At 40.9% G+C, this 50,682-nt stretch carries 46 protein-coding genes and 1 tRNA gene (1 of these 47 running past the window's edge); 21 read left to right on the top strand and 26 right to left on the bottom strand.

The window, feature by feature from the left end:
* Positions 1-1,144: 1,144 nt before the first annotated feature.
* From BCY91_RS17455 to BCY91_RS17435, 5 genes are all read right to left on the bottom strand, one after another.
* On the bottom strand, positions 1,145-2,398 hold the full coding sequence (locus BCY91_RS17455; protein WP_120183332.1) for a prephenate dehydrogenase: 1,254 nt from the start codon (positions 2,396-2,398) through the stop codon (positions 1,145-1,147).
* 133 nt (positions 2,399-2,531) lie between these two features.
* A complete protein-coding gene (dnaA, locus tag BCY91_RS17450) occupies positions 2,532-3,959 on the bottom strand; it encodes a chromosomal replication initiator protein DnaA (protein ID WP_120183331.1) in 1,428 nt (475 codons plus the stop codon).
* Positions 3,960-4,057: 98 nt separating this feature from the next.
* Entirely contained in the window at positions 4,058-5,005 is a 948-nt protein-coding gene (locus BCY91_RS17445; RefSeq protein WP_120183330.1) for a bifunctional metallophosphatase/5'-nucleotidase, read from the bottom strand.
* Complete coding sequence (locus BCY91_RS17440) at positions 4,983-5,726, bottom strand: 5'-nucleotidase C-terminal domain-containing protein (protein ID WP_245989246.1); 744 nt, start codon at positions 5,724-5,726, stop codon at positions 4,983-4,985. Before BCY91_RS17440 ends, BCY91_RS17445 begins: the two co-directional genes overlap by 23 nt.
* 33 nt (positions 5,727-5,759) lie before the next feature.
* Positions 5,760-6,287, bottom strand: coding sequence for a DUF7935 family protein (locus BCY91_RS17435; protein WP_120183329.1), 528 nt, complete (start codon positions 6,285-6,287; stop codon positions 5,760-5,762).
* An 85-nt stretch (positions 6,288-6,372) separates the two neighbouring features.
* Here BCY91_RS17435 and BCY91_RS17430 point away from each other — a divergent pair, with 85 nt between their 5' ends.
* The 5 genes from BCY91_RS17430 to BCY91_RS17410 all read left to right on the top strand — a co-directional run bounded on the left by BCY91_RS17430 (position 6,373) and on the right by BCY91_RS17410 (position 10,069).
* Positions 6,373-6,723 (top strand): HesB/IscA family protein, encoded by a 351-nt coding sequence (locus BCY91_RS17430; RefSeq protein WP_120183328.1) that lies wholly within the window; start codon positions 6,373-6,375, stop codon positions 6,721-6,723.
* Between the two features lie 388 nt (positions 6,724-7,111).
* Positions 7,112-7,873: a UDP-2,3-diacylglucosamine diphosphatase gene (locus tag BCY91_RS17425; RefSeq protein ID WP_120183327.1), complete on the top strand. Its 762-nt coding sequence runs from the start codon at positions 7,112-7,114 to the stop codon at positions 7,871-7,873.
* Positions 7,870-8,676, top strand: coding sequence for a hypothetical protein (locus BCY91_RS17420; protein ID WP_120183326.1), 807 nt, complete (start codon positions 7,870-7,872; stop codon positions 8,674-8,676). Before BCY91_RS17425 ends, BCY91_RS17420 begins: the two co-directional genes overlap by 4 nt.
* A gap of 137 nt (positions 8,677-8,813) precedes the next feature.
* Positions 8,814-9,887, top strand: a complete 1,074-nt coding sequence (gene prfA, locus BCY91_RS17415) for a peptide chain release factor 1 (RefSeq protein ID WP_120183325.1) — start codon at positions 8,814-8,816, stop codon at positions 9,885-9,887.
* 108 nt (positions 9,888-9,995) lie between these two features.
* Positions 9,996-10,069: transfer RNA gene (locus BCY91_RS17410), tRNA-Asp, on the top strand.
* Positions 10,070-10,640: 571 nt separating this feature from the next.
* Here the strand turns inward: BCY91_RS17410 and BCY91_RS17405 are convergent.
* The 7 genes from BCY91_RS17405 to BCY91_RS17370 form a co-directional block, all read right to left on the bottom strand.
* Entirely contained in the window at positions 10,641-10,868 is a 228-nt protein-coding gene (locus BCY91_RS17405) for a hypothetical protein (RefSeq protein ID WP_120183324.1), read from the bottom strand.
* Complete coding sequence (locus tag BCY91_RS17400; RefSeq protein WP_120183323.1) at positions 10,852-11,139, bottom strand: hypothetical protein; 288 nt, start codon at positions 11,137-11,139, stop codon at positions 10,852-10,854. Before BCY91_RS17400 ends, BCY91_RS17405 begins: the two co-directional genes overlap by 17 nt.
* Positions 11,121-11,597: a DUF5675 family protein gene (locus BCY91_RS17395; protein ID WP_182995426.1), complete on the bottom strand. Its 477-nt coding sequence runs from the start codon at positions 11,595-11,597 to the stop codon at positions 11,121-11,123. Before BCY91_RS17395 ends, BCY91_RS17400 begins: the two co-directional genes overlap by 19 nt.
* The gene (locus BCY91_RS17390; RefSeq protein WP_120183322.1) at positions 11,582-12,208 is read right to left on the bottom strand and encodes a hypothetical protein; all 627 of its coding nucleotides are present in this window, start codon (positions 12,206-12,208) and stop codon (positions 11,582-11,584) included. The genes BCY91_RS17395 and BCY91_RS17390 overlap by 16 nt, the downstream gene beginning before the upstream one ends.
* A 13-nt stretch (positions 12,209-12,221) precedes the next feature.
* Positions 12,222-12,794: a hypothetical protein gene (locus tag BCY91_RS17385; RefSeq protein WP_120183321.1), complete on the bottom strand. Its 573-nt coding sequence runs from the start codon at positions 12,792-12,794 to the stop codon at positions 12,222-12,224.
* Between the two features lie 295 nt (positions 12,795-13,089).
* Positions 13,090-13,410 (bottom strand): helix-turn-helix domain-containing protein, encoded by a 321-nt coding sequence (locus BCY91_RS17380; RefSeq protein WP_182995425.1) that lies wholly within the window; start codon positions 13,408-13,410, stop codon positions 13,090-13,092.
* 947 nt (positions 13,411-14,357) lie between these two features.
* Complete coding sequence (locus tag BCY91_RS17370) at positions 14,358-15,188, bottom strand: LytTR family DNA-binding domain-containing protein (protein WP_120183318.1); 831 nt, start codon at positions 15,186-15,188, stop codon at positions 14,358-14,360.
* 332 nt (positions 15,189-15,520) lie between these two features.
* On the opposite strand from BCY91_RS17370, the gene BCY91_RS17365 reads away from it, so the two are divergent.
* From BCY91_RS17365 to BCY91_RS17355, 3 genes are all read left to right on the top strand, one after another.
* Positions 15,521-15,913 (top strand): hypothetical protein, encoded by a 393-nt coding sequence (locus BCY91_RS17365; protein WP_147387964.1) that lies wholly within the window; start codon positions 15,521-15,523, stop codon positions 15,911-15,913.
* Between the two features lie 54 nt (positions 15,914-15,967).
* On the top strand, positions 15,968-16,396 hold the full coding sequence (locus BCY91_RS17360) for a MauE/DoxX family redox-associated membrane protein (protein WP_120183316.1): 429 nt from the start codon (positions 15,968-15,970) through the stop codon (positions 16,394-16,396).
* A gap of 140 nt (positions 16,397-16,536) precedes the next feature.
* On the top strand, positions 16,537-16,917 hold the full coding sequence (locus BCY91_RS17355; RefSeq protein WP_120183315.1) for a hypothetical protein: 381 nt from the start codon (positions 16,537-16,539) through the stop codon (positions 16,915-16,917).
* A gap of 479 nt (positions 16,918-17,396) precedes the next feature.
* Here the strand turns inward: BCY91_RS17355 and BCY91_RS17350 are convergent, their stop codons facing one another.
* Positions 17,397-17,975 (bottom strand): hypothetical protein, encoded by a 579-nt coding sequence (locus BCY91_RS17350; RefSeq protein ID WP_120183314.1) that lies wholly within the window; start codon positions 17,973-17,975, stop codon positions 17,397-17,399.
* 335 nt (positions 17,976-18,310) lie between these two features.
* Between BCY91_RS17350 and BCY91_RS17345 the strand changes: the two genes are divergently transcribed.
* Positions 18,311-21,973, top strand: coding sequence for a DUF7149 domain-containing protein (locus BCY91_RS17345; protein ID WP_120183313.1), 3,663 nt, complete (start codon positions 18,311-18,313; stop codon positions 21,971-21,973).
* A complete protein-coding gene (locus BCY91_RS17340; RefSeq protein ID WP_120183312.1) occupies positions 21,933-23,882 on the top strand; it encodes an ATP-binding protein in 1,950 nt (649 codons plus the stop codon). Before BCY91_RS17345 ends, BCY91_RS17340 begins: the two co-directional genes overlap by 41 nt.
* 173 nt (positions 23,883-24,055) lie before the next feature.
* On the opposite strand, the gene BCY91_RS17335 is transcribed toward BCY91_RS17340, so the two are convergent.
* From BCY91_RS17335 to BCY91_RS17325, 3 genes are all read right to left on the bottom strand, one after another.
* On the bottom strand, positions 24,056-25,423 hold the full coding sequence (locus tag BCY91_RS17335) for a RagB/SusD family nutrient uptake outer membrane protein (RefSeq protein WP_120183311.1): 1,368 nt from the start codon (positions 25,421-25,423) through the stop codon (positions 24,056-24,058).
* Between the two features lie 5 nt (positions 25,424-25,428).
* Entirely contained in the window at positions 25,429-28,632 is a 3,204-nt protein-coding gene (locus BCY91_RS17330; RefSeq protein WP_120183310.1) for a SusC/RagA family TonB-linked outer membrane protein, read from the bottom strand.
* A 78-nt stretch (positions 28,633-28,710) separates the two neighbouring features.
* A complete protein-coding gene (locus BCY91_RS17325) occupies positions 28,711-29,496 on the bottom strand; it encodes a TlpA family protein disulfide reductase (RefSeq protein WP_182995424.1) in 786 nt (261 codons plus the stop codon).
* An 878-nt stretch (positions 29,497-30,374) separates the two neighbouring features.
* Between BCY91_RS17325 and BCY91_RS18120 the strand changes: the two genes are divergently transcribed.
* From BCY91_RS18120 to BCY91_RS17305, 4 genes are all read left to right on the top strand, one after another.
* Positions 30,375-30,650 (top strand): helix-turn-helix domain-containing protein, encoded by a 276-nt coding sequence (locus tag BCY91_RS18120; RefSeq protein ID WP_220699500.1) that lies wholly within the window; start codon positions 30,375-30,377, stop codon positions 30,648-30,650.
* A gap of 701 nt (positions 30,651-31,351) precedes the next feature.
* Entirely contained in the window at positions 31,352-33,544 is a 2,193-nt protein-coding gene (locus BCY91_RS17315; RefSeq protein WP_120183308.1) for a sensor histidine kinase, read from the top strand.
* 1 nt (position 33,545) lies between these two features.
* Positions 33,546-34,634 carry a hypothetical protein gene (locus tag BCY91_RS17310; RefSeq protein ID WP_120183307.1) on the top strand — a complete coding sequence of 363 codons (1,089 nt, stop codon included), beginning with the start codon at positions 33,546-33,548 and terminating at the stop codon, positions 34,632-34,634.
* Entirely contained in the window at positions 34,635-35,414 is a 780-nt protein-coding gene (locus BCY91_RS17305) for a hypothetical protein (RefSeq protein ID WP_120183306.1), read from the top strand.
* 236 nt (positions 35,415-35,650) lie between these two features.
* On the opposite strand, the gene BCY91_RS17300 is transcribed toward BCY91_RS17305, so the two are convergent.
* The 4 genes from BCY91_RS17300 to dndC are packed head-to-tail and all read right to left on the bottom strand — an operon-like array spanning position 35,651 to position 40,295.
* Positions 35,651-36,460, bottom strand: coding sequence for a restriction endonuclease (locus BCY91_RS17300; protein WP_120183305.1), 810 nt, complete (start codon positions 36,458-36,460; stop codon positions 35,651-35,653).
* Between the two features lie 17 nt (positions 36,461-36,477).
* Positions 36,478-36,858, bottom strand: coding sequence for a DndE family protein (locus tag BCY91_RS17295; protein WP_120183304.1), 381 nt, complete (start codon positions 36,856-36,858; stop codon positions 36,478-36,480).
* On the bottom strand, positions 36,851-38,986 hold the full coding sequence (locus BCY91_RS17290) for an AAA family ATPase (RefSeq protein ID WP_120183303.1): 2,136 nt from the start codon (positions 38,984-38,986) through the stop codon (positions 36,851-36,853). The genes BCY91_RS17295 and BCY91_RS17290 overlap by 8 nt, the downstream gene beginning before the upstream one ends.
* Positions 38,976-40,295 (bottom strand): DNA phosphorothioation system sulfurtransferase DndC, encoded by a 1,320-nt coding sequence (gene dndC / locus BCY91_RS17285; protein ID WP_120183302.1) that lies wholly within the window; start codon positions 40,293-40,295, stop codon positions 38,976-38,978. Before dndC ends, BCY91_RS17290 begins: the two co-directional genes overlap by 11 nt.
* A gap of 482 nt (positions 40,296-40,777) precedes the next feature.
* On the opposite strand from dndC, the gene BCY91_RS17275 reads away from it, so the two are divergent.
* Together BCY91_RS17275 and BCY91_RS17270 are read left to right on the top strand one after the other, a co-directional pair.
* Positions 40,778-41,065: a DUF6922 domain-containing protein gene (locus BCY91_RS17275; protein WP_120183301.1), complete on the top strand. Its 288-nt coding sequence runs from the start codon at positions 40,778-40,780 to the stop codon at positions 41,063-41,065.
* Positions 41,062-41,820, top strand: a complete 759-nt coding sequence (locus BCY91_RS17270; RefSeq protein ID WP_120183300.1) for a nucleotidyl transferase AbiEii/AbiGii toxin family protein — start codon at positions 41,062-41,064, stop codon at positions 41,818-41,820. The genes BCY91_RS17275 and BCY91_RS17270 overlap by 4 nt, the downstream gene beginning before the upstream one ends.
* A gap of 79 nt (positions 41,821-41,899) precedes the next feature.
* Here BCY91_RS17270 and BCY91_RS17990 read toward each other — a convergent pair whose 3' ends face one another.
* The 6 genes from BCY91_RS17990 to BCY91_RS17245 form a co-directional block, all read right to left on the bottom strand.
* Positions 41,900-42,025: a hypothetical protein gene (locus BCY91_RS17990; RefSeq protein WP_262696868.1), complete on the bottom strand. Its 126-nt coding sequence runs from the start codon at positions 42,023-42,025 to the stop codon at positions 41,900-41,902.
* Positions 42,018-42,221 carry a type II toxin-antitoxin system Y4mF family antitoxin gene (locus BCY91_RS17265; protein ID WP_120183299.1) on the bottom strand — a complete coding sequence of 68 codons (204 nt, stop codon included), beginning with the start codon at positions 42,219-42,221 and terminating at the stop codon, positions 42,018-42,020. Before BCY91_RS17265 ends, BCY91_RS17990 begins: the two co-directional genes overlap by 8 nt.
* Positions 42,222-43,088: 867 nt before the next feature.
* Entirely contained in the window at positions 43,089-44,147 is a 1,059-nt protein-coding gene (locus BCY91_RS17260; protein WP_120183298.1) for a hypothetical protein, read from the bottom strand.
* 60 nt (positions 44,148-44,207) lie between these two features.
* Positions 44,208-45,104 carry a class I SAM-dependent methyltransferase gene (locus tag BCY91_RS17255; protein WP_120183297.1) on the bottom strand — a complete coding sequence of 299 codons (897 nt, stop codon included), beginning with the start codon at positions 45,102-45,104 and terminating at the stop codon, positions 44,208-44,210.
* Positions 45,105-45,234: 130 nt separating this feature from the next.
* On the bottom strand, positions 45,235-45,987 hold the full coding sequence (locus BCY91_RS17250) for an ABC transporter ATP-binding protein (protein ID WP_120183296.1): 753 nt from the start codon (positions 45,985-45,987) through the stop codon (positions 45,235-45,237).
* The gene (locus tag BCY91_RS17245) at positions 45,984-46,718 is read right to left on the bottom strand and encodes an MlaE family ABC transporter permease (protein ID WP_120183295.1); all 735 of its coding nucleotides are present in this window, start codon (positions 46,716-46,718) and stop codon (positions 45,984-45,986) included. Before BCY91_RS17245 ends, BCY91_RS17250 begins: the two co-directional genes overlap by 4 nt.
* 76 nt (positions 46,719-46,794) lie before the next feature.
* Here BCY91_RS17245 and BCY91_RS17240 point away from each other — a divergent pair, with 76 nt between their 5' ends.
* The 5 genes in view from BCY91_RS17240 to BCY91_RS17220 are tightly spaced (at most 39 nt apart) and all read left to right on the top strand, a layout consistent with a single transcriptional unit that may run on beyond the window.
* Positions 46,795-47,496, top strand: a complete 702-nt coding sequence (locus BCY91_RS17240) for an SDR family oxidoreductase (protein ID WP_120183294.1) — start codon at positions 46,795-46,797, stop codon at positions 47,494-47,496.
* 11 nt (positions 47,497-47,507) lie between these two features.
* The gene (locus tag BCY91_RS17235; protein WP_120183293.1) at positions 47,508-48,047 is read left to right on the top strand and encodes a PspC domain-containing protein; all 540 of its coding nucleotides are present in this window, start codon (positions 47,508-47,510) and stop codon (positions 48,045-48,047) included.
* Positions 48,048-48,054: 7 nt separating this feature from the next.
* Entirely contained in the window at positions 48,055-48,993 is a 939-nt protein-coding gene (locus BCY91_RS17230) for a LiaF transmembrane domain-containing protein (RefSeq protein WP_120183292.1), read from the top strand.
* Between the two features lie 4 nt (positions 48,994-48,997).
* The gene (locus BCY91_RS17225; protein ID WP_120183291.1) at positions 48,998-49,606 is read left to right on the top strand and encodes an RDD family protein; all 609 of its coding nucleotides are present in this window, start codon (positions 48,998-49,000) and stop codon (positions 49,604-49,606) included.
* A gap of 39 nt (positions 49,607-49,645) precedes the next feature.
* Positions 49,646-50,682 carry the beginning of an MGH1-like glycoside hydrolase domain-containing protein gene (locus tag BCY91_RS17220; RefSeq protein WP_120183290.1) on the top strand. The gene runs 1,555 nt beyond the window's last position, so the window shows 1,037 of its 2,592 coding nt (coding positions 1-1,037); it begins with the start codon at positions 49,646-49,648; the stop codon falls past the right edge of the window.

Genomic DNA, 50,682 nt, shown 5'->3' with positions numbered 1-50,682 from the left:
AGTTAGACCTGACATCTCTGTCTGTCTGTTGTTTGTTCTGTCTGTCCTCCCGGCGGAGCGCCCTTTTCGGGGCGCCCGCCGGCGCTGCATGATATCTTTTTAAAGAACTTCCGTCCGGCGCATCACTGCGCGCGGCGCTTTTTTATCTTCACTGCCGCTCCCCCTCCGGGAAGGGCCTGTTTTCTATCTCTGTGTTCCCGCCGTTGCGGGGCGCAAACATACAGCTTTTTCTTTTCCCGGCCAAAATTATTTTTTATTTTTTTTTCCGGCCGCCCCCTCTCTGCCTTCCCTGCCCTGTTTCCAGTCTCCCGCAGACCTTGCGTTTGCGGAGTGCAAAGGTGCGATTCTTTTTCCCTTTTTGCAAGAAGGACCGCGTTTTATTTTCAGGTTTCCGCCTTCCCTTTGCTTAACAGCCTGAATGTGTGGGAGAAAAAATTTAGCACGGAAGGAGAAAATCGGGGGTTTTGGCGCCATCGTTACCTGTACACAAGAAACTTTTCATTTATCTGAACCGTGTAATAATCGAGTTTCGGCTAAAGCCATTGATACTTTGCCTTAACAACGGGCTAAAGCCCGTTGCTATTGAGTTACAATATCAAATATTTAAAGACGGTGGTGACATTCCTCTGCCAGTTTCCCCTGTTTATTGGAAACAACTTTCTTCAGACAATATCGCTTTCATTTTTTAACGCTAAAGTTCTTGTTATTGAAACTATGACAGCCAAAAAAGAGAGGCAAAGCAAGTTTAGCTTATTTGTCTGCGTCCTTCATTTGTTGTCAGTATTTGAAAAGCGGTTAACTTGCGTAGAACTTTAATACGAGGCCGGAAACGCTTTAACCAAAATTTCTCGGTTAAAGTTTTGGCTAAAGTCATCCATATTTCCTGTAGAGGAACGGATTAAAGCCCATTACAGTTGAATTATTAAGATATAGATATTTCGCGTCTGACGCAATTTCGCTGAAACTGGCTCCAGAAAAGCCTTTGCTAATCAAATTACAAACCAGTTCAGAAAAAGTCTCTCGAGGCTACATAACAAGCTAAAAGCCGTCGCTATTGATTATTAGCCATAACTCAGATTTATGAAATAAGCTATGCTGTTTTTGTCAAACACTTCAAATCAACAGCCAATCTTATCGGTAATATTTAAGAAAGCCGGTTAATCAAGTTTGCGCTTTGCTCTCTACCTCTTTCTAATAAAGGCTCAAAAAAAGCTTTTGCTTGTAAAAAGTGCGACTTGTAACCCTCCATATCTTTGTAATTTATGAGAGAGGCCCATTCGCGAACGGCTGTATGGAATTCCAAATCATCGCCACGGATACTTTTATCATATAAAGCGGTTTGGATGGTGCGCTCCAGCAAATCATCGTTTTTAAACAAATACTCTACAATACCTAATCGCAATTTAAAAGGTGGCGTTTGGCACACCATATTGTCATACGGATTGATGCCTAACTGATGCCAGGCATCTACCATGGCCAAAAGGCTGAGGTGCGAGTTGGATTTTTCTAGCGTTGCATTGGTACCGATACTAAACTCGTTCATGATATCGATATCAAAAAGGATAAGGTTGTGCTGTCCGTGGAAAACAAAATCACGAGCTTTGTATATGCGCTCGCGGAAAGCAGCCTCATTTTCCTGGATCATCATTTTAAACAAGGCCGACTCTGATTGCGCATAGGCCTGTATCTGGCTTGATGCGTAAGGATTTAATATCGCCAAGCCAGCGTAGATGTGCGGCTTGTAACTAAAAATACGTAAGGTGGTTAAAATTTTAACGTTATCAATGCCTGACACGTAGGCACCGCTCTCCCAAGGATAGGTTCCGGCGTTTTTCCATGCCGTGCCCATGCTCTCGAAACCCATGTGTGTAACGGCTTGGGTATCCGCCATAATTTGATCGTGCTGATGGAAATCTTCCAGCTCTATCACTTCAGACTCGAGCGCGCTCAACACCTCCAGTGCTTTTTGATAGCTATGCTTGCTGATGCGGTGCGGCGCAACCACTAGTTTTTGTCCTTTTGTGGCGAAACCAGGCCCGTGAAGCGAGTGCGTAATGATAATTTCGGTATGGTGCGGCAGGTATCTTTCAAAAGCGGCCACTTCTGGCGTTTTTACAGAAGTCATCCCAGTAACTAAAACGGTAGGCTTTAAATATAAGGCGGTTTGGGCCACTACGTCTGATATTTTCTCGGCCTCTACTGCATAAAACAAAAAATCGGACTGTTGGGCAACTTTTTTTAAACTGTGAAGCACCTGAACGTTCAAAGGCAAGAGCTCTTGTTGCAAAGCCTCGAATTTGTCGGGCAAATCGCAACCTATCACTTCCAAGCCCGCCTTTGCGAAGGTTATCGCGTAAAGCTTGCCCATATCTCCTAAACCGATGATCCCGATTTTCATTTATTTATTTTTTTGATGAATTATTTTTTTGATGGCTAAGATAAGATAAATGCGTTTTTGTGCTAAAGTTGAGCGCATAAAAAATCCCCTTAAGGTTGTTAAGAGGATTTCTGTTGATGCTATCCTTATTATGCTAGCTCATCTTTAATTTCTTTTGGATGTCTTGCACGTAAGTTTTGAATTTTTTATCGGTATCAATTAAATCCTCTACGGTTTGGCAGGCGTAAATGACGGTGGAGTGATCTCGGCCACCGAAGAATGCACCTATAGATTTCAACGAGGTTTTGGTATGGCTTTTTGCCAGATACATGGAAATTTGGCGTGCTTGTACAATCTCGCGTTTACGCGTTTTTGATTTCACCATTTCTACCGGCACCTCAAAATACTCGCACACCAATTTTTGGATGTACTCCATAGAAATCTCTTTGCTGGTATTTTTGATGAAGTTTTTCAGCATCTGCTTGGCCAAGGCCAAATCAATTTCCTTTTTGTTAAGGGTAGATTGTGCCAGCAGAGAAACCATGGCGCCCTCTAGTTCGCGCACATTGTTATCTATATTGTTGGCCACGTATTCTATCACATCGTAAGGTAGCTCTATCCCGTCTTGGTACATTTTCTTTTTCAGGATCGCCATGCGCGTTTCGATATCAGGGATAGAAAGATCTGCCGAAAGGCCCCACTTAAAGCGGGACAGCAAGCGTTCCTCTAAACCTACCAAATCTTTAGGCGCTTTATCTGAAGTTAGGATAAGCTGTTTGCCCGATTGGTGCAGGTGGTTAAAGATGTGGAAGAAAATATCCTGTGTTTTGTCTTTACCGGCGAAGTTGTGCACATCATCCATGATAATGATGTCCATTGCCTGATAAAAGTTCACAAAATCATTGATGGTATTGTTCTTTAAAGAGTCGACAAATTGCTGGCAAAATTTCTCGCAAGAAACATAAATCACCAATTTATCTGGCATGGTGCGTTTCACCTCGTTACCGATGGCCTGCGCCAAATGCGTTTTACCCAAACCTACGCCACCGTAAATCATCAAAGGGTTAAAAGAAGTGCCACCCGGTTTTGCGCCTACCGCATAACCTGCAGAGCGTGCCAGGCGGTTGCAATCTCCCTCGATAAAATTATCAAAGGTATAGTTGGGGTTCAGTTGCGGATCTACCTGTAGTTTTTTTAAGCCCGGTATTACAAAAGGATTTTTGATGTCCTTATTTAAAGCTACCGGCATGGGGATAGATTGGCTTTTGCCTTCGGCGCCGTTGCCGCTAGAGGGCAAATTAGTGGTGTAAGGTTTTTTTGAAGAAGATTTTTCGACGACGATGTTGTACTCTAACCTGCCTGTATCGCCCAGTTGTTTTTTAATGGTTTTACGCAAGAGGCCTACATAATGCTCCTCTAGCCACTCGTAAAAGAACAAACTTGGCACCTGTATGGTTAAAACACTCGCTTCTAACCTTAGCGGAATGATTGGCTCAAACCAGGTTTTGAAACTTTGCGTCGGAATATTATCCTTTATAATTTGCAGACAACTTTCCCATACACTTGTACAAGTTTTTTCCATTTTATTTTTCTAATAATTTGATTTTAAATGCGATGGAAGTATGGCGGGGATGCCGACTTCCGAGCATCGAAGATTGAAAAAAAAAACGATTAAAAAAACTAAATTTTGAAATTATCTTCAACCACCTCTAAGGCAGCTGTATAGCTTACTTTCTTTGAATTTTTACTTGAAAAAACATAGTCTAATCGCCCTAAATTGATCCCGGCAAAGCCCACCTGATTAACCAGGATTTCGGCTCCGTTGGCGTTTCTGAGGCGTTCTGGTGCATTTAAGAAGGTATGTGTATGCCCGCCGATAATCAAATCTGTGTAGGATAATTGGCCGGCCAGCGCCACGTCTGATATCTTTTCTCCGCGGTACTTGAAACCCAGGTGCGAGAGGCAAATTACCAAATCGCATTTATGGTTTAATTTGAGGTTGCTTTCTGCTTCTTTTGCTTTGGCTAAAGGATCTAGGTATTTGGTATTGCCGTATTGTGCTTTGTTGACCAAGCCATCCAGCTGTATGCCCAATCCGTACACGCCAATTTTTATCCCCTGTTTATTAAAAATCTTATAGGGCACAGATTTCCCTTCCATTGCCGTATCGCGAAAATCGTAGTTGGAGCTGATGATGGGAAAGTTGGCGTGGGGCAGCTGTTTTACGAAGCCCTCTACGCCATTGTCAAAATCGTGGTTGCCCATGATGGCCGCATCGTAGCCCAACATGCTCATCATGCGCATCTCCAGCTCGCCGCCCCATAAGTTAAAGTATGGCGTGCCCTGGAAAATATCGCCTGCATCTAAAAGCAATACATTTTCTTCTTCGGAGCGGATTTTATTGATGAGCGTCGCGCGCGGGGCAACACCTCCCCTACCGGCATTAGGTCCGCCATCTTGCGGGAAAGGATCTATGCGGCTGTGCACGTCATTGGTGTGCAGTATGGTGAGTTTCTTAAAGTCGTCTTTGGCAAAAAGGCTCTCGCTGTTTAAACCTAAGGCTAAAAGCGCCGCGCCAGAAAAACCTGTTTTTAGGAAGTTGCGTCTATTTAATTTTGATTCTGCCATCTGCTAGCGGGTTTAACTGTATGCCGTTGTTTTTAAAGTAATCCAGATACAAAAATAAAGCATCGCGGAGCTTATAAGGGGTATCGTCGCGCTTGAGCGCTTTGCTGAAAATGACTCCTCCATCGCCTCCGTTGGCCATATAGTCGGATGTTACTACCGTGTAGTTTTTATTTGCATCTAAGATCTGCCCGTTAATTTTAATGTCTGTCGCTTTTTTACCGCTAATAGTGTAAGAGGCGCCAGAAATGGGTTCGCCACCGGTTTGGGCCATAAAATCAAAGAAGGCCTGCATATCTTTGCCGCTGAAGGTAACCAAGGCAAGCATATTCTCGAAAGGCATCAGCTCGAACACCTGGTAGCGGTGTATTTCGCCTTTAGGCAGGGCAATGCGTAAACCTCCGTAATTGGTGTAAGCAATATCGAAGTTTAAGCCCCATTTTTTGCCGCTGAAGAACATGGCATCGGCAAAAAGGTTGTTGAGGGGCGCCTCTGGCCTGCCCTTTTGTATCTCTACTGCCGATAGGGCCACCACATCGTGCATGGTAGCGTCGAGTGTTTTGCGGTAAGGGCTGATGAAAGTTTCAAGGGCCGAATCTGCCGGGAGATTGGCTGAAATGGGATAAAGCTGTGCTTTTGACTGCGCCACCTTAAGTTTAGGGCTACAGGCCACCACGCTAAACAGCAAAACAAGGGCTATAATTCTCTGATGAATCTTGTGCATGCCCGATGGGGTTAGGTGGTCCGGGGTTAGGGCTTATAGTTCGGAGAGGTCGTTGCGGAGGACAGTGATGGCTAAATCGTAAGGGTTTTCTTCGAGCTGGGAGAGTTTGGCGAAAAGGTGTTTGCTTAGGTCCACCGCAGTTGCATCTTGGCTGACGGCACTGATGGCCCCGTTTACCAGCACGATGGTATCATCTTTTACTCTTTTGATGATATTCCAGGCTTCGGCGCTAATGTAGAGCTGCTGGGTGATGTTGTGCTGGTATTCGGCTTTCACCTCTGCCAATATCAAAGCTTGTATTTCTGTTGCGGACATGCCGGGCTGGTGCAAGCGCAACATCATGTTGGCGGGGTTGATACGCTCGACAAAGAGGGTCATGCGCTCGTAAGCCTGTAATTTTAAAGGCAGCACATCTTTTGCCACCAAGCTTTTATATTCTAAAGATTTGAGGTTGTAGTAAGAATCGAAGTGGTTTTTTAGCACAAAGAAAGCGGTAAAAAACACAAAGAGGCCTGCTAATGTAAATTTTATCAGGTCGATGAAGAAAAGGGAAATGTCCATGCTGCAATGTAAATTGGAGGTAAAATACCACCGGTGAGCCACAAAAATCTGCATTTTCCTGTATATTTGAACATTAAATTTTAATATGAGTAACATCACTGAAACTGTAGCGCCTGTAACGCTTACCGAGGGTGCCAAAAAAGAGATCAAGAAATTAATGTCGCAGCAAGAGCTTGACGCATCTTTCGGTTTAAGATTGGGCGTACAGGGCGGCGGCTGCTCGGGCATGAGCTATGTTTTAGGTTTTGACCAAATTAAAGAAGGCGACAGCCAATATGAGATAGACGGCATTAAAGTATTTATGCATAAAGCGCACGGACTGTATTTAGCCGGGATGGAAGTGGACTTCCAGCAAGGTTTAAATGCGCGGGGCTTTGTGTTTAACAACCCCAACGCCAGCAGTACCTGCGGTTGCGGCACCAGCTTTTCTGTTTAGATTTTTTTATTTTTGATTGATGTGGAATGCCCGTTTTTTAACAAAACGGGCATTTTTTATTGCTGATAAACAGCGATTTGAGGGTACTATGTGCCGAGAAAAAAAGCTTCGGCACAGTTTTTATTTTAGGATAGGCAGAGAACAAAATTAGAACATGATGCTACCGTACCTTGTAAAAACGCTGTTTACCAAAATGAACGTTTGGATATTGGGGATCACCTACCAAGCGCACTGTATTATCCGGATTATCTATGGCATTTAAGGCCTTAAAATAAAAAGCTCCTGAAGCCGGCTTTGGTTGGCCGGGCGTTTTGTATTGCTTTTTAGCAGCTGCCCTGTGGCCCGCTTAAAAATTATTTGATAATTTTAAGCGATTTTTAAAATTCTGATGGCCCGCAACCACTATTATTTTGCTTCCGATTTCCATTTAGGCGTACCCAGTTATGACAGCAGCCGCGAGCGCGAGCGTAGGCTGGTGCGCTGGCTGGACCATATAAAAACGGATGCCCACTCGGTGTTTCTAATGGGCGATGTGTTTGATTTTTGGTTTGAGTACCGCACGGTGGTGCCCAAGGGCTATATCCGCCTGTTTGGCAAGCTTGCCGAGCTGAGCGACGCGGGCGTACAGCTTTATATTTTTAAGGGCAACCACGATATGTGGATGTTTGATTATTTTGAAAAAGAGCTGGGGGCAAAGCTCATCAGTGATGAGCTGCTGCTGGAATTGGGGGGCAAGCGTTTCTTTTTACACCATGGCGACGGGCTGGGCGACGGCGACCGGGGCTACAAATTTTTGAAGCGTATTTTTAGGAGCCGCTTTTGCCAATGGCTGTTTGCGCGGCTGCACCCTAATTTTGGGGTCGGCATCGCCAATTACTGGAGCCAGAAGAGCCGTTTGGCGGGCAACAGGAAGCAGGCCGCCTTGCAGGTAGATTTTGAGGAAAAATGGCTGAAGGGCTATTATGAAAGCTTGCATCGAGCATTTGGGAAAGTGGATTATCTGGTGATGGGGCACCGGCACTTCCCTATTGAGCTGCGCGTAAAAGATTTGACCTATGTTAATTTGGGCGAGTGGGTAAACTTTAGCAGCTACGCCGTGTTTGACGGCGAAAGCCTGCAGCTGAAACATTTTGAAAGTGAGGCACCATGAAAAAGATAAGCTGTATTTTTTTGATGATAGCCGGACCGCTGCTGTGGGGCAAAGGGAGCTTTGCGCAGGATTTCCGTTTGCTGGCGACGATAGCGCAAGAGGCCCGGATTACGCGCCTGGACCATTTGGGTAATTTATATGTGCTTGACGTGCAGGGCGAGCTATATAAATACGGTGCGGAAGGGCAACTGCTGTGGACCTACAGCAATAAGCTGTATGGCATGGCCGGGGCGCTGGACGTAAGCGACCCCTTGCGCGTTTTACTGTATTACCCGGCTTACCAACAGGTACTGGTGCTGAACAGCAATTTGGCTGAGATTAGCCGATACAGCTTTAACGAGAAACCGGACTGGCAGGTTACGCTGGTTGCCAGCGCCAACACCAATGGCTATTGGATATATGAGCAGCTGAACCGGGAGCTGCGCAAGCTGAGTACTAATTTTGTGGAAGATTTGCGGAGCGGCAATTTGTACCAGCGCAACGGCTTTGATATGCATGGCGTGTTTATGCTGAGCGATGAGCAACAGGTATATGTGTACGATACTTTGGCAGGGGTGCGCATTTTTGACAAGTACGGAAACTATCTGAAGACGGCGGCGGTTTTTCCGGACAGGGTTTTTACGGTGGTGCAACCCGAAATATACTATGTAAAGGATGGGCGTTTGCTGTGCTATAACTACTTTAATTTTACAGAGAAAGTGCTTGCCCTGCCTAGGGAAGGCTTTAAAGATGCCGTGCTAAGCTTTAATAGGCTGGCAATAATAAACGAAAAAGATATAACTTTGTGGGCGCTTAAACAGTGAGTATGCGGTGATGGCCCGGGTTAGCTAAACCCGATGGCAGCGGATACCGGCCCGGTGGCTAATGCCCTGTGGCGTATGAGCGTACAGCGGGGCTACAGCAATTGATGTGCAGTGCCGCTATTTTTCAAAAAAAACATATGCTAGATAAATTAGAAGCGATAAAACAACGCAGAGACGATGTAGAAATTTCTTTGAGCAGCCCGGAGGTGACGCAAGATATGAAGCGTTTTGCCCAGCTGAGCAAGGAGTATAAAGATTTGGGGCTGATTGTGGACCAGTACTATATATACCGGGATGTGGTGAGCAATATTGAATCGAACAAAGCGATTTTGGCGAACGAGAAAGACCCGGAATTTAGGGAGATGGCGAAGGAGGAGCTGGATTTGCTGCTGCCGCAGAAGGAGGAGCTGGAGGCGAAGATTAGGCTGATGCTGGTGCCTAAGGACGAGGGCGACGAGAAAGATGCGATTGTGGAGATTAGGGGCGGTACCGGGGGTGATGAGGCGGCGATATTTGCCGGCGATTTGTACCGGATGTATGTGCGCTACTGCGAAGCCAGGGGCTGGCGCTGCGAGACTTTGGAGGTGACAGAGGGCACCAACGGAGGCTATAAAGAGGTGATTTTTAAGGTGAGCGGGGAGGATGTTTATGGGGTGCTGAAATACGAATCGGGCGTGCACCGAGTACAGCGCGTGCCGGAGACAGAGACGCAAGGGCGTGTGCATACCTCGGCGGCTTCTGTTGCGGTACTGCCAGAGGCGGAGGATGTGGACGTGTATATTAACCCGGCAGATATAGAGCTGCAGACGTCGCGATCGGGCGGGGCGGGCGGCCAGAACGTGAACAAGGTGGAGACGAAGGTGCAGCTGACGCACAAGCCTACGGGCATAGTGGTGGTGTGCCAGATAGAACGCTCGCAACTGGCAAACCGGGAGCGTGCGATGGAGATGCTGCGCAGCCGTTTGTATGAGCGGGAGCTGGCGAAACATAATGAGGCGATAGCAAGCAAGCGGAAGACGATGGTATCTACGGGGGACCGCTCGGCCAAGATTAGGACCTATAATTATCCGCAAGGGAGGGTGACGGAGCATAGGATTGGGCTAACGACGTATAATCTTCCGGCGGTGATGAACGGCGATTTGACGGAGATTTTAGAGGCTTTGGCCTTTGCGGAGAATGCGGAGAAACTGAAAGAAGGGAGCGGGGAATAATTTTTTAAAATAAATTTTGGACTTCTTATCTTTTGTCTATATTTGCACTCCCTAACGCAAGGTAAGGGGTTCTGAGAAGAAGAAAAAAGAAGCGGCAACGCTAAAAACGGAGTGGTAGTTCAGCTGGTTAGAATACATGCCTGTCACGCATGGGGTCGCGGGTTCGAGTCCCGTCCATTCCGCTAAGACTAATGTCAAAAACGATTAAAAGCCTGTAAATTAAAGATTTACAGGCTTTTTTGTTTTAACAGATTATCAGTTGTGCGTTATTGTTGCTGGTGATCGGCAATCAAAAAGACGAACGCCCACTTAAAAGACATTTGCCAATTTGTGCGGGATTGACAGGTTGGTGGTATTCATAATTGCCCGACATTCTTCGGCAACCCCAAGCTACAATATGAGCATGCAAAATGTAATATAATAAATATCAGCAATGAATTAAAACACCCCTAACTTCCTGAACCGTTGCAAAAAATGCAACAGTGCAGGATTTAATTTAAAGCAATATGCTTTTTCTGTCTACCATATTTTGTTGGTACATCTAGAAAAACAAAGCGCTATATGGGCATCTACTGGAAATTAATTTAATAAGATTGAGCGCAAAAACCCTTTGAGCCATTTACTTGAGAGATGCCTAATCGGATATTTAAGACGTTTTTATAGTTATTTTGTCACCTTTTTACGTAAAATAGTGACAATAAAAAATCCGCAAGAGTATTTTAGCCTGCGGATTTTCTTCGATGTTATGTAAGCTTATTCCTGTTCCTGTACGCTTTGGCTGATGGCAGAAGCTACCAGACCGGCGGTTGCAAGGTAACCGGCAACAGTGAGCAGGCCTGTGGGCAGTGCCACAGGGGCAGTGAGCAAGGTAGCGCCAACGGCGCCCAGTGCTAGCCCAATGTTGCGGATGGTTTTAAAGAATTTTGGGGTGGGCGATTTTAGACGCCCTACGATGCCCAGTTTTTTATTGATCTGTTTCATTTTTCTTTTTGCTTAATGTTGTCAAATTAGATTTACTCAAGGGCGCCATCATATCTAGGCGCCATTCCATGAAATCGAGCCGCTGGTTCAGCAGTTTGTGCGCAGCTTGGGTTTCTGCGTAGCGTATCGCATTTGCCGACCGCATTTCATCTAGGTCTTGCACTACTTTTTTAAAGTCTTTATGCAGCTGTTTGATGAAATAGGCGATTAGCCCCAGCAGAAAGGAAGCTACAAGGCTGCCGATGTGGCCTTCTAAAACAAACTGTTCCATGGTGCGGCGGTTTTGTTCTCGACCTTTAGTTTGATTTCGCCGGCCTCTAAAAGCTTGTCCAAAAGCGGATAGACATAGCGATATGCCGCTTCCGACTGGCAGACCTCGAAATCATCGCCCCGCTTTTGCCAGTATGTGCCGGTTAAGGGGCAGCCATGCGTGTCCAGGTGCGTATTGCCGATATGTAAGAATACTAAATCAAAATCCGGAATCCCGCAGATCTGCAACATGCCACGGTGCATCTTAGGAAAACGCTCCCTGTATCTGGTGTTCATCCCTGCTGTGGTATTGCGCATAAGCGTATACTCGCCCTCGGGTATGCAGGTTAGCCCGGCTGTTTTAGTTGTGGACAGCTTATCTTCCAATAAGTAATTAAGAAAAACACCGTTTGCATAGAGGTGGCTGAGCGTGGAGTTGGCTCCTTTGGCTATCCTTACCACTTTTAATCCGAAATCCATTTCGAACCTCCTTTCTTCATATGCCCAAAGTACACTGTTTTAGAGCTGTCGTTCGCTGCGGCATCTGTGGTAAAAGCGTATAAATAGTTTTCGGCATTTTTATGCAAAGGCAACCGGCAAGCTTTTTTACTTAACGGACATATTGCCCAATTAATAGCGCCGGTGCGTGCAGCAAGTATGACCACCAATTGGTGTTCATTTTGTTTTTCTGGAGCACCCCAGCCCACATTTAACTGGCCGTCGGTATTTTCCAGCCTTAAGTGAAACCTCGGTCTCAGTTTGCCGTAGCTGAACTTTATCGCAGGCATTTTTGGCTCGAAACGCTCGCCGTTAAATGCTGAAACCGCTAAGAGGCTACTGGCAAAAATTTTACATTCCCGACCGGCGTAAGCGCGAAAACCCAAGTGGGCCAGCTCTACATTCCTTTTAACCATATCCTGTACGAATCCGAAACGTTGCCGCACCAGTTTTTGTTTTTCCGATGGTTGGCGCCCATTAGGCTTAGCGGGTAATTTGCGTAAGTATGTCTTCCCGTTGCGTACATACAGCACCATTTCACCCGATTTTTTAGAAAGGCCCGCGAAGGGGCCTTTCATGATTACTTTTGTCATAACAGCAGAGATGTTACAGCAAGGTCACTTCTTCTGTCGTGGCATTCCCGGGAAGATCTTTTGCCACGATCTTGATTGTTGCACCGGACACACTGGCATGGGCTGCGGTAGTTTGATAAACCCATAATGGGCTGTCTTCTATTCCGGTTGCCTCGCCGCTTTCCAGCACGGCACCTCCTGCATCCTGGATTGTGAAATGAACGGAAGCGACTTTGAAGTCGTCTGTGACCATGACGGACAGACTTTCGTCTTTTTTGCCGGTATATTCTGGAAACTCTGGCATTTCCAAAAACACAGGTGCCTTCATGTAGTCTGCAAAGGCAAGGTTAAAGCCACTTTGCCCTTTGTTAGCTTTCGCCGCATAGGCAGCGCTCAGCTCGTCATCTACGCGGATGACCGCCTTAGCATAGACGATTGCTTTTTTGAATTTTGCGCGGACCTCCAGCATTTTGTCGGTCGGCGCTTTTGATGATTTTACCGGCCTGTCGCCCACGAAGGTTTTTCCAGCACGCTGTCTGAAGACCAGTAATTTTCCGATGAGCCCACTGAATCCAGTGGTAACTACATTTCCGATTGATTTTGCCATTTTCTGAATTTTTAAAATTTAACAATCTGTTTGTTTGTCAATGTTTTACCGGTAATTCATATTTGACGGTACAAACCTACGGCATCGGCTATGAGCTTGTCAATAGTTGGAAGGTGCGTGAAACAAAATGGTAGACGTTGAAACAATTTGGTAGACGTTGAAACACCAATTCCACTGTTTTTTGCACTTTTACATTTTACTCGTCCGCTTAAGGAATACTTAAAGAATACTTAAGGAATACTTAAAACAGGCTTAACACTCGACAAAAAGAATTCACTACTTACTTCTCCGAATTTTATGTTGGTGCTTGTGCCAATATCTTTTCGATGTCCGACTTCTTAAACATGTACTTTTGCCCTAAATACGATGGAGTCAAAAGTTTGTTCTTTCGCCAACGGTATAAGGTAGTTCGGCTGATTTTGTAATGCTTCATCAGATCATAAGAGTCAAACCATACCTCATTTTCATCATTAGTCTCCTTAGGCAGTCTTTGTAGGGCGACGGTGAGTTCAGACAGTGCTTCGGCGGTCCGCGCCGTCATGCTTTCCCGAATCAAGACATTCATCAGTTTCTCGATATTGCTTACCGCCTTCTCTATCTGGCAAATTTTGGGCATCAATTTGTCATTCATGGCGAAAGCAGTTAAGTGAAAGAAAGTGTTGATTTAAGAAAACCGGAAATATATTGAATGATAAAGCCGGGCTATGGATATAGCCGGTTGAATTGTTTTTTAAGGTCTTGTTCATAGTGATAGGTAATCCGGGGCGGTTTTCGTGGTTAAGAAACGCCTCCAATGTTATCAATAAGCCATGACCTAAGTACTAATATAAAATTTTTCTTTTTGATTAATGCAAAAGGTTTTCTATTTTTTTTGTGTTTAATATCAGTAAAAGTTTGTGTTGCTATTCGTTCATCGCCAGTAGGGCTAGTCCTTTTTTTCATTCCTTAATTATCCATTTTCTAACGCATTCAAGATTGCTTCGCAGTTTTCGGTAGTTTTTATTGCTTTTTTTTGCCCTCAAGAATGCTACGCATTTGGCTTGACCAAAAGGACCAAAGGTCAAGGCTGACCTCATTTTGTTTGTTACGCCTGCGGGAAATCTTTGAGCGCAAAACCGAGGCCGTGTTTTTAGCTGCTTGCCGCTGGGTATAGCATTCTGCTTTTTTCGTTCATCGCCACTAGGGCTAGTCCTTTTTCTTGATAAAAAGGACCAAAAATCAAGGCTGACCTCATTTTGTTTGTTACGCCTGCGGGAAATCTTTGAACGCAAACCGAAGCCGTGGGAACGGGAGTGCGTTAACAAAGTTTCTGCACCACTTCGGCGGTTTGCTCGGGGCAGTGCAAGCTTTAATGTTTCTGCAAAAGATTTTCCGGGCTTCACTGCCAAAATTCGGAAGGCCGGACTTATCGCGCGGGACACTAAGTGCGTTACCTTTTTTAATTTTGAATTTTTCTACTGTAAAAGATTTTCCGGGCTTCAAGCTCATAACTCCGAAGGCCGTCCGGCCGCTTGGAACAATTGGGCTTTACTTTTTGAATTTTTATTTTTTCCTTTTCAATTTTCAATCTACTGTAGCTAAAAGCGCTAGCATCCTTTGTTTAAAGGCCGGAAAAAATTCGCGCGTAATGATTTCGTTAAATCCGTTGTCGGTCGCACATCTCATAAAGATTTTCCCTTGGCCGTTCCCGTAAGGTTCATAGGACTGAATTGCATCCAGAGAAACAATCATATGCCGCCTTGTTTGGATAAATTTAGTTGCTGGAAGCAACGTTTTTAATTTTTCGATACTGCAGTCTGTGTGAAAGCTGTGTCCGCTTTTGCATATGATGTACCCATAATGATCTTGTCGGTAGGCATATGCAATTTCTTCGGGCGCTATAGCCAATTTCTTTTTGCCCAGCGAAGCCGGAATTTTTACTGCCGCCTCTTGTTTGTGCCGGTTTAGTGCAGACTTATAGTAAATGGCAAAATACAGCATATTGAGCGCTATCAAAAGCACCAGTATCAATTTAAGCTCCTGTTTCATAAAGCGGCTGCTCCAGAAATCATGTCCGAAAAAAGCAAAGAAGGCCCAAATTAACAGAACGTCTATGATAAGCGGCAACAGAAGCCCGAACAGCATTTGCAACACAATTCTTTTTAGCGGAAACACTTCCCAGTTGTAAAGCTTATCCAGTTCCTTGGATGTTAAGGTAACAGCATTGATCATAAGAATAGCCACGACAATGCTTACTGCCATCGCCAACCAGTAGTTCAGCTGCGTCATAATTAGCAAGGTGTTCTTATCCTGGTTATACGTAACAATGAAATGTGCAGTCGAGACTGCCATTAACCAACGGTATGGACGGGACGGATAACTGTCTTTCTCCGCCTGTACTGTTTTTCTCTTCATTTTTTGTTTGCGGTTTTTTAAAGAAAATATACACTGGAAAATAGGTAGATGCGCAGCATGCCCCTCTCAGTAAAAGAGGCTAAAAAGGTGGAATTAATTTTTAAAGCACAAAAAGTACAAAGCAGTTTAATTCATAGCCGTATGATTTAGGTTGATAGATAAGCTCAAGTTAAAGAAAATATCTCTAAGAGAAATACCAACTGCGCAGAATTTTACTACCAACCGCGCATAACACTGCTAATCTATGCCGTTTTCTGCCGTAGCGTATTCTACCTTAGCTCTCATTAGGGCGCCCCAAAAATCTTTAAACCTTTTAAATTAAAATTATCGACATGGAAAAATTACCATTTACACCAATGGGTGTACAAACTTTTGTAAACGCTTTATATGCACTAGATGAGGACGAGCTGTTGGCAGAACTTGAGGGCTTAGCAGACTTAGTTAATTGGATGAAGGAGCACTTTTTATTAAGCGGTACACAAGAAGCTTATTTAGACAACATGAGCACCGGCATATGCCAATATATTGCCGAGATGTTACATAGCTCATTGGCGGGGCGGATACCCGTGAACTTTAACCAGGTTAATAGCGCCGTAGCCAGACCGACGGCAGTCAATGATGACGGGAAATTGCTGGACTTGAGCAAGAAATCGGAGGCGGTTATCATCAATAACCAATTGAGTAAAAGGGATTCGTTGAACATCAGTATCTCTTATCTACACTAATTAATTAACCGTAGTCATGACCAAATTCGAGTTAACGCGAATAGCAGTTTAAGAATGAAAAAGCACTTATCCATTATCCGTTTGCTGAAATATAGCTATTGCCCACTTATTTTGATATGGGTGTACAGCGCATCGAGTAAGCTTATGGATTTAAATGGAAGCCTGCAAAGCCTGTACTTACAGCCGATTCCACATTGGATGGCGGAAATCCTGTTGATCCAGCTTCCGCTTGCGGAGTATATCACCGCGATGCTGTTGATTATACCTGTTAGTAGAAGATGGGGCTATCGGCTTTCGTTGGGTTTGCTGACTGTTTTTAGTCTGTATATCATTTTTATCAAAGTTAAAGCTTTCGAACGTGTACCCTGTTCATGTGGAGGACTCATTGCCTCGCTGAACTGGACACAGCATTTAATTGTGAACCTGCTGTTGCTTGCTTTAAATGTGGCAGGTTTAGTTTTTCATTTAAAAAGGGAGGAATAGTTATCATCAAAGGAACGCCAAAGGGGTGATGCAGAAAGCCCATCAATCTTTGCCATGTTGTCTGCCCAGGTTTAAAAACATTGGCTAAAAAAGGCTAAAGCTACTGCCTACAAAGTAGCTTCATTTAAAAAATCGATGTTATGAAAAAATCAGGAATGGCAGGAATGGCTGCCTTATTGATCGGATTGGTACTTGCCTTTGCCAGTACCGCGTTTAAATCTGCAGATTCTGCTAAGTTGGATATGCTTATTTTTGAATACGCAGGGCCAAATTACAGCGAAGCAAATGTGGAAGATGAGAGTAAGTGGCAATTGGCGCCGGAAGGCGAAGCTTGCTCGCAGGATGACGAGAAAGCCTGCCGCATTGCAGTTGACCAGAGCTTTGTGAATAACCCTAGTTCGCCGACCGCTACACTGAAAAGCAGCTTAAATATCCAAGCGCAATTGAACAGTGCTACCAGCACGCACTTTGTAGAATCAACCGCGGATGAACAAGCGGTAATTAGTAATACGGAATATTAAGATTTGCTTTTTCCTATTTAGAGGTAGTCCAGCGTGTTTAAGTCTGGACTATCTTTTTTTAATAATATCGAAAAGCTCAAGATTTAATTACATATCGCAACGCTCAATTTCGCACCCGATTTGCCTTAAAAGGGTTGCTTCTACCGGAACATTGCTTATCCACACTACATTACAGTGGTCGTCTATACGGGCATAAATATTTGCCCAAAATTCTCCGCCAATATTTACCGCGTATTCTTCGCCGGTAAAATTGACTTCAATATCTTTGTTTTCTATTGTAAATTTATAACTAAGCCTATGAGCTTATCAAGAATGACTAATATGAATTTCACAATAGGTGCTAACCGTATAAGAAATTGAGTACCTAATACACGTAATTATATGGTAAATCCTCTAACCGCCCAAATCTTTTAAATGGAATGCTAAACATTAAAATTTGTGGATAAAACACAAACATTAAAGGTTTTGAGTGGCCAAAGTTATTCGGCTCTTAATATTTTGTGATTTTCATCAAAGTGAAAGTAAAGGGTATCTAATAAGTTTTCTGTATTTTGCTTGGTATGTAGCCGAGCCTTTACAAAAAATGATGTTTCGAATATGTTTTTTGGATTATGGTTGGCTTTTATTTTAAGCTGAATCAAGCTGTCCTTCGTTTGATAAAAGTCTGCAGAATCTTTCGCTTCTTGAGCTTTTTTCATATAGTCATTAAAATCTTGCTTTTCTGAATAATAAAGGGAGCTCCATCCTAAATCCCTATACTGCAACATTTTTCGTTGGCTTAAATTCGCAAAGTCAAGTTCGTTGCTTCCCTGCTTGTAGAAAGAAATGGCTTTCTCTTGAAATCGGCTTGCCTTACTCTCCAACAAATCATTTTCATCTATAGTGTCGCATTTAACAAACTTAAAATCCAGAAACTCTACGGTAGCATTCATTTTGAAAGCACGATCCTGAATTTCTTTTTTCACTTGAGAATTCATCTTTTCGATATCCCGTTCTTGCTTGCTTTGGCAACCATAAATTAAAGTACCTATAATGATAAAAAGTAAAAGTTGTTTCATATGTTTTAGTTAAGCTTTGCTATACTATTGTAGCGTAACAACTAAAATTATACTTATTAAAAAACTTTACAAAATATTTATCCTACTTAATAAAATAATACAGTGTCAAACGAGTAGAACATTGGCTGTAATTCTGAACTTATCTGGAGTTTAACATAAGTTTCAATTACAGACCCAATAATAATTTAGCTTACATAATCTTTAAGGCTAGTAATGAAAATTGGAAAAAACAGTAATAGTTCGTGATAAGATGCACTAACTTTATATCCCGCCTCCGTTTAACTTTCGCATTAATAACTTATCTTAACCGAACGAAGTTGAAATATGAATTGTAGATGATTTTAAACGAATTGAAACCAAGAAGGGCATTGAACAAAGCCTTTTTAAAAGTGAAACCTAACAGGACTGAAATTGAAGGTTTCAAGACTAATCTAATTGCTTTACTCGACAGGACAAACGACACCGAAAGCGAAGAGTTTCATAAAAATCTTGTCATAGACTTTTTAAAGAGAACCTATTACGACCCAAACCATTTCATAAATACAAAAGGTCGAAACGATCTTGTTATTCATAACGGACAAAATGCAAGCTCGTCAGTCGGTGTAATTCTTGAAGCTAAAAAGCCGACCAACAAGGCCGAGATGATCTCTACCAATAAATTAAATACGAAAGCATTTCAGGAATTGGTATTGTATTACTTACGAGAAAGAATTACACACAAAAACCTTGAAGTAAAACATTTAGTTGCGACCAACATAAACGAATGGTTCATTTTTGATGCCACCCTGTTCGACAGACTTTTTGCTCAAAACAAAAATCTTGTAAAGCAATTCAACGACTTTGAAAGCGGACGATTGTCAGACACCAAAACAGATTTTTTCTACAAACAAATTGCCGAGCCGTTCATTAGCAGCATTACTTCTGAAATTGAATTTACTTATTTCAATATTCAGGATTTTCAAAAACCGTTACGCAATACCGACAAAGCGGACGACAATTCTCTGATTGCTTTATTTAAATTGTTGTCGCCGGAGCATCTTTTAAAACTTCCCTTCACAAACGACAGCAATAGCCTTGACAAACGCTTCTATAGCGAATTGTTGCACATTATCGGCTTAACCGAAACCAAAGAAGGAAGCAAAAAACTGATTGACCGAAACAAAGCAGGAGAACGACACACGGGAACAATCCTTGAAGATGCGATTATTCAGCTTGACAGCTTAGACAAATTGAGCCGATTTGAAAAACCAAACCAATTCGGCAACACACAACAGGAACGACTGTTTAATCTTGCTCTTGAACTTTCGATTACCTGGATAAACCGGATTTTGTTCTTGAAGTTGCTGGAAGCCCAACTCATTACCTATCACAAAGGCAACAAATCCTATTCGTTTCTTAGCCTTGACAAAATCAAGAACTATGATGACCTGAACAGCTTGTTTTTTCAGGTGTTGGCACGCAAGTATGACGAGCGAAACGAAGATGTAAAAAAGGCGTTTGAAAAAACGCCTTATCTCAATTCATCGCTTTTCGAGCCAACCGATATTGAACAAGTTACGTTAACTATCAGCAATCTAAAAGACGACAAAACCATTCCGATTTTTTCGCAAACCGTGCTTAAAGACCAGCAAGGCAAAAAACGGACAGGCAATATTTCCACGCTTCAATATTTGTTTGAGTTTTTAGATGCTTACGACTTTGGAGCAGAAGGCGGTGAAGAAATTCAGGAAAACAACAAAACGCTGATTAATGCTTCTGTTCTCGGATTAATTTTTGAGAAAATAAACGGCTACAAAGACGGTTCGTTTTTCACTCCCGGTTTCATCACAATGTATATGTGCCGTGAAACCATTCGCAAAGCCGTTGTGCAGAAATTTAACGAAACCAAAAAATGGAATTGCACAACGCTTGAAGAACTTTACGACAATATTGAAGACCGCAAGGAAGCCAACCAAATTGTAAACAGTATCAAAATTTGCGACCCTGCCGTTGGTTCGGGACACTTTTTAGTTTCTGCACTCAATGAAATAATTGCCGTAAAAAACGACTTAAAAATTCTGCAAGACCGTGACGGAAAACGCCTGAAAGAATATCAGGTGGAAGTGGTAAATGATGAACTAGTGGTAACAGACGAAGAAAGTAAACTTTTTGAATACAACCCAGGCAATAAAGAAAGTCAGCGAATACAAGAAACACTTTTCCACGAAAAACAAACCATTATTGAAAACTGCCTTTTCGGTGTGGATATCAATTCTAATTCTGTTAAAATTTGTCGCTTGCGTTTGTGGATTGAACTTTTGAAAAATGCCTATTACAAGAATGCTACTGAACTTGAAACCCTGCCAAATATCGACATCAACATAAAATGCGGAAACTCTCTGATGAGCCGCTTTGCAATTGATGCCGACTTGAAACAAGCCTTGAAGAAAAGCAAGTGGACGATAGACGATTACCGAACAGCCGTAGAGACTTACCGTAATGCAAAAAGCAAGGAACATAAGCGCGAAATGGAACGATTGATTTCCGATATTAAATCGGATTTTAGGAGTGAGATTGATACCCCTTTCAAAAGGACAATCAGAGGTGCAAGAGGTAAAGCGGAAAAATTGGCTACTAAAATTTTCAACCTTAAAGCATTTGGAGAAAAGCTTGACAAAAAATTAATCGATGATCATAAAAAAGCAGTTGCGAAATTTAGAAAGCTGGAAGAGCAACGAGACAACATAGAATCTAATAAGATTTTTGAAAACGCTTTTGAATGGCGTTTTGAGTTTCCCGAAGTACTTAATAATGATGGCGATTTTGTGGGCTTTGATGTGGTGATTGGGAATCCGCCTTATGTCAATGCAATTGAGTTGAAAAAGAGTTTAGAAAAAAACGAATACAATTTCTATAAAAACACCTATTCGACTGCAAAGGGATCTGTAGATTTATACATATACTTTTTTGAACTTGGTTACCTTATTCTAAGAGATAACAGTTTTCTAAACTACATCACTCCAAACAGGTTTTTATCTGCCAGTTATGGTTTTGCATTAAGAGAATTTTTGCTGAACAAAACAAGCATCTTAAATATCGGTGATTATTCTAACGTAAAGGTTTTTAAAGAAGCATCTACATATCCAATTACAACGTTGTTTAAAAAATCGCCAAACCATCATAATCTCAAATCATTCACCTTTGTCGATGAGCATCAGCCAATCAAATACAGAACTTACAGAACTGAAGATTTATTTTCTCTTAATGACTTTATACTTGGCTTTGTGTTAAGTGAAAAATATGAGATTGTAAGTAAAATCATTTCTCAATCCGTACCTCTTGGCAAGTGCGGTATAATTAACGCTACTTCAACAGCAAAAGAAGCTGATGACTTTAACGCACACATAAACGAAAGTGAAGGTTTTAAACTGATAAATACAGGAACTATTGATAAATTCTCTAATACTTGGGGGCTATCTCACCTTGTAGATAAGAAGAAAAAGTATTTAACGCCATACTTACCAAAATCAGCAGTGGTTTTAGGAAAAAACCGTTTCGATTTATATTCAAGACCAAAAATCATTTTTGCAAAAATTGCTGTTTCACCCGAAGCATTTTATGATGAGAAAGGAGAATATGCTTCCGTAAACACCAATTGTATTCATTCTTTTACTGATGAATATTTTCCAGAATTTATTTTAGGCTGGGTAAACTCTAGACTTTTTCAATATTTATTTGAATGCTTTTTTGATGGGTTAAAAATGTCAGGTGGCTATCTTTTATACTCTTCGCCAAATCTCTTAAATACTTACATCAAGAAAGCAACCCAGAAAGAGCAAGAAAAAATTGTTTCAGAAGTTAGAAAAGTGATTGAAGCGTATAGCAAAAATGAAACACAACAAATTGAAGAAATTGAACACAACATAAATCAATTGTTCTATCAACTTTACGAGTTGACAGAATACGAAATAAAAATCATTGAAAAAACTAAACCGAATGGCCAAAAACAAAATCCCTGAAAACCAATTTAAATTTTCCTTTGGAGATGACTTTTTAAAGCATCATGCAGGACAAATAGTAACAGACCAAAATTATGCAATCATTGAACTTGTTGCAAACTGTTGGGATGCTGGTTCTACAGATGTAAAAATCAGTTGGCCAGAAACTGGGGGCAAACTATCAATTTCTGACAATGGAATTGGAATGACAAAAAATGAACTGTTATATCGTTGGGGAAAGTTTAACTATAATCGTATTGTTGAGCAAGGCGGTAAAGATGCTAAGTTTCCTAAAAATGTTCCTCATGGAAATCGAAAAGTATTTGGAAGAAATGGGGTAGGTCGTCACGCTATGTTTTGTTTCAATAACGAATATGAACTTAAAACTTATAAAGATGGAGAATTCACACATATCAGAGTTGTAAAATCTATCTCAGGTGAAAAACCATATGATGTAAATTTGATTGAATCAAAACCAATTTCAAAGTCCGAACACGGAACTGAAATTTCCACTTTAATCGATTCTGATGAAGTAACCTTAATTGATACCACTAAACTCATTGAACTTATTGGTTCAAGATTTATATCTGACCCACAATTTAATGTTTATGTTAATAAGCATTCAGTTGCTATGACAGATTTGTCGCATTTAACCGAAGACTTTAGTATCGATTTTAACGGAAGTAAAATAAATATTAAAAGAATTTTTGGTGAAAAAGGGAAAAATACCAAACAAAATGGCATTGCATGGTGGTATAATAGAAGATTAGTTGGCGTACCAAATTGGGGAACATTTGACACTCAAATTATTGATGGTCGCCACCCAATTGCTAAACGACTTTTATATATCGCAAATGCAGACATCATTGACCAAAGAAATTTGAAGAAGGATTGGTCAGGTTTTTATATAACCGATGAAGTAATTAAGCTACAAAATGCGGTTTACGAATTTGTAAGAGACGATTTAAGGAACTTGTTGTATGAAACTCGAAAAGAAAGAAGATTACAAGTTTATGAATCAAATAGAATGCAGTTAGCTTCTTTACCATCTGAAGCAAAAGAAAACATTGTAAATTTTTTAGAAGAAGTTCAATCCAAATGCCCAACAATTGGTGTTCAAGAATTAGAAACGACTGTTGAAGTTTTAGCAAAAATGGAAAAATCTAGGTCAGGCTATGCCCTACTTGAAAAGATTGCTTCATTTCATCCTGATGAAATAGATTCACTTAATCAAATTTTAGAAGAATGGACAATAGATGATGCTAAAAAAGTTTTGAGTGAGTTAAGGTGGCGTTTAGAGTTAGTATCAAAACTTGAAAAGCTATTAGAAGATCCTAAAGCGGATGAATTGCATGATTTACAGCCTTTATTTGAACATGGACTTTGGATATTCGGTCCTGAATTTGAATCGATATCATTTATATCTAATCGTTCTTTAGCAACAGTCATTAAAAATCTACTTAATGATACAGCATTGGCCAACGAAAGAAAACGTCCTGATTTTGTAATTCTATCAAACTCGTCTATCGGTGTTTACTCTTGTGAAAGTTTCAATGAGAAGCACGAACCAAATGATTTCAGTAAAATAATTATTGTCGAATTAAAAAGAGTGGGTATTCCAATTGATACAAAACAAAAAGACCAAGCATTACTATATGCTAGAGAATTAAGAAAGTCAAAAAAGGTAAGCTTAAATACTCCAATTGTTGCCTATGTTCTTGGTTCAGAAATAGAGCCAGATGCAAATGAGACCTTTACAGAAGGAAGTGTGAATATTATTCCATGCCGTTATAATATAATTTTAGCAAAAGCACATTCAAGAACATTTAATCTGATAAAAAAGATTGAAGAAGTTAAAAGTATTACATATACATCTGAAATGGACGAAGTTTTTGGAAGCAATCAAGGAGTATTATTTGATCAAGCCTGATAACCAGTAAACCTATTATGACATCAAGGCCAACGCTCTCCAGTTATACATTGCCAGACCGCGCAAGCAAGCCCTAAGATAAAACTAGGCTAAGAGCGTTCGCCCCCCTAATATAATGGTCAATACATAACTATACTTTAAACTTTAGGAAGCGTTTAGGCACAGACTATTACTCACCAATCATTTTGCGCGATGCCGGTCATTTCAATGATATCATCAGGTATCGGTAGCGCGTACTTTGGACTATTTGCAGGTAAGCTATAGAGCTGCCCGAAGATTTGTCTTTGCAAAGTGATATTTGCTCCCTCTTTGTTCAATCTTTTGATATCCATCCAGCGCAAGCCTCGGTAGAGTAATTCTTTTCGGCGTTCTAATAAAATCAGGGCTAGAGCTTCGGCATCTGTACTTGCTTGCAGGGGAACATAAGTAACAGAACTTTTCCAGCGAGTTTTGAGCAGTTGGTTTAAGAGTAAAAGTGCATCATCTTTTTTATTAACCCTTACCAAAGCTTCTGCCTTGTTGAGATACATTTCATCTGTTGCTAGGCCTGAAAAATAGATGGTGGCGCTACCAGTGTAATTTCCTTTGAAAGCCACATAGGGTGCTACGGCCTTAAAAAATGCCGTTTTGCGTAAGTCGTTGGTCCGGTAAGTTGGGTACAACAATGTATCGATACATGCGCGGGACGTGGCTTGCAGGTTGAGGTAACTGGCCATTTCGGAATAAAACAAAGTTTCTTTGTTGTATGCCTTAAAAGGTGCTGCTGTGGTGATGGCCTTCATGTCGTCGTCACCGTTGAAGTTCATTAGGTTAGCATTAAGCTGCAGACAGGAGTCGGCGTAAATGCCTGCTTCTTGATATTTGCGCATACTTAAGTAAATTCTGCTTAACAGTGCATAAGCCGCAGGTTTTGAGGGCTGCGTCTTAAACACAGGAGTTGGGGGCAATAAAGGTATGGCAGTTTTTAAGTCACTAATGATCTGCACATAGGACTCAGCGACCGTACTCCGCTTAGAGGGTGTGTTGAAATCGGCATTCAGGCGCAATACAATCCCTTTGTCGGTTGCGGCCGTTGCTTCATCATAAGCCAAAGCGTAATTAAATAACAGTCCGGTAAAATAATAGGAACGGTAAAAAAGCGCAGCGCCTTTTACATTATCATAGGCTATTCCATTGGCGTTGGTGCGCTCTATCTTTGGAAGCGTCTCCAAAGCTAGATTGGCATTGTACACGGCGGCGTAGCCGGCCGACCAGTCGTTTGGGTAAATGAGCCTTACTTTTTCCCATTTGTAAGCTTCTACAAATAGTTCGGGACGGGTGGCTAATTTATCATCAGGAATAAAAAAATCATCACAGGCACCTTGCATATATTCGGGACTTGCCTTTAGGTTCATTACGGTGGCATCGTCCAGCAGGCCTTGCAGGTCTGCAAGCGTTTGAGGGCTAACCAATGTTTTGTCCGGTTTCTCGTCCAGGAATTTCTCGCAAGACGCAAGGAGCATTGCAATTGAGATTAAAGCGTATGTGAATATTGTTTTCATATTTTTTAGAATTGAGTTCGCACACCTAAGGTATAGCTTGTGCGAGGTGAGAGACTGTTGATATAATCGGGGTCGATACCTTCTTTATTTTGGTGCCATAATACGCCAAGCTGTGAAGCATTGGCATAAATGTTTAAGCCTTTTATGAGCTTGTTGCCTTGGGCGATTTTAACCCTATAATCGAGATTGATATAATTGAGGCGGATATGGTCGCCACGTATAATCGTTCTTTCGGAGGTCGCGTAAAATGCGTTGGATTGGGAGCTGAGGGGAAATGTTAGCGCAGGGATGTCGGTAAAGTTTTCGTCTCCCGGCTTCTGCCATCTCCGGTCATAATCGCTGTGCCCTATGCCTAAGCTTACCAAGCTTTGGTAGTTGACGGTATTCTTTTGCAGGTAATAATTGAAGCGGTAACCGATATTGAATGACAGGCTTAAATTTTTATAGCCGAAAGTATTGATTAGAGATCCATTATATAAAGGTTCGGCAGAACCGAAATAGCGGATGATATTGCTTTTTAGCCCTTCGGTGTCCAATGTATTGTAAAGCTGGTCATAATCTGTACTGGGCTGACCGTTGAGGAAGCCCTGGGCTTGTCCTTGGCTGTTAAGCCCCGCATAGCGGTACGCCCCCACCGCGTAGAGTGGATAGCCGACTACCGGATAAATAGAGGTACCGGAAGACAGGAGGCTGGAATAACGCGAAGCTGCCGGGGAAAAATAATCCGTTACTTTATTGGTGTTGTAATTGAGCAGAAGCTGGGTTTGCCATGAGAGCTTGCCTGTTAGGTTGTTGGACTGCAGGCTGATGTCCCAGCCCCTGCCCTGCATGGAAGCTATGTTTGTGGTAATTTCTGCGGAACGACCCCATGCGGTATAATCGTATTGCGTTTCGCCGTACAGGTCTTTGCCTGTTTTAACATAGTAACTAATATTACCGCTTAGCCTGCGGTTTAATACTGCAAAATCTAAGGAGTAATTGATCTGTCTGATTTTCTCCCATCGCAGTTCGGGGTTGTTGATCTGTGTCACGCGGATGAAGGGCAGGCCACTGACGCTATATGTGCCGGCATTTGCTACCGCTAAGGCAGTTCGGCTTAAATCCACATTTCCGCTGTAGCCCGCGGTGATGCTCAGCTTTAGAAAATCTATGGCCTTTACTTTAAAAAAGCTGGCGTTGCTGATGGTGTAGCCTGCCCCGGCAGACCATAAAGGCGTCCAGCGGTCATTTGTGCTTAGGCCGAAAGTATTAGAAGCATCACGGCGGATGCTGGCATTGAACGTATAAGTTTTGCGGTAACTATATGCCGCATTTGCATAGAGCGACACAAAACGGTTGACTGTGCTGGACAGCCTTGGCGCAGCAGTGGGATTACCATCATTTCCGTTAAGGTAATGCGGATAGGTGTTGACATAATCGACAGCGGTATAGTTAAGCGGATCCGACTGATAGCCGTAGTAATATTGCCCGCTGCCCTCTGCTTGTGCCTGCCTTAATTCGGCACCGGCAATCCCGCTCAGCTCATGGTCGTTTTTCTGCCAATTGCCATCTAATTGAAAACGGCCAGTATAAGAATTCACCTCGCTATTATTGAGGTTTAGCACGCCTCCGGGCGGTATCACGTAGGAGATATTGCCTGCACTTACCTGTGTGTAGGAATTAACTAGGCTACGGGCGTAGTAGCTTTCTGCATCAAAAGCATTTTCGTTTTTACTCTGCTGGTTTTGGTACTGCATGGAAAGGGTTGCTTTTAGCCAGTTTAAAGGACGGTAAGCTAAAGCTGCTGTGGCGTAAAGCTCCTGCCTTTTTGTGCTAAGATCGCGGTGTTTGTAATCTTGCAAGGGATAATAAGCCCAGTCCAGCAGCCGCGGGTCTGCGTTAGCATTTAGGTATGCCCTGCTGTATTCCGATTCTGCCGGAAGCTCATTGCCTTGGGCGTCAAATATGGGAAGATAAGCCGTGAGGCGCGAGCCATAGCGTGTTGCGGTATAAGTGTCCCGGCCTGACTGCGAATTGGCACCGGTAAAAATCACTCCGGTATTTAGCTCCAGCTTAGGAAACAGACGGAAAGCAAGATCGCTGCGCAGGCTGATGCGGCTGTTCTGTTCATAGAGGTTGCCACGGGTTTGGTCGTAGGCGGCAGAGAAAAGATATTTTGTCTGTTCGCTTCCGCCGCTGAGGCTAAAATTGTTCTGTACGGTAAGCGCGGGGCTATAATAATGGGATAACGCCTGGCTCCTGCGGTCTGAATTTAGATAAAGGTTGATGAGCTTTGCGGAATCGGCTGCGGTAATTTGGTTCTGCTGTCGCTGATAAAAAACTTTAACCGCAGGGGTGAGCGCAAGGTATGGGCTTCCGGTGATCTGGCTGTTGAAGTAGCCGCTTTCAAAAAGCTGCTTTTCGAAATCAATAAAAGATGCTGTGCCCATGTCCGGCAGTTCCATAAGGTTGGGTTTACCCGAGGTGGTGACATTGGTATTAAAGCCCATGCGGAGCGGCTGGCGGTAAGTACCTTTGCGTGTAGTAATTACAATTACGCCGTTGCCTGCCCTAGCGCCCCAAATGCTGCTGGCGGAAGCATCTTTTAGAATGTTTACGGACTCCACATCGTTGGGGTTAATGTTATCAATATTTCCCTCATAAATAAAACCGTCGACTACAATCAAGGGGTCTAAAGAACCGTTGATGGTCCCTAAACCCCGGATGCGTATGCCGGTATTATTCTGGGGGTTTTCTGCCTTGTTGCGAGCGACTGTGAGGCCGGGGCTGATGCTTTCTAATCTTTGCAGGATGTTGGTTGAGGTCTGTTGGCCGAGTTGCTGTTTGCTGATGCTTGTTATCGCCCCGTTTTGTTCGCTGGGCTTTAACTGCTGATAGCCGGTGCTGATAACTACTTCCTGCAAGAGCATTTCGTCCGGTTGTAGCGAAATGCGTAATTGATTGGTGTTTTTGACAACATGGGTTTGCCCTTTGTAGCCCAGCGCCAGCACCTTGACGGTATCGGGCAGTAAACGTAGTGCTAACGAAAATTCGCCTTTGGCATTGGTAATTGCCCGGCTCTTGTTGTTGACGGCGGTGAGATATGCTCCGGCAACGGGCTGGCCGGTACCGGCATCACTGAGTACACCGCTGAGCGTCTGCTGCGCCCGAAGCTGTTGTCCGGCGACACTCCCGAGAAGTAAGATTAAAATTGATAAGTTTTTTTTCATATCGAGGATTAGTTTGTTAGGTGGTTCGATGGTTAGTTTGTTAGGTGTTCGTTTTTTGGTTTGTTAGGTGGTTAGGGTTTATTGTTTTTTAAATATCGTGGGATAGTTTCCTTCAATGGCATTGCGGACATTCTCTTCGGTAACTTCATGATGCGATGTGGCGGCGCGGTAGATGCCGTTCTGATCTATCCAAACGTAATGTGGCAGAAACATCCTAGGGAATATTTTTCTGGTGACGGTGTCCCCTCGAGCGATTGGAACACTCAGCTTGATATGGCTTTTTTCCCAATTCTTAAGAAAAGCGCCTACATGTTCGGGCGTTTCGCGGACGGAATAGCTGTTGACCAAGATGAACTGGATTTTATTGCCAAAGGTTTTTTGGAGCTGCTCTGCGTCGGGCAAGTGGTTGAGACAGGATTTGCACCAAGTGGCCCAAAAATCGAGTATCACCATTTTACCGCGGAAGTCGTTGAGCTTGGCGTTGCTATCGGAATAGTTTAGCAGGTGGTGAAAGGGGATGTTTGGAACGGTGTCGTTTAGGTTTATTGCTGTTTGGCTGAAAGCGGATAACGTGATAAAAACATTTAATATTATAACGATAGCCACTTTACGGTATGTTTGGCTCTCATTTTTATTTTTCCGCTCATAGCCGCGTAGGCCTAGATACTTTTTTCCGCAAAAAGTATCCAAAAACTCTCCGCTGCGCCGGTTGCTACAAGGGCAGTGCAAGAAGTTCTTAAATGCTAACGCAACCGCCAAGGCGGAATTGGCAGGGAACGGAGGGGGCGTGCGCTGAGGGGTACGGTCTTTTATTTGGAGTTCCTCTTTATTTATGAACTGAACGTTTTTTGATATTGCGGTCATAGTATTATGTGGATTTGATTGGTGAGGTTGATCAGTTGGGCTCATGTTGTCTGGTGTTTTTTTGTTTGTATTGGAAATTGTACCGGCCCATTGTTTCATTTAACTGCCTTCGTTCTTTTTTTAATTGTTTTTCCATTTTATGTAGTGGGAAAAAAAGGTAGTAGCGTTGCAGTCCAAGGCGCAGACCGCGGAGGTAACGCCAGCGCAACAAGCGCCTTTGCGCGAGGTCCCGGCGGTGCTTATGGGCTTCATATTTTTTGTGCCAACGCCTAAAAAAAGCCAAAGCAGTGGCTATAGCAGGTCTTTTTTGCTTCATGGGATTGGTGGGATTTAAGATTTATTAGCTTTCGCGCTCACTGAATAGTGGCGTAACGCTAAGGAAAGAACAACCGCCGGGAATTGTTAACACTATTACTGATACCGGCGGTTGCCGCGCACCCTATACCGGAGATTTGATGATGTTCTTGAATAAAATCTTTGGAGACACACGCCCACCGTTCTTTGGAAAAAGCCCTGCCCTCTTTCTGTAAAAACAAAAGGCTTTTGCGGGTGGAACTGATAACTGTTGTACGGTGGCTTTACCCATACTCTCTATTCTAATAAAGTAACGAGTCCTTTAGGAGAGTAGAACTATAGCGGGCTCTATCAACCGAACTACCAGGCTTCTGACGACCTTGCCAACGGAATTACAATAGAGCCCATAGTGCTATAGTACTTACAAAAGTAAGCAAATATCACTATAGGCATTAGTCTATTGTCCCGTTGGCTATTTATGTCAGAATTTGGTAGCCGAGACTCTTGTTAACACCTTTAAAATCTGCTTTTTATCGCAGACACATATAATTCAAATATAAATATTTTCTTAGTTATAACTAAGAATGGTATTTATTTTTTTTCAGCTCCTTTCAAGAATGGCGCTGAAATCAAAGTTTGAACTGGAAATAGTCAACAATGTAAGAAAGATTAGAAAAGAGCTAAACAAGTCTCAGACATACGTCGCAATGATTTTGGATGTATCCGATGGCTATATCGGCCAAATTGAAAGTTCGAAATCGGCGAGTATGTATTCATACGATCAGTTAAATAAACTAGCAGAAGATTTTGATTGTAGTCCAAAGGATTTTTTTCCGCGAACACCCCTTGTTAAAGATTAATTTCGGTTCTGAATTTGACTGAATATGGCATTAGAACCTGTGAAAACAAGTCCAATAAAATTTTTTCCCTTAGCAGTATCAAACCGCAAACTGCGCTAAATAGATTAAAACAAAAAGAATTAAGAATACAAGCCCGATATACCGCCAACTGTAAATGGTTCTTTCACCAGTAATCATGGTAATAAAGCTAGACAAGTATAACCTTAGGGTTCTTTCCGTTTTTTGATAATGGGTTCTTTTTATAGGCATTTGACTGGTTGTTTGGGGTTTAGGAGTGTAAAGATAGGAAAGTTTTTGGGGGATGGTGGGGGTAAGATGAAGGGGGAGTGTGTACCTACAGTGTTTTGCAGTGTCCAAGCCACATTTTACTATTTTATATTTTTAATTTACTCTGTCCCTATCATTATAAACCTGTGCGGATTTTATTGAGCAATGCAAAAATAGCTTGTCATCCAAGCGCCGAAAAATTTTCTTTCACTTTGCGTTATCCTATTAAAACTTATCACGAAAGCTTATATTTGAAACTAACCGGCGAAGAATTTAGACGTAGCAGTTTCCTTTAGAATTAAAATCCGACTTAATGTTTAAATTTAAGTAAATTCTGGAGTAAAAAGGGAAGCTTACATGTATGATATAAATAAAATTAACCGAAATTTAAAAAACCTAGACTTACATCTTTAGAAAGAATTTAACGCAAATTCATGGATACCACCGAAAAAATTGCCTTTACAGTAGATGCAGGGATTATAAACCGCTTAGGCCTCGAGCTCGTTGCGAAATCTGAAACAGCAGTAGCAGAGCTTATTAAAAACGCTTATGATGCCGACGCTAACGTCGTAAATCTATATTTTGAAAATGCACATCTACCAGGTGGAAAATTAATTATAAAGGATGATGGAAATGGGATGACTAAAAGCCAGCTTATAGATGGTTTTATGCGCTTAGCAACCTCGGATAAAATCCATAACTCGGTATCAGAAAAATTTATGAGGCCGAAAGCAGGGCGTAAGGGCATTGGACGTTTTTCCACACAAAGGTTAGGTGAACAGTTGACAATTAATACAAAAGCCGAACATTCGCCGGCGTTAGAACTCGATATCCATTGGAATAAATATACTTCAGATATTCTATTAGGTACAGTGCAAAACAATCTTACTACTCAAGTCGACTATAACTCAGAAATAGGTACCACTCTTAATATCAACAGGCTACGCGAAAAGTGGAGTGATGCAGATATTAAAAGAGTTTATAGATATGTTGCAGACCTAATTCAACCCAGTTACTTGTCCATCCAAAACAATAATAATATAGTCGAAGAAAGTAAAACAGAAAGTTTCGAAGTTAACTTCCTTCGAAAGGATGATAACGAAATAAATTGGACTTCAGTGGCCGATCCAGGAGTTATGATGCTTAACCGAGCCTTAGCAACAATTACTGGATTTATAGACCCTGATGGGAAAGGCATTGTAAACTTGACCACAAAGGAATTTAAATTGAATGGTGTGCGTACGAGTTTAATCGACTCAATCAATACTGAAGAAGAACCATATCCTGTATTAAAAGGCGCGTCGATTGCATTCAAAGCCTACTATTACATTGGCGGTGACAGAAACAGTTATTACGGCATTACTAAATCAGAATTAAAAATAATTACAGACCATCTAAAGAAAAATGGAGGGATTAAACTTTATCGAAATGGCTTTCGTGTACCAAAATACGGGGATACAGGTAACGATTGGCTAGCCTTGGATACAAGATCAAGGATTGGAAATGGAATACCTTTTGGCAATAATCACTTATTAGGTTTTGTTCAATTAACAGACCCAAATGGCAAAATATTCGAAGAATCAGCGGGTCGTGAGGGTTTAATAGAAAGAGAAGCTTTTAGGGAACTTCAAAAATTTGTCTCAACAGCAATAGAAAATGGCTTCTTAAATTTCATTTCATGGTTTAGAAAAACAGATGAATATCTAACACTTAACCCTGAACGAGCACCAACACCCACCACAAATGTTGTAGATAAAAGTGTCCAAGACATAAAAGATGCCACAAAGACATTAACTAATCCAGAATCCACGGAAGACGAGAGGCGCGATGCAGCAATTAAACTAGACATATCCACAAAAGTATTTGTTAAGACTACAAAGTCGGCGATTAATGAACTCGAAATGATGCGTGTGTTGGCAGGTGTAGGTCTTACCATTGCCGAATTCATTCATGAAATTAAACAGATCGTGCCCTCCACCTTAGGTTACATTGAGGACACGTTAAAACATAATTTAGATATCTCTGTAACAAGAAATCTAGAAAATATTAGCGAGGCGTTAGGTTCCTTATTGGCATACACCTCATACTTCGATGAAACCATTTCTAAAAACATTATTAGAGAGCTACAAACTATAAATCTTCGAAAGTCTTTGGATGTATTCAAAGAAATTATTGAAAATGATTTAAAAAGAAGACACATACACCTTGATATGGAGCTTGTTGGCAAAGACCTACTCATTGACTCGATACATCCATCTGAAGTGAATACAATTTTGCAAAATCTATATAGCAACGCAAAAAAAGCAATACTGAAAACAACTGGCATAAAGGGTAGAATTCTAATCAAAGCTCATAAAAATCAAGATGAGAGTAGAGTTATATTAGAAGTTCAGGATAATGGAATTGGCATATCTTCGAAACATAAGGACAGAATTTTCGATGCTTTTTTTACAACTTCTTCGGAAAGAAAAGAAGATTTTGGAACCAGTACCGGATTAGGCCTTTATATACTTAATCAAATAATAAGAAATAGGGATGGATTAATTAACCTTGGAACTGCTGATCCGGGTTATAAAACCGCTTTCATAGTAACGTTACCATTAGGGAACAAAGAAAATCTAAAATAATATGGCTTTAAAATTCCTCTACATTGATGATGAAAATGAAATAAGATCTGCAGGACTTATTACTAATTTAAACGATAAAGAAACAATAGAATTTACAATCAAACAACCACAGACATGGAATAAACAAAAATATGATTTGATAGATGATGGTGGGCTGGATAGATACGATGGTTTGTTGCTCGATTTTAAATTACAGTTTTCCGATGACGAAGATAGTGAAGTTAAATATTCAGGTGCCGAACTTGCTCAAAGTATAAGAAGCGGTGTTAAATCCGGTTCGATAAGAGACATCCCTATTTTTTTATGTAGTACAGAAGAATTTTACATCTCTTATTTTGACAGAACTAGCAAAGATTTGTTCGATAAAAATTATAAAAAAGAAAAAACGTTAAACACTGAACAAACTAAACACGAGCTCATTTCCTTTGCCAATGCTTATTCAATGATTCGAAAGAATAAAGAGACAGAGGCAATCATTAAAAAACAAAAAGATCAAGATAATGATATCCAAATATTGGACACTGAGCTTCAATGTTTGGAAACGCCTCATGAAATAATTTACTTATTAAACAATTATTTCATGCAGCATTCTGGCCCACTCATAGATGAGGACCTATTAGCGATTCGTCTAGGTATTGATAAATTAGCTTCAAAAGACTGGGAAAGTCTGAAAGAAAAATTTCTCGCTTCATTTAAATATGTTGGAATATTACACGAAAGCTATCCACGTTGGTGGCAGTTCGAAATCAACAATTGGTGGAAAGAGACATTTGGCAAAAGCCTTTCAATTACGTCTGCGGAAGATCGTGTAGAGCGACTAATAAAAGAATTTGATCTACAGCTCATACCAATAGCCTTGCCTAAACACCAACATTATACTACGTTTTGGTATAAGTGCAGACTTTCAAATACACCGTTGGACGCGTTTGACGGTCTTAGAACCATTGAAATGCCACGTTATGCCTGGCAAGACCCAAATTATATCTCACTGGGATATTTGTTGTCTGATGCGCGAGAAACTGGAGAGGCATACGCACTACTTGGCCCTAATGAAAGAGAGACTTTTGATGAACTAGACAAAGAAAACTAAATGAACTTTAAAACGCTTTTCAACAAATACATCTATATCCTTAACACATTCAAGAAAGAACTAGAAGTGTTCGACTTCCGAATGGATCAATTAAAAGAAATAGGTAAAACAATTCAAGAAGATAAGACCACCTTCTCTTATGAATTCACCAAGTTTAGGCTTACGATACCGAAAAACCTAAAACCTAGCCACACTATGCCCCGGGGTGTCGAAAAAATCACCATTACGCTATCGGTTGATGATAAAATTGCTGTTAAGCGCTTTAATAACTCACATGTTGAAGACCCTTTTTTAAATTTGGACAATTTTAATATTACATTAAATTGTGAGTCCAATCACTACTCTTCATGGCACCTCGATAGACATATAATGAATAGAAAAGATGGAGATGGTGAGAATTTACATCCAATTTATCATATGACATATGGAGGGCACTATATGGAAAGTAAACAAGTAGAAGGAGAAGATGTCTATGGAAAATCCCTGATTGTTAGAGCACCAAGGCTCATGCATCCGCCTCTAGAACTAATATTGGGGCTAGATTTTATTTTTCGACATTACATCTCTAGGAAAAACCTACCATTACTTGACCATCAACCATACATCAAACTTGTGGAATGTATAAAAAAAGAAATTTGGTTCCCCTTTGCTTTAGCATTGACAAAAAATTACTGTACAAACATTGATATAGATAATAAGCGGTACACCTTTGATGATTATTTCGTTAAACGAGTCATCGGTCATAATCCACCAGAACCTGAAGCCACAATTAAAGCTTAGTTTAAATTTTTAAAAAGTTTAAACCAGATTAAGTTTATTCGATTAAATAAGAGAAGAATTTCCTTCGGGTAGCCGATATTTAAATAGTTTAAAACGTCCGAGAGGTGTTGGGTAAAAAACGGCTATCAAATGACAACTGCACAAGAACTAGCAATTTTATCGCCTGAAGAGTTATGTTAAAGTATTCAATGACAGAATTAACATTACAAAAGAAAATAGCCTATGGTACACGCCCATTACTTTTCAAGAACTTGATCCAATGCATCAACATAAGTGTTAATTTCTTGAACTTCAACTCCGAATTTTTTTTCAATCATCATATTTACGATACCGTCGCCATCAAAAAGTGCTATAGGAATAGCTCCTGTTTTATTATCAGCGGCCCTAGCTTCTTTTGTAAAAGTTGAGGTAGTAAAAAATATTGCCTGCTGATAACTACCTTGGCTTGCCCCTCTAAACATATCGATTTCTTTACGACCAATAGTAGAGGTATTCCATCTTTTACATTGAAAGGCAACATTCAAATGAGATAAACCGATTTTTAGCTCACCATATCCATCAATTCCGCCATCTCTTGACACTCTTGTAATCTCTGTATTGCTAAAACCATAAGCTTTTAATAGTTTTTTGCAAAATAACTCAAAAGACCTGGGCTCTAATCTCTTTAGTCGGTCTAATAAAGCTATCTTAAATGCTTTAATGTGTTGTTGTTGTAAACCTAAAAGGTCATCGAGGCTATTTTTGAGTTGCTGATTTTTTTCTTCGATTTGAGATTTACTAATAAAGCTATGGTCTAATTGTTTTCCTTTTAGCCAATACGTCCCATCATTTAATGTTACATATAATTTATTAGGACTTGAAGAAGCAAAATCCAGTGATTCTGTATGCCTTCTTAATGCTGTCCGAACCACGTGTTCCGGGGTTTGAGTATTAAAATCATAAAGATTATCTTCTTTTATTCTCCAGAAAACCTCTTTTACCCTTAGTGGTTTATTTTCACGTCTAAATGCTTCTTTAATTGCATTATTTATAGTATTCTTCGACATTAACAGCAATTAAACATTTAAATCTGATTAATTTTACTAGCTATAAACTCAAAACCAGTAGTATTATAGTTGTTCTGGAACTCTCGATTCAGTAATTCCAAACCATCATCAACATGCATTTTAATATAACGGGGAATATCCTTATCCGTATTATATATGTTATAGTGCAAACAAATGAGTGCGATATAATAATCTAGATAGTCCCCAAACAACACTTTCGCACTGTACTCCTTCCCACCAGCATCCTTTATATCAATGAGGTTTAAAACCTTATCAGTAGACAAAGAGGAAGCAAAAGCAATACGAGCAATGGTGTTTTCTGCGCCCAGTCCTAATTTATTAGTTAAACTACTAACTACTTCTTTATTGGCTTTAGATGTTTTAATATTACTAAGCATACATTCCTATATTTTTATAGTTCAAGAATAAATCTTTTGGCTTTACTTCCTCAAACCCAGAATTATAGCGATTATTCTGTTGGATGATATACGCCTTACCTACCCTACCCTGCATCCAATTATATTCTTCTTCGTTTAATTCCTTTTGTAGTAAAGGGAACAAAATTACTTGTGCGGACAAATTAGGATAGAATTCCCTAATGATGTTTTTAGAGTGGCTTTTATCGAACTTTTGTAATGGGCTGTCGATAAATACTGGAAAGCGGACATTAGACTCGTCTACCAAAGCTTTTAATAAAGCGGTAGCATATAACTGTTGTTCTCCTTTAGACAACAATTCTTTATCTACAAAATGGTCTGCATGGTCATAAAGTTCAATATCTATTAAATCGCCCTGAACTATTACATTCACACGACTTACAAAATCTCTTTTATGCATCAGCCTGTTCAGTTCTTTATAAATATTATGTTCTAAAGAATCTTTCTTCTTCTCTTTAAGCTTTTGGATAAATAGGTCTAACTTGGCAATTAACCTTTCTGCCGTACTATCTTTTTCTTTATCTACGTCTTCTAACTGTACTTTCTTGCTCAGTTCTGAAACTTGCCGTAAAAGTGTTTGAATTTCTGTTTCTAATTGTTGTTTTTTGGCAACTAAGTTTTCACTTTCATTTTCTAATTGTCGGATTTCTTCTTCAACTTTTCCCTTAGCTCTCCTCATATCTGCAATTACAGGATCTTTTTCTTTGGATTCTGCATCTTGTAGCTTACGATTAACATTATAAAATAAGGTTTGTGTTCTTCTTTGTTCTTTAATTAAATCTTTAAAGGAAGTACTGTAAGCATTTGTTAAGTTATCATATAAGGCAAAAAAGCGGTTCTGTTGATCTGGAGTAAAATTGAGCAACATTTTTACATCAGCTGCTTGTTTAGGTAATAACTTGTCTGTAATTAGTGCGATTAAATCTGAAGTACGATGTATACCTAACCGCTCTTTTTGATCTTTAATTGCTGCGGTAAGTACATCTAATTTATTTAACAATAGAGATATAGCCGCTGCGCTATTGCCATTTTCTGCTTCAATTTGGTTCTTCACTAAAAGCATTTTGTTAGCTAACATGGCAAAAGGAGCCAGTTCTAACATTTCATTAAATCGTACTTTCAGCTTTTGTAACTCTACTGTACAATTATGTTTATCTTCTCTTAATTTTTTTAGTTCTTCTAAAGTTATAGAACTGCCTTCTCTAATTAGCTGTTCCTGATATTTATCGGAACTGATTTTTTTTAACTGGAGATTTTCTTGTAACTCTTCTATTAAGGTTTTGTTGTGCTCCAGAAATCTTAGTGCTTGGCTTAACTGTTTGTTTAAACGTGTTAAGGTATCTCTATCACTTTTAACTGCAGATTTTGCCCTAATGCGTAAACGCATTTGTTCTAAGCTGCTTTTTAAATCAGTATATTTTTTTATTCCTAATACTTCTGCATAGGCATCGCTTAAATATTTCTTCTCTTCGATGGTATTTATCTCTGCTAAGGAGACAATCTTTTCTGCATCGAAGAAGAAAAACTTAGCTATTTCTTTTGGCAAAATAAAATCATTAATAAATATTTCAGGCCCTACGGTTTTAGTTAACTCGTTTTCTTTACCGTCTATTAATATAGAAACCACTTCTTTATGTGATGCTACATTATAGGTTCTTTTTAAAACCAACTGTTGGCAAGGTACAGATGGAATCATAAGCGAAGAAAAACTTAAGCTTACACTGAAAGAGGTAGTGGCCTCAATTGCCGCTTTAATACTTTCTTTTTGCGAGACACTTTTACCTGCTATAGTTTTCTTTAATTCTTCTACATTATCGGCAGCTTCTGTCCAAGCTAAACGGTTCATCAGTTTTTCACAGTAGCGTTTATAACCGCCACTTTCATTTATATCTTGTCGGTAACGGTCGTCAACATCTACCATTAGCTTACCATACAAACACCAAACTAAGGAGGTTAAAAAAGAGGTTTTACCAAAACCATTGTTACCTGCTATAACCGATATGTTACAGTCTGTATCAGTAGAAAATTCGAGTTCGTTTATACCGTAATATACCCTGAAATTATTCAATGTTATTTTATCAATGAACATTTTGTAAATTAGTTTTGGTATGTCTTTCTATGTAATTTTCTAAATCGTGTTGTAAACCATAGTTGTTTACCATGATGTACCTAGACTTTTGAACTTCTAATAGTTCGTTAATTAATTTAAAGTCCGTTTCATCAGTAAATACTTCTTTTAGCGTTTCTTTTTCGAAAACATCCTGTACTTCAAAATCGGCTGCTTTTAAGTCGGTGCCGTATACCTCATTATAAATATCAGCTACACTAAACCTGAATAAGGAGTCACGGTGCCATGTTACCTGGATGCCTACTAATTCCTGCGAATTTACCAATACCAAATTAGGTTCTGTTTGTTGTACTTCTTTTTGTGCCTCTAACAAAGTTTTCAGCATGTATGCCCTGTGGTCTTCTGTATACGGACCCCAAGTTTCTTCATCCTCGATATAACTTCCGCGTCTTTTGGTTTCTCTGTTCTCTCTTTTATTCCGGTTCTCTTGAAGCATATCTCTGAAATCAGACAATGGCTCCATCCATTCTTCCCCATTATCAATTAAGGCTTCCATAGATTTATCACGTTGAACCACAGTGCAGACCCAACAGCCAAAGCGGCTATTCCCACAAGAAGGCGTGGTATCATCAATGACTAAAGGACAGTCTCCCCCGTTGGCGTTACGGTAAAGAGTAACGAGCGGTCTGTTATCTCCCCCCCACCCTGGCTTATTGTGTAATAGGTATTGCCAGACCTCATCAGTTTCCACATCTTTTATGACTGCAAAAACATAAGCATTGGGTAAAATATGCTTACGCAATCTTTCACCTTTTACTTCATGCTTCTTAATGCTTTTTGCCCGGTTTGCACTTTCGGCACTACGGGTACCCAATAAAATAACTACCTCCCCTATTTCGCTGATTTTGCTTTTAATAAATTCGGTTGTCGGGTTAATTTTTAGCCTTTCCGTACACCATCTAAAAGTATTATTAGGTGCCGGGTAACCTTTACCTATGAGGTTTACCCAGAAACTTTCTTCCAATTTTGGGGCTGTTTCATGAACAGTTATGGGCATGCCCTGTTTAGCTGCCTCGTTTTGGATATTTTCTAAAACGCCTCTTATAAACTGGGCAATTTTAGGATTTTCTACCAAGGTATCATTACAAACCACATAGATTTGGCGCTTACGGAAAATCGGTTGTATCTCACCTACGGTGGCCCAAACCAACTGTAAAAGCATTGTAGAGTCCTTACCCCCACTAAAACCTACAATCCAAGGCCTGTTGTTATCATCAATTAAATATTGCTCTCTAATTTCTTCTTGAAGATATTTTTTATCTAACGCCATATGTATCTTTTTTACAAATGAAAACAATTGACCAATTACAAGGTATGAAAACTGATAAAATGATGCAGTTGGATATTTCCAACTTTTGTTTAGAAAATGCTAAATATCCGCATTTATACCTATATAATCGAACATTTAGTGTTAGTAATTTTTAAGATCGGCCGGATCTTTCTTGTTAGCGTAGAAATAATCCACCATCTGCACGAAGGCCTATCTTGCTACGGCCAAGCTTGGACGCAATTTTTTTCAGTTTTTCATTACTAGCAAGCGAGAATCGGATTGTTTTAACGTTCATAGGTAAAATGTTGATGGATGTTTTAAGTATTTCTAACAGCGGTTTCGGGCATATTCATACTTCTTGCCAATAGATCAAAATCGGCCAACTTTATCTTTTTCTTTTTCCCATTTAGGGTAATTGCCAGCTCTTAGCGGATACATACATGTTTTTGAAATCGTTTCTTGTATTTGTATATTTGTTGTAAATGAAAACGGTAGTGCATATCAACAAGCTGTTCCCAAAGCATTTATTTTGGGATGTGGACATGTCTTCTCTGGACATTGAAAAAGACCGTGATTTAATTATTCCTCGGGCGCTAATAGCCTCCACTCCTCTAACTTTTACCGATGATATCTCTAAACTGGAGCAGATTTATTCAAAGTCCACAATTACCCGTGAGTTAAAAGAAACTAAAGAGAGGATCAGTAACCAGATATGCCTTTTGGTCGCCCGCCGTTACCACATTAAGAAATTCGCCCGCTTTTCAAAATGATTGCGGTTTCTGAACATTTAGTCGAGACGATTTTAGAACTACAGCGGTTACCCTCACTCTCTCAAAGCAGTTTAGGCGGAGGCACCAATCTGGCCATCAGATACCGGCACCGAAAATCATACGATATTGATTTATTTTTCCCGCACATCATTGGCAGGCAAGGATATGAAGCTATCAGGCAAGAAGTGATATCGCTTTATGGGGAGCTAGTTTTTGGATTAGATTATCCCTGCGATATTGATGACCAGTTTCTGTTTCAACGGTTTTTTTTAAGAAAAGAAGATACCGTTATTAAGGTTGAGATATTACAGAATATGCAGACTTTTAAGGAACCTGAGCTTATAGACGGAATAAAGCTAATGAATTTGAAAGATATTGGTCCGCTTAAGCTAATGAGCGCCGCTAACCGGGCAAATCATAAAGACATTTATGATCTGGACTATTTAACTGACGAGATTCCGCTAAACGACATAATGACCCTGCTGGTTGAACGCGAGAATAAATACAGTCTGCCCGAACAGCAGAATATTTTTGATCAGGACAAAGAATTAAGTCCCACAAGACATCCCGATCTTCTATTGAAGTTTGAGAACCCAAAAAAAGGGAATTCATCAAGACCCGGGCATTCCAATCCAAGAATTGATTTTATTGAGGGCAAAAAAAATTGGGCCTTGGCCCGTAGTAGTTGGCGAAGGAAAGTTCGAGCATACTTTAACAGTATAGGGAGAGATTTTCCGGGCGTTCAAGCGATTTAAAGTACGATTGGCCGAATCTCTTAAGACAAACTTCCAGAGCTCCGACCGAGTATTTGCTAGTCTTTTAATTATTCGATATTTAAAAGTAATTAAACAGTTGTTGTTTTTTATTCCAGATTTCTGGGTACAATTCCTTGCTTTCATCGGTTTCCGCAATTAGCCCCGCCAATGTAGAGTTGAAATAAACCAGACCTTTCTTACTCATGCTCTTTTAATTTTGATATCACCCCCAGTTCTGCACCAAAAAGTGCCAATACCTGGTTAACTTTATCCATACGTAATGTTGGCTTACCTTGTTCTAGTTCACGAACAAAACGTAGCCCCACTCCTGCTTTTAGAGCCAGGTCTTCTTGTGTAAGTTTAAGTGATTTTCTCTTTTTTTTCAGATAGTTGGCAAGCATAATTATACCCTTTAAGGTACAAATATAACTAAAAAGACAAAAACATACCCTATCGGGATTATTTTAAATTATGATATATAAAACGCACCCTTTAGGGTATAAAAATACAGTTCATTTAAATGGGTGAACGATAGGCAAACATTGAAATGTTGTTTCGTTTCAACGTGGGAGGTTATGCAAACGGTAAATGAAAGTTACCTGCTTATAAACAACGCTTTCAGCTCTAAACAGGCAGTGAAAAAAGATAAAAACTAATAGACGTGATAGATAGCAAATCCGCAAAAATAGATGTATAAGGCTGGCAACATGTAGTAGCTATTCTCGGTATTATCTAATATAAATATCCCGGATTTTTTTGCTATCCACACCCAAAATGATTAATTTTATAGCCAATTGCAGACGTTTGGTTTCGGCAAAAAAGTGAGCATTTGGTGAGCACTTCCGAAAAAAAAATCGAAAAATATTGGTTTAAAGGGCAATAGAGCGCGGGTTCGAGTCCCGTCCATTCCGCTAAAATTGATGTCAAAAACGATTAAAAGCCTGTAAATTAAAGATTTACAGGCTTTTTTGTTTTAACAGATTATCAGTTGTGCGTTATTGTTGCTGGTGATCGGCAATCAAAAAGACGAACGCCCACTTAAAAGACATTTGCCAATTTGTGCGGGATTGACAGGTTGGTGGTATTCATAATTGCCCGACATTCTTCGGCAACCCCAAGCTACAATATGAGCATGCACCTTTGACACGGACTCAATGTTATACACATTCCCGCATTCGTAAAGACACCTACAAATCCACGCCTTAAGGTATAAGCCCCTTTTACAAAAACAAAAAATCCCCGGATGTGGAGCCGAGGATTTTAGCGTGTTATTGATATTGGATGTAAATCGGCTTTGGCCTTAGTTTCAGCAATTCTTCGGGTGTCATCAAGCGGTTTGGTGCTTTCTTTAAATCGTTTTTATAAAACAATTTAAACCCGACAAACTGCACAGGCTCGCTGTATAAATAATGGCGGTAAGTGCCTTTTTTCAGTTCGGGCTCGCCCCAACCGTCCATGTGCATCACCATTTGTACCTCTTTTTGCTTTTTGATGTTTTTATAGTTGGTTACCATGCCTTGCGTAAAACGGTGTACCACCAAAATTTTAGCGGGTAAATTGTTTTCTTTCACCAATTTGGTTAAATAAGCCGATGCGTAATTGATATCCGCAGCATCATAAGTACCGATTTTACGGCCCGGCAAAGCACCTGTTTTCATGGAAAATTCTGGATCGATACCTAAATGCACATTCGGCATTTTTAGATATTTCTCTAAACGGGGTAATTCGTTATGCAAATTGCTTAACCCAACCTGAACATCTAAAAACACAATGGCATTGTGCATTTTGGCGATTGCTAAGGCAGAATCTATCTGCTTTTCTGGCATACGGTTAATGTAGTAGTTGTGCGCGCCCGGCGTACCGCTGGCCACCGTAGCGATATAGTGTATAGCTGGTATGGCTTTGATCACAGAATCGGCGCGGTTCCAATGCGCCACCTCTGCATTTAAACGGCGCCACATTTCTTTAGGCGCATACTCGCCCAACGCGCCCATCTTTTTAGAATATAAGTTTCCGTAATAGGCGATAATTCTGTTGAAAGGCAAAATAGCGCCGTTAATTGGCAAAGGATCATTTTTTACCGGCCATTTCCCGGTGGTATCGCCGTTAGCCAGGTATTTTTGTAGTTCGTAATATTTTGCGGAATCTACCGGTTTGTAAGGATTTTCTTTTACCTCTGCAATAGCCTCTACTTGGGTCGAGTCTTTTTTCTCGGCCGATGCTGTAGATTGGTTGGTTTTACCGTTACTGTTGCCAGAGCAAGAACAAAATAAAGCCGCAGCAAGCAACAACTGTGGCAAAAGGAAATAGTTTTTTTGAGCTAACATGGAAGCGTATAAATTAAATGGAAAAATAGCGTTAAGCTTCGGGCTTCTGCAAAAAAGATATCAACAATTAAACAGGCTGAAACGTCCGAAAACACCGAGTGGCAAATTTACCCCGCTGCGTGCATTTAAGTACAATTCGCCAATATTTAGGTTTTGCACCTGCGGATAAGCACCACGGATTAAGTTTTCGACGATGATAGACGAAAAACCTAGTGAGTAGGTGTTTAAGATGAGGAAGTGCTCTTGCTGATCCAACAATTGCACCACATCGCGCATCATTTCTTTGATCAAATCTTCGAGCTTCCACTTTTCGCCTTTTGGGCCGTGGCCGTATGCCGGCGGGTCCAAGATGATGCCGTTATATGTTTTGCCCCGCTTTAACTCGCGCTGTACAAACTTCAAGGCATCCTCTACCACCCAACGTATATCTTGCAAGCCAGATAATTCCTGGTTTTCATTTGCCCAGGTTACCACCTGCTTTATCGAATCTACATGCGTGGTATCAGCGCCTGCGGCACGCGAGGCTAAAGATGCGCCGCCCGTATAGGCAAATAAGTTGAGCACTTTGGGGCTTGGTGTTTTAAATTTTTTAATGCAGTCGGTTATAAAATCCCAGTTTACAGACTGCTCGGGAAATATCCCGACATGCTTAAATGAAGTAAGGCCTAAGCGAAATTTAATCTGCACATCGTCATTTTTGTAAGTGACGTGCCAACGGTCTGGGACTTTAGCGTTTTTCTTCATCCACTCGCCCGAAGTGGCCGATTTGCCTTTGAAACGGATGTGGTGCAGGTATTGCCATTCGCTCTCGGGTAAAATTTTGCTCCACACGGCCTGCGGCTCTGGGCGAATCAAGATTAAATCGCCAAAACGCTCCAACTTCTCAAAATCACCGCAGTCTATCAGTTCGTAATCTTTCCAATGTTGGGGGTTTAGGGCTTGTATGTTTGGTTGCATGTGTGTTTAATTTTGAATGAATGAAGGATTGAATGAGTGAAGGATTGAAGGATTGAATTTTGAATAACCGAGTCATTGACTACTCACCACTTCTATTGACTAATGAACTCCCCCACCAATAACAACTCCCTTACTTCTTTTTTAAGAGCGTTTCCATCAATTTCGTAGCAAAAACAAACTCGTTCAGCTCTTTATTATCAGTGGATGTAATTTCATCTTTTGAACCTTCCCACCACTTTTGTCCTTGGTGCAAAAATAGAATATGCTCGCCAATGCCCATAACAGAATTCATATCGTGGGTAACAATAACCGTGGTGATATCATATTCTTGGGTGATCTCCTGCAAAAGCTCATCTATCATGATAGAACTTTTAGGGTCCAGACCCGAGTTTGGCTCATCACAAAACAGGTACTTGGGCCGCATGGCGATAGCACGCGCAATGCCTACGCGTTTCATCATCCCACCCGAAAGCTCGGAGGGATATAAATCATTTTTACCGGCAAGGTTCACGCGCTCTAACACAAAATTTACGCGTTCTAGCTTTTCTGCTTTTGATTGGTTGGTAAACATATCCAGCGGAAAGCGGATGTTGCGCTCAACCGTCATAGAATCAAACAAGGCCGAACCCTGAAAAAGCATCCCAATTTCTTTGCGGATTTCGATACGCTCTTGCATATCCATACTGGTAAAATCGCGACCGTCGTAAAGCACCTTTCCACTGTTTGGCTCGTGCAGGCCTACCATGTTTTTCATCAGGGTGGTTTTACCAGAGCCAGAGCCACCGATGATTAAGGAAGTAACGCCGGGCTTAAAATCGGCAGTAATGCCTTTTAAAACCTCGTTATCGCCAAAGCTTTTATAAATATCTTTAACCTCTATCATAACAGCAGCTGCGCAATAATATAATCAGAAACTAAAATAGCGATACAGCTAATCACCACCGCTTTTGTACTTGAATTACCTACCTCAATAGCACCACCATTGGTAAAAAAACCTTGGTAAGCAGATACCGTGGTGATGATGAAAGCAAAAATGAGCGCTTTTACCAAGGCTACCACCAGGGTAAAAGGAATAAAATCTGTAGTTAAACCTTGCGTAAACTCGTTTGCGGTAACTGCACCCGAAGCTACGCCCGCTAGATATCCGCCTACAATACTTAAAGCAATCGCAATTACAATTAAAATAGGGATCATGATTACGCCGCCTAATAACTTGGGCAAAATAAGATAACCGGGTGCGTTTATGCCCATAATCTCTAGAGCATCAATCTGTTCGGTTACGCGCATGGTGCCAATTTGCGAGGCAATGCTACTGCCCACCTTACCTGCTAAAACCAAAGAACAAATGGTGGGACTAAGTTCCAGGATTGTAGAATCGCGGGTGATAGAGCCTATGATAGATTTCGGAATTAAATCGCTAGTGAGCTGGAAAGCGGTTTGCACGGTAGTTACCGCGCCAATAAAAACAGAGATGATACTGATGATACCTAAAGAACCTAGGCCTATGGCAACCATCTCTTTAAAAACTTCATTTTTGTAAATGCTAATTTTCTCGGGCCTTCTAAAAACCGCTTTCAGCATTAAGATGTATTTCCCAAAATGATAGAATACCATATAAAATTTTGTGTAAAAATAAGCTTTTTTATCAATTGCAATTATTAAACCTAAATTGCCCTAAATTACGGAGAGCATGAATATTTTAATAACCGGCGTTACAAGAGGGATAGGAAAAGCAACAGCGCTTGCCCTTGCCCCCAGTGCCAAAGGCATGGCCCTTTGCGCACGTAAAACAAACGAATTAGAAACGCTTGCGCGAGAGCTTAAAGCATTGAATCCTCAACTAAAACTTGTTTTACGCGCCACAGATTGTGGCTTAGCCGCAGAAGTTGAGGCTTTCGCGGATGAGGCTTTAACCCACTTAAACCGAATTGACGTGTTGATTAACAATGTTGGATTTTTTGCACCTTCGCCCATATTAATGGAGGATGCCGAACAGCTGCAAAAACACTTCAGCGTAAATGTTGCAACGCCTTATTTGCTGTACAAAAAAATTGCGCCAGTGATGCAAAATCAACGCAGCGGGCATATCATCAACATCTGCTCGGTGGCCAGCATACAAACAATTGTAAATGCCGGATCTTACTGTGTAACAAAAGCCGCCTTGCTTAGTCTTAACAACATTATGCGAGAAGAAACCCGGCCTTTTGGCGTTAAAGTAACGGCGGTTTTGCCCGGTTCAACTTTAACATCGTCATGGGACGGCACAGAAATCTCCGCAGATAAATTTGTACAAGCCGGCGATGTTGCACAAAGCATAAAACAATTATTGCAGCTAAGCCACGGTGCAAACGTTGATCAGATAGTAATTACGCCACAAAGTGGACAGGTTTAGATTAAATTGAGATGGACAGAAAATTAAGACGCGACCCCGAAAATAAGATGATTGGGGGTGTTGCCGCTGGGATAGCTAATTATTTCCAGTTAGATGTTACTTGGGTACGTATCGCATTTGCTTTAGCCGCTTTTTTTGGCGGCAGCGGGCTATGGATTTACCTAATTTTATGGATTGCCGTACCTGAAGAATATAAATCGGCGTACACCTATACAGATTATAGGGCAAGCGCAGAAGAACCTGCACCACAAAAAAACGTAAATGCAAACCCATCAAGCATTAGCATTCTACTGGGCTTTTTGCTTATTGCCATGGGCGCCTATTTTTTATTGGGCGAGTTTGATTTATTGCCCTACTGGTTTAGCCTGCGCAAACTGTGGCCTTTGGTGTTTGTTGTTTTTGGTTTACTCATCCTATCAAAAGCCACCAAAAAAACAAACCCTGCCAATGACAAACCAAAAGAGGAACCCTTGCGCGATACCGTTGTAGAGGACCTAAGCGCAGAAGAGGTGACAAAAGAAAGTAAACCTTTAGAAAACCAAAATCAATAATACTGTTATGAACGCTAACCGCATATCTTGGGGCATTGTTTTCATTTTTGCAGGCACTATCTTTTTGCTGGAAAACTACGGGTTAATTGATTTTAGCTGGGCCTATTTGTGGAAATTTTGGCCAGCCTTATTGATACTAGCCGGTGTAAATATCATATTCTCGCAAAGTAACAATCCAGCAGGGAAATGGGCTATCATTGCTGTTACCGTAGTAATATTAAGCGCCCTAACCGTGATAAACCTAAACCATCCAAAAACAACATACGATGTGGCTTGGGACAATGACGAATGGAGCAACAGCAAAAATGAACGGGAACGCGGCACCAACTTTTATGAGGAAAATTTTGATGCCAACTATAAGTACGCCAACCTAAACATCAATGGCGGCGCCAGCAAGTTTACCATTAAAGAGGGCAAGGCCAAACTGTTTGAATCAAGCACAGAAAAAAACCACAGCCGTTACTACCTACGCAAAACGGAGAGCGATAGCACGGTGGTTTTGAATTTCAACGCGAAGAAAAACGAAAAAGGCTTTGATTTTGACGACACCGATTTAAGCAAGGTGATGATGAAAATCCACCAAGCGCCGATATGGACTATCAACTTAAATATGGGCGCCGGCAAAGCCGATTTTGACCTGAGCGAAAACAAAGTAAAAGCCGTAAACATCAAAGGCGGTGCGGCAGATTTTAATGTGAAAATTGGCGATTTGTACCCAGATGTTGCTTTGGCAGCAGAAACCGGCATCTCTAAAGTCCGTATTTTAATCCCTAATAATTCCGGTTGTAAAATCTTTACCAAAACCGGTTTGTCTGCAAAAGAATTTTCGGGTTTTGATAAAACAGCCGATGGCTCTTTCGCTACCTCAAATTACCAAAGCGCAAGCAACAAAATTACCATCACCTTAAAAGGAGGTTTAAGCGATTTTGAGGTTAAACGATATTAAACACATGTCAGAAAAATTATATTATCTGGTAGTGGGTGGCAAACCCACCGGCCCGTTTAGCCTAAGCCAGTTAAAAGAGCAAGGGCTTAAACCCGATTCGTTCTTGAAAACGGCAGATATGCCCGATTATAAAGAAGCGCAGGAGATGGAAGAAATCCGGGCGCTTTTTGCTTTTTCCAAAAATTATACCGCACCCCAGTATTTCGCAGGGTTTGATCTTCGCTTGTTGGCCACCGCAATAGATTGGTTTATCGTTTTCGGGATATTCTCTCTTTTTGAGCTTATTATGGCGTTAATTGTGGCCGATGAAAACACCACGCAGCAAAATATCTTAAGCGGGATTTTTCTGCTTCCTTTCCTCAAAATCTTTTACCACATCTACATGGAAAGACACCAGCAAGCAACCATCGGTAAAAAGCTCTTAAACATTAAGGTGACCAACCTATTTGGACAAAAGCCTACGCTAAAACAAATCAGCATCCGCAACGTCTCAAAAATTATAAGCACCCTGCCTTTCTTTTTAGGCTATTTTTACGTGTTTCTCAACAAAAAACAACAAGCCCTGCATGATAAATTTGCGGAAACGCTGGTGATCAAAGACCGCCTCATCTAGCTCATTTAAAAAGGAATAATTTTTGCCCCAAAAATGGGTATGAGAGAATCTGCAAAGCTCAAAAAACCACAGCCTTGGCGTAAATGGGGACCATATTTATCAGAACGGCAATGGGGAACAGTTAGGGAAGATTATAGCGCTAACGGCGATGCGTGGGACTATATTTCTCACGATATGGCACGTAGCAAAGCTTACCGCTGGGGCGAGGACGGGATAGGTGGTATATCTGACGAGCAGCAGATTTTGTGTTTAGCAACTGCTTACTGGAACGGTAAAGATCCCATTATCAAAGAAAGGCTTTTTGGTTTAACCAACCCCGAGGGCAACCACGGCGAAGATGTGAAGGAGCTTTATTACTATCTGGATAATGTGCCCTCGCACAGCTACATGAAGTTTTTGTATAAGTATCCGCAAAACCAATTTCCTTACCAGCAACTTTTAGAAGAAAACCGTAAGCGCGGTAAAAGCGATGCAGAATATGAACTGTTAGATACCGGCATTTTTGACAACAACCAGTATTTTGATGTGTTTACCGAGTATTCCAAAAAATCGCCTACGGATATTTTGGTACGCTATACCATCCACAACCGTGCAGATAAAGATGCCGAGCTTCATTTTTTACCTACGCTTTGGTTCCGCAACATCCCTTCTTGGAACAAAGATAAGCCAAGTATTACACCCCTTTCGGCCAATACCTTATTGGCGCACAGTACAGAAATCGGGAATTATTACTTGTATTTAGAAGAAGAAACACCCTTTTTATTTACCGAGAACGAAACCAACTACCAGCGCTTGTATGGCGTAAAAAACAGGAGCAAATATTGTAAAGATGGGATAAATCAGTTTTTAGCGGAAGGAGACACTAGAGCCGTAAACCCACAGCACACCGGCACCAAAGTGGCCTTACATTACCATAAAACCATCCCGGCAAAAAGCAGCATCAGCATCAAGCTCCGTTTGCTGCAAAAAAAGAACAACAAAGCTTTTGAAGATTTTGATGCCTTTTTTAACGCGCAATTGGCTTTAGCCGATGATTTTTACGCCACCAAACAAAAAGGTAAAACTGATGATGAAAA

This window comes from Pelobium manganitolerans (assembly GCF_003609575.1).
In the GTDB taxonomy this organism is placed as follows: domain Bacteria; phylum Bacteroidota; class Bacteroidia; order Sphingobacteriales; family Sphingobacteriaceae; genus Pseudopedobacter; species Pseudopedobacter manganitolerans.
The sequence above is the reverse complement of the archived record's forward strand: the minus strand, read 5'-3'. Positions and strand labels throughout refer to the sequence as shown.

Bases quoted from the DNA above. Each gene is read 5' to 3' on its own strand.
- BCY91_RS17455 (WP_120183332.1), bottom strand. From the start codon at position 2,398: ATGAAAATCGGGATCATCGGTTTAGGAGATATGGGCAAGCTTTACGCG.
- dnaA (WP_120183331.1), bottom strand. From the start codon at position 3,959: ATGGAAAAAACTTGTACAAGTGTATGGGAAAGTTGTCTGCAAATTATA.
- BCY91_RS17445 (WP_120183330.1), bottom strand. From the start codon at position 5,005: ATGGCAGAATCAAAATTAAATAGACGCAACTTCCTAAAAACAGGTTTT.
- BCY91_RS17440 (WP_245989246.1), bottom strand. From the start codon at position 5,726: ATGCACAAGATTCATCAGAGAATTATAGCCCTTGTTTTGCTGTTTAGC.
- BCY91_RS17435 (WP_120183329.1), bottom strand. From the start codon at position 6,287: ATGGACATTTCCCTTTTCTTCATCGACCTGATAAAATTTACATTAGCA.
- BCY91_RS17430 (WP_120183328.1), top strand. From the start codon at position 6,373: ATGAGTAACATCACTGAAACTGTAGCGCCTGTAACGCTTACCGAGGGT.
- BCY91_RS17425 (WP_120183327.1), top strand. From the start codon at position 7,112: ATGGCCCGCAACCACTATTATTTTGCTTCCGATTTCCATTTAGGCGTA.
- BCY91_RS17420 (WP_120183326.1), top strand. From the start codon at position 7,870: ATGAAAAAGATAAGCTGTATTTTTTTGATGATAGCCGGACCGCTGCTG.
- prfA (WP_120183325.1), top strand. From the start codon at position 8,814: ATGCTAGATAAATTAGAAGCGATAAAACAACGCAGAGACGATGTAGAA.
- BCY91_RS17405 (WP_120183324.1), bottom strand. From the start codon at position 10,868: ATGAAACAGATCAATAAAAAACTGGGCATCGTAGGGCGTCTAAAATCG.
- BCY91_RS17400 (WP_120183323.1), bottom strand. From the start codon at position 11,139: ATGGAACAGTTTGTTTTAGAAGGCCACATCGGCAGCCTTGTAGCTTCC.
- BCY91_RS17395 (WP_182995426.1), bottom strand. From the start codon at position 11,597: ATGGATTTCGGATTAAAAGTGGTAAGGATAGCCAAAGGAGCCAACTCC.
- BCY91_RS17390 (WP_120183322.1), bottom strand. From the start codon at position 12,208: ATGACAAAAGTAATCATGAAAGGCCCCTTCGCGGGCCTTTCTAAAAAA.
- BCY91_RS17385 (WP_120183321.1), bottom strand. From the start codon at position 12,794: ATGGCAAAATCAATCGGAAATGTAGTTACCACTGGATTCAGTGGGCTC.
- BCY91_RS17380 (WP_182995425.1), bottom strand. From the start codon at position 13,410: ATGCCCAAAATTTGCCAGATAGAGAAGGCGGTAAGCAATATCGAGAAA.
- BCY91_RS17370 (WP_120183318.1), bottom strand. From the start codon at position 15,188: ATGAAGAGAAAAACAGTACAGGCGGAGAAAGACAGTTATCCGTCCCGT.
- BCY91_RS17365 (WP_147387964.1), top strand. From the start codon at position 15,521: ATGGAAAAATTACCATTTACACCAATGGGTGTACAAACTTTTGTAAAC.
- BCY91_RS17360 (WP_120183316.1), top strand. From the start codon at position 15,968: ATGAAAAAGCACTTATCCATTATCCGTTTGCTGAAATATAGCTATTGC.
- BCY91_RS17355 (WP_120183315.1), top strand. From the start codon at position 16,537: ATGAAAAAATCAGGAATGGCAGGAATGGCTGCCTTATTGATCGGATTG.
- BCY91_RS17350 (WP_120183314.1), bottom strand. From the start codon at position 17,975: ATGAAACAACTTTTACTTTTTATCATTATAGGTACTTTAATTTATGGT.
- BCY91_RS17345 (WP_120183313.1), top strand. From the start codon at position 18,311: ATGATTTTAAACGAATTGAAACCAAGAAGGGCATTGAACAAAGCCTTT.
- BCY91_RS17335 (WP_120183311.1), bottom strand. From the start codon at position 25,423: ATGAAAACAATATTCACATACGCTTTAATCTCAATTGCAATGCTCCTT.
- BCY91_RS17330 (WP_120183310.1), bottom strand. From the start codon at position 28,632: ATGAAAAAAAACTTATCAATTTTAATCTTACTTCTCGGGAGTGTCGCC.
- BCY91_RS17325 (WP_182995424.1), bottom strand. From the start codon at position 29,496: ATGACCGCAATATCAAAAAACGTTCAGTTCATAAATAAAGAGGAACTC.
- BCY91_RS18120 (WP_220699500.1), top strand. From the start codon at position 30,375: ATGGTATTTATTTTTTTTCAGCTCCTTTCAAGAATGGCGCTGAAATCA.
- BCY91_RS17315 (WP_120183308.1), top strand. From the start codon at position 31,352: ATGGATACCACCGAAAAAATTGCCTTTACAGTAGATGCAGGGATTATA.
- BCY91_RS17310 (WP_120183307.1), top strand. From the start codon at position 33,546: ATGGCTTTAAAATTCCTCTACATTGATGATGAAAATGAAATAAGATCT.
- BCY91_RS17305 (WP_120183306.1), top strand. From the start codon at position 34,635: ATGAACTTTAAAACGCTTTTCAACAAATACATCTATATCCTTAACACA.
- BCY91_RS17300 (WP_120183305.1), bottom strand. From the start codon at position 36,460: ATGTCGAAGAATACTATAAATAATGCAATTAAAGAAGCATTTAGACGT.
- BCY91_RS17295 (WP_120183304.1), bottom strand. From the start codon at position 36,858: ATGCTTAGTAATATTAAAACATCTAAAGCCAATAAAGAAGTAGTTAGT.
- BCY91_RS17290 (WP_120183303.1), bottom strand. From the start codon at position 38,986: ATGTTCATTGATAAAATAACATTGAATAATTTCAGGGTATATTACGGT.
- dndC (WP_120183302.1), bottom strand. From the start codon at position 40,295: ATGGCGTTAGATAAAAAATATCTTCAAGAAGAAATTAGAGAGCAATAT.
- BCY91_RS17275 (WP_120183301.1), top strand. From the start codon at position 40,778: ATGAAAACGGTAGTGCATATCAACAAGCTGTTCCCAAAGCATTTATTT.
- BCY91_RS17270 (WP_120183300.1), top strand. From the start codon at position 41,062: ATGATTGCGGTTTCTGAACATTTAGTCGAGACGATTTTAGAACTACAG.
- BCY91_RS17990 (WP_262696868.1), bottom strand. From the start codon at position 42,025: ATGAGTAAGAAAGGTCTGGTTTATTTCAACTCTACATTGGCGGGGCTA.
- BCY91_RS17265 (WP_120183299.1), bottom strand. From the start codon at position 42,221: ATGCTTGCCAACTATCTGAAAAAAAAGAGAAAATCACTTAAACTTACA.
- BCY91_RS17260 (WP_120183298.1), bottom strand. From the start codon at position 44,147: ATGTTAGCTCAAAAAAACTATTTCCTTTTGCCACAGTTGTTGCTTGCT.
- BCY91_RS17255 (WP_120183297.1), bottom strand. From the start codon at position 45,104: ATGCAACCAAACATACAAGCCCTAAACCCCCAACATTGGAAAGATTAC.
- BCY91_RS17250 (WP_120183296.1), bottom strand. From the start codon at position 45,987: ATGATAGAGGTTAAAGATATTTATAAAAGCTTTGGCGATAACGAGGTT.
- BCY91_RS17245 (WP_120183295.1), bottom strand. From the start codon at position 46,718: ATGGTATTCTATCATTTTGGGAAATACATCTTAATGCTGAAAGCGGTT.
- BCY91_RS17240 (WP_120183294.1), top strand. From the start codon at position 46,795: ATGAATATTTTAATAACCGGCGTTACAAGAGGGATAGGAAAAGCAACA.
- BCY91_RS17235 (WP_120183293.1), top strand. From the start codon at position 47,508: ATGGACAGAAAATTAAGACGCGACCCCGAAAATAAGATGATTGGGGGT.
- BCY91_RS17230 (WP_120183292.1), top strand. From the start codon at position 48,055: ATGAACGCTAACCGCATATCTTGGGGCATTGTTTTCATTTTTGCAGGC.
- BCY91_RS17225 (WP_120183291.1), top strand. From the start codon at position 48,998: ATGTCAGAAAAATTATATTATCTGGTAGTGGGTGGCAAACCCACCGGC.